At 72.1% G+C, this 56,218-nt stretch carries 51 protein-coding genes and 1 riboswitch (2 of these 52 cut by a window edge); of the genes, 15 read left to right on the top strand and 36 right to left on the bottom strand.

Features of this window, described 5'->3' with window-relative positions; all coding sequences use genetic code 11:
• Together ACZ51S_RS21135 and ACZ51S_RS21130 are read left to right on the top strand one after the other, a co-directional pair.
• Positions 1-542 carry the 3' portion of a deoxyribonuclease IV gene (locus ACZ51S_RS21135; RefSeq protein WP_468961671.1) on the top strand. 316 nt of this gene lie to the left of the window's left edge, so 542 of the gene's 858 nt are visible here — the last part of the coding sequence; the start codon falls outside the window, past its left edge; its stop codon occupies positions 540-542.
• A gap of 102 nt (positions 543-644) precedes the next feature.
• On the top strand, positions 645-1,196 hold the full coding sequence (locus tag ACZ51S_RS21130) for a DUF4396 domain-containing protein (protein WP_468961670.1): 552 nt from the start codon (positions 645-647) through the stop codon (positions 1,194-1,196).
• 37 nt (positions 1,197-1,233) lie between these two features.
• Here the strand turns inward: ACZ51S_RS21130 and ACZ51S_RS21125 are convergent, their stop codons facing one another.
• Positions 1,234-1,866, bottom strand: a complete 633-nt coding sequence (locus tag ACZ51S_RS21125) for a sulfite oxidase-like oxidoreductase (RefSeq protein WP_388935544.1) — start codon at positions 1,864-1,866, stop codon at positions 1,234-1,236.
• A 171-nt stretch (positions 1,867-2,037) separates the two neighbouring features.
• Here ACZ51S_RS21125 and bfr point away from each other — a divergent pair, with 171 nt between their 5' ends.
• A complete protein-coding gene (gene bfr, locus ACZ51S_RS21120) occupies positions 2,038-2,514 on the top strand; it encodes a bacterioferritin (protein ID WP_388935547.1) in 477 nt (158 codons plus the stop codon).
• Positions 2,515-2,539: 25 nt separating this feature from the next.
• On the opposite strand, the gene ACZ51S_RS21115 is transcribed toward bfr, so the two are convergent.
• Positions 2,540-2,806, bottom strand: coding sequence for a (2Fe-2S)-binding protein (locus ACZ51S_RS21115; protein ID WP_388935550.1), 267 nt, complete (start codon positions 2,804-2,806; stop codon positions 2,540-2,542).
• A 160-nt stretch (positions 2,807-2,966) separates the two neighbouring features.
• Positions 2,967-4,331, bottom strand: a complete 1,365-nt coding sequence (locus ACZ51S_RS21110) for a class II 3-deoxy-7-phosphoheptulonate synthase (protein WP_388935552.1) — start codon at positions 4,329-4,331, stop codon at positions 2,967-2,969.
• A gap of 323 nt (positions 4,332-4,654) precedes the next feature.
• Here ACZ51S_RS21110 and ACZ51S_RS21105 point away from each other — a divergent pair, with 323 nt between their 5' ends.
• The gene (locus ACZ51S_RS21105) at positions 4,655-6,655 is read left to right on the top strand and encodes an anthranilate synthase family protein (RefSeq protein ID WP_468802173.1); all 2,001 of its coding nucleotides are present in this window, start codon (positions 4,655-4,657) and stop codon (positions 6,653-6,655) included.
• Here ACZ51S_RS21105 and ACZ51S_RS21100 read toward each other — a convergent pair.
• The 5 genes from ACZ51S_RS21100 to ACZ51S_RS21080 form a co-directional block, all read right to left on the bottom strand.
• Positions 6,604-7,614, bottom strand: coding sequence for a 2-hydroxyacid dehydrogenase (locus ACZ51S_RS21100; RefSeq protein WP_468479720.1), 1,011 nt, complete (start codon positions 7,612-7,614; stop codon positions 6,604-6,606). The two genes, ACZ51S_RS21105 and ACZ51S_RS21100, sit on opposite strands and share 52 nt — an antisense overlap.
• 82 nt (positions 7,615-7,696) lie before the next feature.
• Positions 7,697-8,728 carry a 6-phosphofructokinase gene (locus ACZ51S_RS21095; protein WP_468961714.1) on the bottom strand — a complete coding sequence of 344 codons (1,032 nt, stop codon included), beginning with the start codon at positions 8,726-8,728 and terminating at the stop codon, positions 7,697-7,699.
• 156 nt (positions 8,729-8,884) lie between these two features.
• Entirely contained in the window at positions 8,885-9,529 is a 645-nt protein-coding gene (locus ACZ51S_RS21090; RefSeq protein WP_468479718.1) for a response regulator, read from the bottom strand.
• A 35-nt stretch (positions 9,530-9,564) separates the two neighbouring features.
• Complete coding sequence (gene macS, locus ACZ51S_RS21085) at positions 9,565-10,776, bottom strand: MacS family sensor histidine kinase (RefSeq protein ID WP_468961668.1); 1,212 nt, start codon at positions 10,774-10,776, stop codon at positions 9,565-9,567.
• Positions 10,777-10,831: 55 nt separating this feature from the next.
• Positions 10,832-11,590: a lysophospholipid acyltransferase family protein gene (locus ACZ51S_RS21080; protein ID WP_468479717.1), complete on the bottom strand. Its 759-nt coding sequence runs from the start codon at positions 11,588-11,590 to the stop codon at positions 10,832-10,834.
• Positions 11,591-11,750: 160 nt separating this feature from the next.
• Between ACZ51S_RS21080 and ACZ51S_RS21075 the strand changes: the two genes are divergently transcribed.
• Both ACZ51S_RS21075 and ACZ51S_RS21070 read left to right on the top strand, forming a co-directional pair.
• Positions 11,751-12,530 carry an alpha/beta hydrolase gene (locus tag ACZ51S_RS21075; protein WP_388935560.1) on the top strand — a complete coding sequence of 260 codons (780 nt, stop codon included), beginning with the start codon at positions 11,751-11,753 and terminating at the stop codon, positions 12,528-12,530.
• The gene (locus ACZ51S_RS21070) at positions 12,523-13,110 is read left to right on the top strand and encodes a hypothetical protein (protein WP_468479707.1); all 588 of its coding nucleotides are present in this window, start codon (positions 12,523-12,525) and stop codon (positions 13,108-13,110) included. The genes ACZ51S_RS21075 and ACZ51S_RS21070 overlap by 8 nt, the downstream gene beginning before the upstream one ends.
• A 116-nt stretch (positions 13,111-13,226) precedes the next feature.
• Here the strand turns inward: ACZ51S_RS21070 and ACZ51S_RS21065 are convergent, their stop codons facing one another.
• From ACZ51S_RS21065 to ACZ51S_RS21040, 6 genes are all read right to left on the bottom strand, one after another.
• Positions 13,227-13,988 (bottom strand): endonuclease/exonuclease/phosphatase family protein, encoded by a 762-nt coding sequence (locus ACZ51S_RS21065; RefSeq protein WP_468479716.1) that lies wholly within the window; start codon positions 13,986-13,988, stop codon positions 13,227-13,229.
• A gap of 82 nt (positions 13,989-14,070) precedes the next feature.
• A complete protein-coding gene (locus ACZ51S_RS21060) occupies positions 14,071-15,012 on the bottom strand; it encodes an ROK family glucokinase (protein ID WP_388935570.1) in 942 nt (313 codons plus the stop codon).
• A 61-nt stretch (positions 15,013-15,073) separates the two neighbouring features.
• The gene (locus ACZ51S_RS21055) at positions 15,074-15,532 is read right to left on the bottom strand and encodes a DUF5304 domain-containing protein (RefSeq protein WP_468479706.1); all 459 of its coding nucleotides are present in this window, start codon (positions 15,530-15,532) and stop codon (positions 15,074-15,076) included.
• A gap of 67 nt (positions 15,533-15,599) precedes the next feature.
• Entirely contained in the window at positions 15,600-16,757 is a 1,158-nt protein-coding gene (locus ACZ51S_RS21050; protein WP_468479705.1) for an ArsA family ATPase, read from the bottom strand.
• Between the two features lie 359 nt (positions 16,758-17,116).
• Positions 17,117-17,557 (bottom strand): SRPBCC family protein, encoded by a 441-nt coding sequence (locus ACZ51S_RS21045; RefSeq protein WP_468479704.1) that lies wholly within the window; start codon positions 17,555-17,557, stop codon positions 17,117-17,119.
• Between the two features lie 107 nt (positions 17,558-17,664).
• Positions 17,665-18,447, bottom strand: coding sequence for a metallophosphoesterase family protein (locus ACZ51S_RS21040; RefSeq protein ID WP_468802176.1), 783 nt, complete (start codon positions 18,445-18,447; stop codon positions 17,665-17,667).
• Between the two features lie 254 nt (positions 18,448-18,701).
• On the opposite strand from ACZ51S_RS21040, the gene ACZ51S_RS21035 reads away from it, so the two are divergent.
• On the top strand, positions 18,702-20,498 hold the full coding sequence (locus ACZ51S_RS21035; RefSeq protein WP_468802177.1) for an AMP-dependent synthetase/ligase: 1,797 nt from the start codon (positions 18,702-18,704) through the stop codon (positions 20,496-20,498).
• A gap of 24 nt (positions 20,499-20,522) precedes the next feature.
• Here ACZ51S_RS21035 and ACZ51S_RS21030 read toward each other — a convergent pair whose 3' ends face one another.
• The 7 genes from ACZ51S_RS21030 to ACZ51S_RS21000 all read right to left on the bottom strand — a co-directional run bounded on the left by ACZ51S_RS21030 (position 20,523) and on the right by ACZ51S_RS21000 (position 28,904).
• Positions 20,523-22,130 carry a GMC oxidoreductase gene (locus tag ACZ51S_RS21030; protein WP_468477214.1) on the bottom strand — a complete coding sequence of 536 codons (1,608 nt, stop codon included), beginning with the start codon at positions 22,128-22,130 and terminating at the stop codon, positions 20,523-20,525.
• Between the two features lie 240 nt (positions 22,131-22,370).
• On the bottom strand, positions 22,371-23,513 hold the full coding sequence (locus ACZ51S_RS21025) for a glycosyltransferase family 4 protein (RefSeq protein ID WP_468477215.1): 1,143 nt from the start codon (positions 23,511-23,513) through the stop codon (positions 22,371-22,373).
• Positions 23,514-23,534: 21 nt separating this feature from the next.
• Entirely contained in the window at positions 23,535-24,656 is a 1,122-nt protein-coding gene (locus ACZ51S_RS21020; RefSeq protein WP_468477216.1) for a hypothetical protein, read from the bottom strand.
• A 25-nt stretch (positions 24,657-24,681) separates the two neighbouring features.
• A complete protein-coding gene (locus tag ACZ51S_RS21015) occupies positions 24,682-25,734 on the bottom strand; it encodes a C40 family peptidase (protein WP_468477217.1) in 1,053 nt (350 codons plus the stop codon).
• Positions 25,735-25,970: 236 nt separating this feature from the next.
• Complete coding sequence (locus tag ACZ51S_RS21010) at positions 25,971-27,002, bottom strand: C40 family peptidase (RefSeq protein ID WP_468961711.1); 1,032 nt, start codon at positions 27,000-27,002, stop codon at positions 25,971-25,973.
• Between the two features lie 258 nt (positions 27,003-27,260).
• A complete protein-coding gene (locus ACZ51S_RS21005; RefSeq protein WP_388936215.1) occupies positions 27,261-28,625 on the bottom strand; it encodes an NYN domain-containing protein in 1,365 nt (454 codons plus the stop codon).
• Positions 28,626-28,664: 39 nt separating this feature from the next.
• Complete coding sequence (locus tag ACZ51S_RS21000) at positions 28,665-28,904, bottom strand: hypothetical protein (RefSeq protein WP_007263676.1); 240 nt, start codon at positions 28,902-28,904, stop codon at positions 28,665-28,667.
• Between the two features lie 113 nt (positions 28,905-29,017).
• Here ACZ51S_RS21000 and ACZ51S_RS20995 point away from each other — a divergent pair, with 113 nt between their 5' ends.
• Both ACZ51S_RS20995 and ACZ51S_RS20990 read left to right on the top strand, forming a co-directional pair.
• Positions 29,018-29,752, top strand: a complete 735-nt coding sequence (locus ACZ51S_RS20995; protein ID WP_388935601.1) for a rhomboid family intramembrane serine protease — start codon at positions 29,018-29,020, stop codon at positions 29,750-29,752.
• Positions 29,749-30,030, top strand: a complete 282-nt coding sequence (locus ACZ51S_RS20990; protein ID WP_344153804.1) for an Lrp/AsnC family transcriptional regulator — start codon at positions 29,749-29,751, stop codon at positions 30,028-30,030. The genes ACZ51S_RS20995 and ACZ51S_RS20990 overlap by 4 nt, the downstream gene beginning before the upstream one ends.
• A gap of 54 nt (positions 30,031-30,084) precedes the next feature.
• On the opposite strand, the gene ACZ51S_RS20985 is transcribed toward ACZ51S_RS20990, so the two are convergent.
• The 6 genes from ACZ51S_RS20985 to ctaE form a co-directional block, all read right to left on the bottom strand.
• Entirely contained in the window at positions 30,085-31,473 is a 1,389-nt protein-coding gene (locus ACZ51S_RS20985; RefSeq protein WP_468802178.1) for an aminotransferase class V-fold PLP-dependent enzyme, read from the bottom strand.
• A 218-nt stretch (positions 31,474-31,691) separates the two neighbouring features.
• Positions 31,692-31,808: riboswitch (SAM riboswitch) on the bottom strand.
• Between the two features lie 142 nt (positions 31,809-31,950).
• Complete coding sequence (gene trpD, locus ACZ51S_RS20980; protein ID WP_468477219.1) at positions 31,951-33,015, bottom strand: anthranilate phosphoribosyltransferase; 1,065 nt, start codon at positions 33,013-33,015, stop codon at positions 31,951-31,953.
• A 178-nt stretch (positions 33,016-33,193) separates the two neighbouring features.
• Positions 33,194-34,819, bottom strand: coding sequence for a cytochrome bc1 complex cytochrome b subunit (qcrB, locus tag ACZ51S_RS20975; protein WP_388935611.1), 1,626 nt, complete (start codon positions 34,817-34,819; stop codon positions 33,194-33,196).
• On the bottom strand, positions 34,816-35,874 hold the full coding sequence (gene qcrA, locus ACZ51S_RS20970; protein ID WP_468477220.1) for a cytochrome bc1 complex Rieske iron-sulfur subunit: 1,059 nt from the start codon (positions 35,872-35,874) through the stop codon (positions 34,816-34,818). The genes qcrB and qcrA overlap by 4 nt, the downstream gene beginning before the upstream one ends.
• The gene (gene qcrC / locus ACZ51S_RS20965) at positions 35,871-36,680 is read right to left on the bottom strand and encodes a cytochrome bc1 complex diheme cytochrome c subunit (RefSeq protein WP_388935616.1); all 810 of its coding nucleotides are present in this window, start codon (positions 36,678-36,680) and stop codon (positions 35,871-35,873) included. Before qcrC ends, qcrA begins: the two co-directional genes overlap by 4 nt.
• A gap of 74 nt (positions 36,681-36,754) precedes the next feature.
• Positions 36,755-37,375, bottom strand: a complete 621-nt coding sequence (gene ctaE / locus ACZ51S_RS20960) for an aa3-type cytochrome oxidase subunit III (protein ID WP_007263684.1) — start codon at positions 37,373-37,375, stop codon at positions 36,755-36,757.
• Positions 37,376-37,561: 186 nt separating this feature from the next.
• On the opposite strand from ctaE, the gene ACZ51S_RS20955 reads away from it, so the two are divergent.
• Positions 37,562-37,963, top strand: coding sequence for a DNA-binding transcriptional response regulator (locus tag ACZ51S_RS20955; RefSeq protein ID WP_388935620.1), 402 nt, complete (start codon positions 37,562-37,564; stop codon positions 37,961-37,963).
• Positions 37,964-38,048: 85 nt separating this feature from the next.
• Here the strand turns inward: ACZ51S_RS20955 and ACZ51S_RS20950 are convergent, their stop codons facing one another.
• The 4 genes from ACZ51S_RS20950 to ctaC form a co-directional block, all read right to left on the bottom strand.
• Positions 38,049-39,296, bottom strand: a complete 1,248-nt coding sequence (locus ACZ51S_RS20950) for a L,D-transpeptidase (RefSeq protein ID WP_468477221.1) — start codon at positions 39,294-39,296, stop codon at positions 38,049-38,051.
• Between the two features lie 134 nt (positions 39,297-39,430).
• Positions 39,431-39,829: a cytochrome c oxidase subunit 4 gene (locus ACZ51S_RS20945; RefSeq protein ID WP_249765692.1), complete on the bottom strand. Its 399-nt coding sequence runs from the start codon at positions 39,827-39,829 to the stop codon at positions 39,431-39,433.
• Positions 39,826-41,562, bottom strand: coding sequence for an aa3-type cytochrome oxidase subunit I (gene ctaD / locus ACZ51S_RS20940; RefSeq protein ID WP_388935627.1), 1,737 nt, complete (start codon positions 41,560-41,562; stop codon positions 39,826-39,828). Before ctaD ends, ACZ51S_RS20945 begins: the two co-directional genes overlap by 4 nt.
• Positions 41,559-42,533, bottom strand: coding sequence for an aa3-type cytochrome oxidase subunit II (ctaC, locus tag ACZ51S_RS20935; protein ID WP_388935631.1), 975 nt, complete (start codon positions 42,531-42,533; stop codon positions 41,559-41,561). Before ctaC ends, ctaD begins: the two co-directional genes overlap by 4 nt.
• A 306-nt stretch (positions 42,534-42,839) precedes the next feature.
• Between ctaC and ACZ51S_RS20930 the strand changes: the two genes are divergently transcribed.
• Entirely contained in the window at positions 42,840-44,219 is a 1,380-nt protein-coding gene (locus ACZ51S_RS20930) for an aminotransferase class V-fold PLP-dependent enzyme (RefSeq protein WP_468477222.1), read from the top strand.
• Positions 44,220-45,620: 1,401 nt separating this feature from the next.
• Here ACZ51S_RS20930 and ACZ51S_RS20925 read toward each other — a convergent pair.
• Positions 45,621-46,598, bottom strand: a complete 978-nt coding sequence (locus ACZ51S_RS20925) for a carbohydrate kinase family protein (protein ID WP_467893286.1) — start codon at positions 46,596-46,598, stop codon at positions 45,621-45,623.
• Between the two features lie 131 nt (positions 46,599-46,729).
• Here ACZ51S_RS20925 and ACZ51S_RS20920 point away from each other — a divergent pair, with 131 nt between their 5' ends.
• Both ACZ51S_RS20920 and ACZ51S_RS20915 read left to right on the top strand, forming a co-directional pair.
• Positions 46,730-46,945, top strand: a complete 216-nt coding sequence (locus tag ACZ51S_RS20920) for a hypothetical protein (protein WP_467893285.1) — start codon at positions 46,730-46,732, stop codon at positions 46,943-46,945.
• A 79-nt stretch (positions 46,946-47,024) separates the two neighbouring features.
• Positions 47,025-48,467 carry a hypothetical protein gene (locus tag ACZ51S_RS20915; RefSeq protein ID WP_468802179.1) on the top strand — a complete coding sequence of 481 codons (1,443 nt, stop codon included), beginning with the start codon at positions 47,025-47,027 and terminating at the stop codon, positions 48,465-48,467.
• Between the two features lie 99 nt (positions 48,468-48,566).
• Here ACZ51S_RS20915 and ACZ51S_RS20910 read toward each other — a convergent pair whose 3' ends face one another.
• Positions 48,567-48,923, bottom strand: coding sequence for a HesB/IscA family protein (locus ACZ51S_RS20910; RefSeq protein WP_030029080.1), 357 nt, complete (start codon positions 48,921-48,923; stop codon positions 48,567-48,569).
• A gap of 340 nt (positions 48,924-49,263) precedes the next feature.
• Here ACZ51S_RS20910 and nadA point away from each other — a divergent pair, with 340 nt between their 5' ends.
• Complete coding sequence (gene nadA, locus ACZ51S_RS20905; RefSeq protein WP_388935647.1) at positions 49,264-50,442, top strand: quinolinate synthase NadA; 1,179 nt, start codon at positions 49,264-49,266, stop codon at positions 50,440-50,442.
• A gap of 130 nt (positions 50,443-50,572) precedes the next feature.
• Here nadA and ACZ51S_RS20900 read toward each other — a convergent pair whose 3' ends face one another.
• From ACZ51S_RS20900 to cobS, 3 genes are all read right to left on the bottom strand, one after another.
• Positions 50,573-53,692 carry an efflux RND transporter permease subunit gene (locus tag ACZ51S_RS20900; protein WP_468961666.1) on the bottom strand — a complete coding sequence of 1,040 codons (3,120 nt, stop codon included), beginning with the start codon at positions 53,690-53,692 and terminating at the stop codon, positions 50,573-50,575.
• A 143-nt stretch (positions 53,693-53,835) separates the two neighbouring features.
• Positions 53,836-54,549: a response regulator gene (locus ACZ51S_RS20895; protein WP_388935650.1), complete on the bottom strand. Its 714-nt coding sequence runs from the start codon at positions 54,547-54,549 to the stop codon at positions 53,836-53,838.
• Between the two features lie 59 nt (positions 54,550-54,608).
• Positions 54,609-55,430, bottom strand: a complete 822-nt coding sequence (cobS, locus tag ACZ51S_RS20890; RefSeq protein WP_468802181.1) for an adenosylcobinamide-GDP ribazoletransferase — start codon at positions 55,428-55,430, stop codon at positions 54,609-54,611.
• Positions 55,431-55,500: 70 nt separating this feature from the next.
• On the opposite strand from cobS, the gene ACZ51S_RS20885 reads away from it, so the two are divergent.
• Positions 55,501-56,218, top strand: the 5' portion of a protein-coding gene (locus ACZ51S_RS20885; RefSeq protein WP_468477228.1) for a hypothetical protein. 59 nt of this gene lie beyond the right edge of the window; 718 of the gene's 777 nt are visible here — the first part of the coding sequence; the start codon lies at positions 55,501-55,503; the stop codon falls past the right edge of the window.

The following is a 56,218-nucleotide window of genomic DNA, read 5'->3' as shown; positions in this document are numbered from 1 at the left end:
TCGTGCACACCGGCTCGGCGACCGGGGACCGGCCGCGCGAGGCCGCGTACGCGCAGGTCAGGGAGCACATGCTGCCGCTGCTGGACGAGCTGACGCACGAGGACGACCCCTTCCTGCTGCTGGAGTCCACGGCCGGGCAGGGCTCCTCCCTGTGCTCGCGCACCTGGGACTTCGGCCCGTACTTCGACGCCCTCGACCACCACCCGAAGCTCGGCATCTGCCTGGACACCTGCCACATCTTCGCGGCCGGGCACGACCTGGCGGAGCCCGGCGGCACGAAGCAGACGCTGGACCTGCTGGTGGAGACGGTGGGCGCGGGCCGGCTGAAGCTGATCCACGCCAACGACTCCAAGGAGGGCGTCGGCGCCCACAAGGACCGGCACGCCAACATCGGCCAGGGCCACATCGGCCGGGACGCCTTCGCCGAGCTGTTCTCGCACCCGGAGACGGACGGCGTACCGCTGATCATCGAGACGCCGGGCGGCAAAGAGGGACACGCGGCCGACGTGGCGCTGCTGAAGGAGCTCCGCGACCTGCACTGACACGCTGAAGATCTGTTGAGGAAATACCCCCTAGGGGTATACGGTTCTGTCATATCGACGGGACCGTCACCGGCGTTTTCCTCAAGCCTTCAGGGGGTTGTCATGGAGCACGCACACCACGAGGACCACGATCACCAGCACGAACACCAGGGCCACGAGCACCACGGCCCGGAGCACGAGGGCCACCCCGCGCACCAGGGTCACACCGGCGGCGGTGGGGCCGGCTGGGGCATGGCGGCCCGGGCCACCCTGCACTGCCTGACCGGATGCGCCATCGGCGAGGTACTCGGAATGGTCATCGGCACCGGACTGGGCTGGGGGAACGTCCCCACCATGGCCCTGGCGATCGCCCTGGCCTTCTTCTTCGGCTACGCGCTCACCCTGCGCGGGATCCTCGCCGCCGGCGTGGACCTGCGTACGGCCATCCGGGTGGCGCTGGCCGCGGACACCCTGTCGATCGCCGTCATGGAGCTGACCGACAACGGGGTGATCGCACTGTGGCCGGGCGCCATGGACGCCCACCCCTCGGACCCGTTCTTCTGGACGGTGCTGGGGCTCTCGCTCGTCATCGCCTTCGTCCTGACCACCCCGGTCAACAAGTGGATGATCGGCCGCGGCAAGGGCCACGCGGTGGTCCACCGGTACCACCATTGACCCGCCCGACTACAGCTACAGCTACAGCTACAGCCCGCTACAGCTCCGGACCGTCGCCCGGTTCCTCCTGGTACGAGTAGCGCTGCTCGCGCCAGGGGTCGCCGATGTTGTGGTACCCGCGCTCCTCCCAGAAACCCCGGCGGTCGGCGGTCATGTACTCCACGCCCCGGACCCACTTGGGGCCCTTCCAGGCGTACAGGTGCGGGACCACGAGCCGCAGCGGGAAACCGTGCTCGGCCGTCAGCAGTTCACCGCCCATGTGGGTGGCGAAGACGGTCCGGTCGGAGGCGAAGTCGGCCAGCCTCATGTTGGAGCTGAAGCCGTACTCGGCCCACACCATCACGTGTGTGACCTGCGGGGCCGGCGGGGCCAGGGCCAGTACGGTCCGCGCCAGCACACCGCCCCATTCGGCGCCCGGCATGCTGAACTTGGTGACGCAGTGCAGGTCGGCCACGACCGATTCGAACGGCAGGGCCGCGAACTCCTCGTGCTTCCAGCAGTGCTTCTCACCGTCGGCGGTCGCGCCGAAGACGCGGAACTCCCAGCGGTCCGGCTTGAACTTGGGCACGGGACCGTAGTGGGTGACGGGCCAACCCCGCTGCAACCGCTGCCCCGGAGGCAGCTCCAGCTGCTCTGCTCCCGGAGATTCCCGGCTTTCCGGCTGACCCATGCCTCCATGGTGACAGACGTGGCGGTGTGGTCACGACCAGGTACGACCCGATTCAGGCAAGTCCAGGCAACTCCCACTAAGGAGGCACTTACTGGACGCCTCAGGACGGCAGTGCAAGGATGCGCGCACTGCCCAGTCACTAGCTGACATTGCTTGGAAGGAGCCTCTGCGATGCAGGGCGACCCCGAGGTCCTCGAATTCCTCAACGAGCAGCTGACCGGCGAGCTCACGGCCATCAACCAGTACTGGCTGCATTACCGCATCCAGGACAACAAGGGATGGACGAAGCTCGCCAAGTACACGCGTGAAGAGTCCATCGATGAGATGAAGCACGCGGACAAGATCACCGAGCGCATCCTGATGCTCGACGGCCTGCCGAACTACCAGCGCCTCTTCCACGTGCGCGTCGGACAGACGATCACGGAGATGTTCCAGGCGGACCGGCAGGTGGAGGTCGAGGCGATCGACCGCCTCAAGCGCGGCATCGAGGTCATGCGCGGGAAGGGCGACATCACGTCCGCCCGCCTCTTCGAGGAGATCCTGGCGGACGAGGAGCACCACATCGACTACCTCGACACCCAGCTGGAACTCATCGAGTCCCTCGGCGAGGCGCTGTACATCGCCCAGCTCATCGAGCAGCCGAGCTGACGTCCCCGGGACGGCCCGGAAGGCCTCAGGCGGCTTCGGCCAGCTCCGGCGCGGGCGCCGGTCCGGGGTCGGCGGCCAGGACGGCCGTGGCGTTGCCCTTCTCCAGCAGCTCCCGGCGGGGGCAGGCCCCGCGGCCGAGGATGCCCTGGATGGTGCGCACGCAGGAGCCGCAGTCGGTGCCGGCCTTGGTGGCCGAGGCGATCTGGCGGGGGGTGCAGGCCCCGGCAGCCGCGTGTTCCTTCACCTGCTTGTCGGTGATCCCGAAGCAAGAGCAGACGTACACGCGGTTCACCTCCCAGGTGCGGAACGGTACGGCAGGCCATCCCCAATTCGGTGAGGCTTACCTAACCGTACCCAAAGTTAGGGTGACCTAAAAGACCCGGGTACGAGGATGGGGCGCGGATCACATGGATCCGCGCCCCATCCTCGGAGGAAGCTACTTACTGATCGCGTTACTGGTCGCGGTACATCTCGGCCACCAGGAAGGCCAGGTCCAGGGACTGGCTCCGGTTGAGCCGCGGGTCACAGGCCGTCTCGTAGCGCTGGTGCAGGTCGTCGACGAAGATCTCGTCGCCGCCGCCCACGCACTCGGTGACGTCGTCACCGGTGAGCTCGACGTGGATGCCGCCCGGGTGGGTGCCCAGCGCCTTGTGGACCTCGAAGAAGCCCTTGACCTCGTCGAGCACGTCGTCGAAACGGCGCGTCTTGTGGCCGGAGGCCGCCTCGAAGGTGTTGCCGTGCATCGGGTCGGTGACCCAGGCGACGGTCGCACCGGACGCGGTGACCTTCTCGACCAGCTCGGGGAGCTTGTCGCGGACCTTGTCGGCGCCCATGCGGACGACGAAGGTCAGCCGGCCCGGCTCGCGCTCCGGGTCCAGGCGGTCGATGTACGTCAGCGCCTCGTCGACCGAGGTGGTCGGGCCGAGCTTGATGCCGATCGGGTTGGCGATCTGCGAGCAGAACTCGATGTGCGCGTGGTCCAGCTGGCGGGTGCGCTCACCGATCCACACCATGTGGCCGGAGGTGTCGTACAGCTTGCCCGTACGCGAGTCCGTGCGGGTCAGCGCGCCCTCGTAGTCCAGCAGCAGCGCCTCGTGCGAGGAGTAGAACTCCACCGCCTTGAACTCGGCCGGGTCGGTGCCACAGGCCTTCATGAAGTTCAGGGCGTTGTCGATCTCCCGCGCGAGCTGCTCGTAGCGCTGCCCGGAGGGGGAGGACTTCACGAAGTCCTGGTTCCAGGCGTGCACCTGGCGCAGGTCGGCGTAACCGCCGGTGGTGAAGGCGCGCACCAGGTTCAGCGTCGACGCCGACGCGTGGTACATGCGCTTGAGCCGCTCCGGGTCCGGGACGCGGGCCTCTTCGGTGAAGGCGAAGCCGTTGACGGAGTCGCCGCGGTAGGTCGGCAGGGTGACGCCGTCGCGGGTCTCGGTGTCCTTCGAGCGCGGCTTGGAGTACTGGCCCGCGATGCGGCCGACCTTCACGACGGGCACGGAGGCCGCGTACGTCAGGACGGCGCTCATCTGGAGCAGGGTCTTCAGCTTGGCGCGGATGTGGTCGGCGGAGACGGCGTCGAAGGCCTCGGCACAGTCGCCGCCCTGAAGCAGGAACGCCTCGCCCTTGGCGACGGCTCCCAGACGGGCGCGCAGCTGGTCGCACTCACCCGCGAAAACGAGCGGAGGATACGACTCGAGGTCCGCGACGACAGCGCGCAGGGCCTCGGCATCGGGGTACGAAGGCTGCTGCGCCGCGGGAAGGTCTCGCCAGGTCGCCTTGGCGGCGAGGGCGTGGTTTTCAGCGTTCACGGTCACCTCGTACACATTACGGCGTCGTTCGCCGTGTCCGGCCGGACGCCCACCTGGTGAGACGGTGTCGTTCGAAGGCCGTGGAGCCGGAGAAGAGCGGAATGCAAGGTTCATATGCCGGAAAAGACGGGATGCCGCGGGACGGCCGCCCCGTGGGCTAGGGTGCCTCCCATGTACGCGCATGCCAGCCCGAACTGGTGGTGGCCCGCCCCCGGCGGCCCGCCCCTCTCGCGTACCCACTGACACGAGCGAAAACGCAGGCCGCCCCCGGAGGGCGGCCTTTTCCATGTGCGGACACGGCCGTCCTTCCCTCCACAGCCCACCGGAAGGACGCCCCCATGACCCACTCCGCACCCCGGCCCGATCTCGACCTCCGCCGGCTCCTCGACGACGCGGCCCCGCCCTTCGCGCTGCTGCGCCGGCGCACCCCGGGCCGCCGCCACGACACCGTCGAGGTGCTCCTCGGCCCGGTCCACGAGGCCGCCCGCCTCGCCGACCTGCCCGTACGCGAGCTGCCCACCCTCGCGCTCGTGCCGTTCCGGCAGATCCGCGAGCGCGGGTTCGACGTACGCGACGACGGCACGCCGCTGGCCGTGCTGGCCGCCGAGGAGGCGTACGAGGTCCCGCTCGCCAGCGCGCTGGCCGCGCTCCCCGGCCACCCCGTACGGGTGAAGGACGGCGGCTTCGACGTCCCCGACGAGGAGTACGCGGCCACCGTCGAGCGGGTGATCCGCGAGGAGATCGGCCGCGGCGAGGGCGCGAACTTCGTGATCCGGCGCACCTACGGGGGCCGCGTCGACGGCTTCGGCCGGGCCGACGCGCTCGCCCTGTTCCGGCGGCTGCTGGAGGGCGAGCGGGGCGCGTACTGGACGTACGTCGTCCACACTCCGGACCGCACCCTGGTCGGGGCCAGCCCCGAGGCGCACGTACGGATGTCCGGGGGCACGGTCGTGATGAACCCGATCAGCGGCACCTACCGCTACCCGGAGTCGGGCCCCACCGCCGAGTCCCTCCTCGCCTTCCTCGCCGACCGCAAGGAGACCGAGGAGCTGTCGATGGTCGTCGACGAGGAACTGAAGATGATGTGCACGGTCGGCGACATGGGCGGAGCCGTCGTCGGCCCGCGCCTCAAGGAAATGTCCCACCTCGCGCACACCGAGTACGAGCTGCGCGGACGCTCCTCGCTGGACGTCCGGGAGGTCCTGCGGGAGACCATGTTCGCGGCGACGGTGACGGGCTCGCCCGTGCAGAACGCCTGCCGGGTGATCGAGCGGTACGAGAGCGGCGGCCGCGGCTACTACGCGGGCGCGCTGGCGCTGCTCGGCCTGGACGCGGCCGGCGGCCAGACCCTGGACTCCCCCATCCTGATCCGCACCGCCGACATCACCCCGGACGGGGTGCTGCGGGTACCGGTCGGGGCCACCCTGGTCCGGCACTCCGACCCGCTGGGCGAGGTGGCCGAGACCCACGCCAAGGCCGCCGGGGTGCTGGCGGCGCTGGGCGTACGGCCGGCCGCGCCCCGGCCCGCCTCCCGCGCCGGGGCGCCCGGACTGGCCGGTGACCCCCGGGTGCGGGCGGCCCTGGCCTCGCGGCGGGCGGACCTGGCGCCGTTCTGGCTCCGCATGCAGGAGCGGCCGGCCGCCACGGGCGGGCACGCCCTGGTGGTCGACGCGGAGGACACCTTCACCGCGATGCTGGCCCACGTCCTGAGAACGGGCGGCCCGCGGGCGGCCGGGCTGGAGGTGACCGTACGCCGCTACGACGATCCCGGGCTGCGGGCCCTCGCCCTGGCCTGGGACGGCCCGGTCGTCCTCGGCCCCGGCCCGGGGAACCCGGCGGACGGCGCCGACCCGAAGATGCGGATGCTGGGCGCGCTGGCGCGGGACCTGCTCACCTCCCACCGCGGCGGGCTGCTGGGGGTGTGCCTCGGGCACGAGCTGATCGCGGCGGAGCTGGGACTGCCGCTGGTGCGGAAGGCCGAGCCGGCGCAGGGCGCGCAGATGAGGGTCGACCTCTTCGGCACGCCGGAGACGGTGGGCTTCTACAACACGTACACCGCCGCGTGCGACGCCGGAGCGGAAGCGGAGCTCGCCGCGCACGGGGTGGAGGTCTCCCGCGACCCGCTCACCGGCGAGGTCCACGCCCTGCGCTGCGCGGACCGCGGCTTCGCGGGCGTCCAGTTCCACCCGGAATCCGTCCTCACCCTGCGCGGTGCGGAGCTGCTGTCCGGCCTGGTCCGCCTGGTGACGGGGGCCGCCCGGCCGGTGCGGCCCGGGGCGGGCGGGGGTCAGGCGGCGTCCGGGACCAGGGTGTTCTCGGAGCGGCGGCCCGCCAGGTAGTCCGCCACGTTCCGGACGGTCGTCGCGATGATCTGTCCGACCGCGTCCTCCGTGTAGTACGCCTGGTGGCTGGTCACCACCACGTTCGGGAAGGTGACCAGCCTGGCCAGGGTGTCGTCCGCGACGGCCTCCAGGGACCTGTCCGTGAAGAAGAGGCCGGCCTCCGCCTCGTACACGTCCAGGCCCACCCCCGTGAAGCGGCCCGCCCGCAGCTCCGCGACCAGGGCCTCGGTGTCGATCAGCCCGCCCCGGCTGGAGTTCACCAGCACCGCGTCGTCCCGCATCGCCTTCAGGGCGGCCGCGTCGACGATGTGGTGCGTGGAGTCCAGCAGCGGCACGTGCAGGCTGATCAGGTCGGCTTCCGCGAACAGCTCGCCCTTGTCCACGTACCTCATGCCCAGCTCCACGCAGGCCGGGTTCGGCACCAGGTCCCAGCCCAGCAGGTTCATCCCGAAGCCGTGGGCGATCCGGGTGAAGGCCTCGCCGATCCTGCCGGTGCCGAGGACGCCCGCCGTGCGGCCGTGCATGTCGCGGCCCATCAGCCCGTTCAGCCGGAAGTCGAAGTCCCGGGTGCGGTGGGAGGCGCGGACGATCCGCCGGTTCACCGCCATGGCCAGGGCCCAGGCGAACTCGGCCACCGAGTACGGCGAGTAGGAGGCGACCCTGCTGACGGTCAGCCCCAGCCGCCGTGCCTCGTCGAGGTCGACGTTGTTGAAGCCGGTGGAGCGCTGCGCGACCATCCGGGTGCCCCCGGCGGCCAGGATGCGCAGGACCCGGCCGCTCAGATCGCCGTTGACGCTGGAGGAGACGACCTCGTACCCGGCGGCGATGGGGGCGGTGTCCTCGCTGAGGAAGACGTCGAGGCAGCGGACCTCGTGCGGCTCCTCGGAGTGGTCCCGGAAGGCGCGTTCCAGGAGCGGTTCCTCGTCGGCGGTCACTCCGAAGGCCAGGATCTCCACGCTCGCTCCCCACAGGTCGGCCACGGGTCGTCCGTCACGATACGGCCGGCCCGTGGCCCGCGCCCGCTCGGCCCGCGCCCGCTCAGCCGAAGAAGACCCCGGCCTCCGCGTACAGCGCGGGGTCGACCGTCTTCAGTTTCGCGGTGGCCTCCGCGATCGGCACCCGGACGATGTCCGTCCCCTTCAGCGCGACCATCTTGCCGAAGTCCCCGTCGCGCACCGCGTCGATCGCGTGCAGTCCGAAGCGGGTGGCCAGCCAGCGGTCGAAGGCACTCGGGGTGCCGCCGCGCTGGATGTGCCCGAGGACCGTCGTACGGGCCTCCTTGCCGGTGCGCGCCTCGATCTCCTTCGCCAGCCACTCGCCGACGCCCGACAGCCGGACGTGCCCGAAGGAGTCCCGGGAGACGGAGTCCTTGAGGACCAGGTCCCCGTCCTTGGGCATGGCCCCCTCCGCGACCACGACGATCGGCGCGTAGCTCGCGCTGAAGCGGGAGGTCACCCAGGCGCAGACCTGGTCCACGTCGAAGCGCTGCTCGGGGATGAGGATGACGTTGGCGCCGCCCGCCAGCCCCGAGTGCAGGGCGATCCACCCGGCGTGCCGCCCCATGACCTCGACGACCAGGACCCTCATGTGGGACTCGGCCGTGGTGTGCAGCCGGTCGATGGCCTCGGTGGCGATGCCGACGGCGGTGTCGAAGCCGAAGGTGTAGTCGGTGGCCGAGAGGTCGTTGTCGATGGTCTTCGGTACGCCCACGCAGGGGACGCCGTACTCCTCGTAGAGCCGGGCGGCCACGCCCAGGGTGTCCTCGCCGCCGATCGCGACGAGCGCGTCGACCTCGAACTTGGCGAGGTTCTCCTTGATGGCGCGGACCCCGTTGTCCGTCTTGAACGGGTTGGTGCGCGAGGAGCCGAGGATGGTGCCGCCCCGGGGCAGGATGCCCCGGACGGCGGGGATGTCCAGGGGGACGGTGTCCCCCTCGACCGGCCCCCGCCAGCCGTCCTTGAAGCCGACGAACCCGTATCCGTACTCCTGCGTGCCCTTGCGGACGACGCCCCTGATCACCGCGTTGAGTCCGGGGCAGTCTCCGCCGCCGGTGAGCACTCCGACCTTCATGGAATCTCCCTTCGCCATGACGGTCACGCTAATGGTGACGTGCGTCACAACAAGGGCCCCAGATCGGTCAATTCCGCTGCGGTCAAAGGGGGTTGCTCCCCCACCGTTCACTCGTACGGGGAGCCGGAGTGGAAGTAAGTACGACGTACGAACGGGTTACGCGTCGTCGAGGCCGCGCTCTATCGCGTACCGGACGAGCTCCACCCGGTTGTGCAGCTGGAGCTTGCCCAGGGTGTTCTGCACGTGGTTCTGGACCGTGCGGTGGGAGATGACCAGCCGCTCCGCGATCTGCTTGTACGAGAGCCCCTTGGCCACCAGCCGCAGCACCTCGGTCTCCCGGTCGGTCAGCTGCGGGGCCTTCGGCTCGTCCGGGGCGGCCGGCGCCGGGTCGCTGGCCAGGCGCCGGTACTCGCCGAGGACGAGACCGGCCAGGCCCGGGGTGAACACCGGGTCACCGGCAGCCGTGCGGCGGACCGCGTCGATCAGCTCCTGGGCACCGGCCGACTTCAGCAGGTAGCCGGTCGCCCCCGACTTCACGGCCTCCAGGACGTCGGCGTGCTCACCGCTGGCCGACAGGACCAGCACGCGCAGCGCGGGATCGGCGCCGACCAGCTCCTTGCAGACCTGCACCCCGGGCATGCCCGGCAGGTTGAGGTCCAGGACCAGCACCATCGGCGACACCGCACGGGCGCGGCGTACCGCCTCCGGCCCGTCGCCGGCCGTGGCGACGACGTCGAAGCCCGCCGCGGCCAGGTCGCGGGCCACCGCGTCCCGCCACATCGGATGGTCGTCGACGACCATCACCTTGATGTCCTGGAGCTCGCTGCGGTCGTCGTTCACTGGGTTCTCCCCCTCGGTACTTTCAGTTCCACTTCGGTGCCCTGTCCGGGGACGGACACCAGCTCGGCGCTGCCGCCGAGGTCGCGCAGGCGTCCGCGGATGGACAGGGCCACGCCCATGCGCCCCTCGCCCTCCGCCTGGTCGAGCCGGCCGGCCGGGATGCCCGGGCCGTCGTCCCGTACGGTCACGATCACCTCGTCGCCCCAGTCCTCGACGAGGATCCAGGCGCTGGCCCCTTCCCCGGCGTGCTTGCGCACGTTGTCGAGGGCCGCGCCGACCGCCGCCGCCAGCTCCCGCGCGGCGGGCGCCGGCAGCGGCACCGGGGTCCCCGGCTCGGCGAAGCTCACCCGGGACCCGGCGTGCGGCGCGAGCAGGGAGCGCAGGTCCAGCTCGGCCCCGTCCGCGCCGGGCTCCTCCACCTCGTACGTGTCCACCAGCGCGCCGAGCGACCCGTCGCGCGAGACCCGGGACCGCTGGACCAGCCCGCTGGAGACCAGCGTGCGCAGCGCCACCTCCTGCTCGCCCGCCATCCGGCCCAGTTCGGCGGCTTCGCCGCCCAGCTCGGTGCCGCGCCGCTGGACCATCGCGAGGACCTGGAGGACCCCGTCGTGGATGTCGCGGGCGAGGCGCTCGCGCTCGCGGGTGGCTGCCTCGATCTCCAGGGCGCGGGCGAGGGTGGCCTCACTGGCCCGGGCCACCTCGACGACGTACCCGATGGCGATGGAGGCGACCCAGACCAGCAGGACGTTGTGCAGGGCGTCCCGGGTGGGGTCGCCGCCGTGGATGACGAGGTTGGCGGCCGCCACGAAGGTCGAGGCGAAGCCGGCCCAGCGCCAGCCGCCCTTGAGGGCGAAGGCCAGCACCGAGCCGGCCGTCCAGATGCTGGGCAGGGTGGGGCCGCCCTCCATGATCCGCTCGTGGGTGTCGGCGAGCGGGGTCAGCAGGATGCCGGCCAGCGCGACCGCGAGATCGGCGACGAGGAAGCCCCTGGTGCAGCTGGCCGCGTTCGCCACCCGGCGGTGGGTGGCCAGGGTCCAGACGGCGAGGCAGGCGAGGTAGCCCACCGCGGTCCAGGGCTGGTCGAACTTCCGGTACGCGGCCGCGAACAGCAGGACCGCGTAGACCATGGTGAGCAGCCGGTACACCGACAGGGCCCGCCACAGCGGCTGCTCGACCGACATCCGTACGACGCGCTCGCGCCTCGCCATCTCCCCCACCCGCCCCGTTCCCGCGGGCGCGGCCTTCCGGCCGGCCCGCCGCGCGCTACGGCGCGCCCGTCTCTCCCTTGGACCTCTCGGCCTTCTCTGCGAGCTCCGCCTTCTCCGCCTTCTCGGCCGCCTTGGCGGCCTTCTCGGCGTCCGCGATCTGCCGCTTGGCGGCCGTCGCGTAGATGTCCACGTACTCCTGGCCGGAGAGCTTCATGATCTCGTACATGACCTCGTCGGTCACCGAGCGCAGGATGAAGCGGTCCCCGTCCATGCCCTGGTAGCGGCTGAAGTCCAGCGGCTTGCCGATCCGGATGCCCGGGCGCATCAGCTTCGGGACCACCTTGCCGGGGGGCTGGATCTTCTCGGTGTCGATCATCGCGACCGGGATCACCGGGGCGCCGGTGGCCAGCGCCACCCGGGCCAGCCCGCCGGGCTTGCCGCGGTAGAGGCGGCCGTCGGGTGAACGCGTCCCCTCGGGGTAGATACCGAAGAGCTCCCCCCGCTCGATGACCTCGATGCCGCTCTTGATGGCGGCCTCGCCCGCGCCGCGCGCGCCGGAGCGGTCCACCGGGAGCTGGCCGACGCCCTTGAAGAAGGCGGCCGTCAGTTTGCCCTTGACCCCGGGGGAGGTGAAGTACTCCGCCTTCGCGATGAAGGTCACCTTCCGGTCCAGCACGGCCGGCAGGAAGAAGGAGTCGGAGAAGGACAGGTGGTTGCTCGCGAGGATCGCCGGCCCCTCGGCGGGGATGTTCTCGAGGCCCTCCACCCACGGCCTGAAGGCGAGCTTCAGGGAACCCCCGATGGAGAACTTCATTGCGCCGTAGATCAACTCGAAAGCCTTCCTGTGTCTGTCGAACAGACCTTATCGCCTGGCTCCGCGCGGAGCGCCCGACGGCCCTGGTCGGTGTCACCCCGGTCGCGTACGGTGAAGTCACACAGCGCAACGCACCCCCCACCCTTCGAAGGAGACCCTGGTGCCCGTCCTCCCTGGAGCAGAGCCGTTCCGTCACGAGGGCGGAGAAGTGGGCGTGCTTCTCTGTCACGGCTTCACCGGTTCGCCTCAGTCGCTCCGACCGTGGGCCGAGTACCTGGCCGAGCGCGGGCTGACCGTCTCGCTGCCGCTGCTGCCCGGGCACGGGACGCGGTGGCAGGACATGCAGCTCACCGGCTGGCAGGACTGGTACGCGGAGGTCGACCGGGCGCTGCGCGAGCTGCTGGACCGGTGCGAGCAGGTCTTCGTCTTCGGGCTCTCGATGGGCGGCGCGCTGACGCTGCGGCTGGCGGCCCGGCACGGGGACGCGATCAGCGGCATCGTCCTCGTCAACCCCGCCAACAAGGTGCACGACCCGCTGGCCTTCGCCCTTCCGGTGGCCAAGCACTTCGTCCGGTCGACGGCGGGGATCGCCAGCGACATCGCGAAGCCCGGCTCCGTGGAGGTCGGCTACGAGCGGGTGCCGACCCGGGCCGCGCACTCCCTGCGGAAGTTCTTCCAGCTGGTGGACACCGAGCTGCCGCAGGTGACGCAGCCCGTACTGCTGCTGCACAGCCCCCAGGACCACGTGGTCCCGCCGGTGGACTCGGCGCGGATCCTGGCGCGGGTGTCGTCGACCGACGTCACCGAGACCCTGCTGGAACAGAGCTACCACGTGGCGACGTTGGACCATGACGCGGAGCGGATCTTCGCGGACAGTTACGCGTTCATCGGGCGGCTCGCGAAGAGTGTCGGCAGGGAGGGGGCGGCCAGCGGTGGCTGAGCACGAGGAGTCGTCCGGGGGCGTGCCCCCGCTGGACGAGGAAGCGGCGTGGGCCGCGATCGTCGCCGGGTACGGTCAGGAACCACCGGACCCGCCCGGGTCGAGGCCGTTCCGGCCGATCGAGAACCTGATGCTGCCGGAGGAAGACGTGAAGCCCGAGCCCGCGGTGTCCGACACGGAACCGGAACCGGATCCGGAAGCCGGGGGGAAGCCGGAGCCCGGGCCGAAGCCGGAACTGGGCGGCTCCGTGACCTTCGCCCCGGGCGTGGGCGTACCCCTGCCGGCCCCGGCGCCGGGCCCGCGCGACCACACCCCGGCCGAGCCCGCGGACGAAGGCCACTTCGTCCCCCCGGAACCGGAGCTGCCGCCGGCGGACACGACGGCGAAGTTCGCGTGGCTGGCGGTGGTCGGCGGCCCGGTGCTGCTGCTGCTGGCGGTACTGCTCCAGTGGGACATGACCTGGTGGCTTACGACCCTGGGCATCGGCGGCTTCCTGGGCGGCTTCGCCACCCTGATCGCGCGCATGTCGCAGGGTGACGAGGACGATGACGACGACCCGGGCCGGGGCGCGGTGGTGTAGGGGCGGGGCCGCGGCGGGGTACTGCTGGGCCGCCTCAGGGCTGGCTTCGGGGGTTCCCGTCAGGCTGCTCTGAGACCGCCCAAGGGGGTTCCGGCCCCGCGACGCCGCCCGCCCCCTCACTCCCCCGCCGGGAGCCGGAGTGTCGCCAGGACCGGGAGGTGGTCGGTGGCCGCGTGGAGGTCGGGGGCCGTCACGCCCGGGAGTCCCTCCGGGACGCCGCAGGCCAGTACCTCCACGCCCCGCGACGCGAACACCGCGTCGATCCGCCGGTCCGGCGCCGATGACGGGAAGGTGTCCCCGCCGCCCCACGGGGACACCGTCCAGCAGTCCTGCAGGGCCTCCGACAGGCGGCCGAAGGCGGAGCCGCCCGCCGCCTCGTTCACGTCGGCCGCCGCGATCGTGTGCGGCGTCCCCAGCCCCGCGAGCCGCTCCAGGAGGAGGTCGGCCTGCGCGCGCCGTTCCGCCGGGTCCAGCGACAGGTGCGCGCTGATCACCCCCACCCTGGCCGCCCCGAAGCGGACCACGGCCGTCGCGAAGCCCCGCCGGTGCAGGCCGGGGGTGCGCGGGAGCAGGACGTCCTCGGTGCGCTCCACGAAGGCCCGCAGCGAGCACAGCAGGAGCGGTCCCGCCGCCGTCGCGCCCCCGCCGAGCACCACGAGGCCGGTCTTGGCGGCCAGCCTGGCCGCGTGCTTGCGCCAGCGGAAGAACCTCGGCGCCTCCTGGATGAACACGAGGTCCGGGGCGCAGGCCCGGATGACCCGGGCCAGGGCCTCCTCGTCGTCGCGCAGCGAGCGGATGTTGTAGCTGAGCGCCCGGATCACGGCTGAACCGTCGGGCTCGGTCACGGACTTCGGCAGCGTGTACGGCGTGTGCGGCATGTGAGGCGTGTACGGCATGGGAGGCAACATACGCAGCTGCCCGCCGCTCCCCCAGGGGGCGCGGCGGGCAGGGCGCGGGGCGTCAGCCCTGGCGGGCCAGGTCCGCCGCGCCCACCAGGCCGGCCTTGCCGCCGAGCTGCGCGGCCAGCACCTGCGCGTGCGGCCGCCAGGCGCCGCCGACCAGCCAGCGCTTGAAGGACTTGCGGATCGGGTCGAGGACGAGGTCGCCCTCGTCGGAGACGCCGCCGCCGACGATGAACGCCGACGGGTCGAAGAGGGAGGCCAGGTCGGCGAGGCCCGCGCCGGCCCAGCGGGCCAGCTCGCGGAAGGCGTCGATGGCCACCAGGTCACCGGCCCGGGCGGCCTCGCTGATGTGCTTGCCCTCGATGCCGTCGGCGGTGCCGTCGCCCAGGCCGAGGAGGATCGCCGCGTTCTCGGGGGTGGCGTTGGCGCGCTGCTTCGCGTACCGGACGAGGGCGCGCCCGGAGGCGTACTGCTCCCAGCAGCCCTGGCTGCCGCAGCCGCACAGCAGGCCGTCGGGGACGACCCGGATGTGCCCGAATTCGGCGGCGACGCCGAAGCGGCCGCGGCGCAGCTTGTTGCCGATGATGATGCCGCCGCCGAGGCCCGTGCCGAGGGTGATGCAGATGACGTCCTCGTGGCCCTGGCCGGCGCCGAAGCGGTACTCGCCCCAGGCGGCGCAGTTCGCGTCGTTCTCGACGACGACCGGCAGGCCGATGCGCTGCTCGACCTTGTCCTTGAGGGGTTCGTGCCGCCAGTTGATGTTCGGCGCGAAGAGCACCGTGGCGCGCTTGTCGTCCACGTATCCGGCGGCGCCGATGCCGACGGCGTCGATGGTGTGGCTGCTGCTGACCTCGGAGACGGCGGCGCAGATCGCCTCCGTCACGCCGTCCGCGGTCGGCGGGGTGGGCACCTTGTACGTCTCAAGGATGGTGCCCTCTTCGTCGACCACGCCGGCCGCGATCTTCGTGCCGCCGATGTCGACGCCGATGGTGAGTCCCATTAGTCCCTCGGTTTCCGGTCAAGCCCCGCCACGGCCAACCGTACCCGAGGCGGGCGGAGGATCAGTCGAGATCGATCCGCTCGGCCGGGCCCGCTCCGGGGCCCTCCTCGTCCCCGCCGGAGGGCTTGCGGGGGGCGGGCGGCTCGGCGGGCTCGTCGCGGGTCCAGCGCCGCTCGTGGCCCTCGACGGCCGAACGGTAGGCGGCGAGGAGTTCGGATCCGGCCGCCGCGAGGTGGCCGAACACCTCCGGGTTGCGCTCGATCACGGGCTTGGCGGCCGTCTTGGCCTGGTTGACGAGCTGGCGTACGGCGTCCTGGGCGGCGGCGCCGACGAGGGGGTTGTTCAGGGAGGACACCTTGTCGGCGACGGCCTCGAAGAGCTTGAACAGCTCCTCGGCGGCCGTTCCCGTGCCCGTGCCGCCGCCCTGCTGTGAGCTGCGGCGTCGCTTCTCGGCGGCGAGGTCCTCCGCGCAGGCCCGCGCCCAGGCGTCGTCGGTGGGGTGGTCGGTGGCCTCGCTCATGGCGGACTCTCCTGGCGGCAGCTGCGGTAGGTCTGCCTTCGACGTTACCCGAACGGCGGTACGGGTATCAGCGCGCCTTCGGCCACAGCCGCGGGTCCGGGGTGAAGCGGACGCGGAGGGCGTCGTCGGCGAGGGCGGCGCCGGAGACGGTGCAGCGGCGCAGGGCCGGGGGCAGCGGAACGATCCTGCGGTGCGGGCCCACCGCGACGAGCAGTTCGTCCCCGCGCCTGACCAGGTCGAGCTCGCTCTTGCGGGCGCCGGGCAGCGGGATCGCCCAGACGAGTACCCCGTCATCGGCGAGCCGGTCCTCGACGCTCCAGCCGGGGCCGGGCGCGGGGCCGGTGGGGCCGGGGGCGATTCCCCGGGCGGCGCCGAGCACCTCCAGGTCGCCGGTGCCCCGGGGGTCCCGGCCGAGGTGGGCCAGCTCGTGGACGGGCAGGTCCTGGCCCCACTCGGTGAGGAACGCCCGCTGCTGGGCGGCGATCCCCGCCGCCCAGGGGTCGGCGGCGGCGGGGCCCGGCGGCACGAGCCGGTTGGCCACCAGGGCCTCGACGCGCAGCTCGTGCAGGGCCAGCCCGAGCATCCCCACGCGCAGGGCGGTGCCGGCCGCGGGGCCGGGCTCGGCGACCAGGCGGACCCGGGTGCCGGCGGCCTCGACGACGGCCTGGACGGCGGCCAGCTCCTCGTCCCAGCGCGCGGCGGTCTCGTACAGCCACTGGGCCGGCATCGGGACCCCGGCGAGCTGGGCCAGTACGGGGCGCAGGGCGCGGGCCGCCTGGCGCTCGGCGGGCAGCAGCCGGGCGAGGTAGCGGCGCAGCTGGGCGGGGAGGGCGAGGGCGGCCACGGCCTGGTGCAGCGGGGGCATGTCCACGACGACGAGGTCGGTGCCGGGCGCGGCGGCGGCCCGGCGCAGGGCGCGGAGCAGGGCGAACTGTTCGGCGCCGGGCAGCTCGGTCAGTTCCTCGGCACCGAGGGGACGGCCGCCGAGCATGCCGAGGAGGGCGGCGCCGCGTTCCTGGAGCGCGGCGAGCTCGGTGCGGAACTCCGCGCCGGAGTCGATCCGGGCGATCCGCAGCCGGGGATCGGGGCTCCCCTCCGCGAGGGGGGCGTCGGTCCCGCACAGCAGCAGCACCCGCCGCCCCTCCCGCGCGGCGGCGAGGGCGGTGGCGGCGGCGACGGTGCTCCGGCCGGCCCCGCCGGGGCCGGTGACGAGGAGGGTCTGCATGGCTGTGCCTTTCGTTCTGCCTTCCGGCGCGCCGCCGGTTCCCGGCGCGCCGCTCTCCGCGCCCGCGGGTCCCGGGGGGGCGGGGGTGCGGTGGTCGCCGCCGCCCGGGGCGGCCCCCAGAGCGCCCCGCGCCCACGCGGCGCGGCGGCGCGGGCGGCGCGGGCGGCGCGTCGGGAGGGGGCCACGTACCGCGCAGCGGCACACCGCACCGCAGGCGGGCACCCGGCCCCGGCCGGAGCCCGCCGGCGGCCCCGGCGGCCGCGGTCCGGCACAGCGGCGCGACACCGGGGCAGTCCGCCCACGGCCGCGACGCGCGGGCGGCCCGTCAGGCGGGCGGCCCCGTCAGGAAGGCGTGCCCGTCAGGACTGGGCTTCGACGCGCTTCTTCAGCCCCGCCAGCGCGCGGTCGATGATGACCTTCTCCGCCTTGCGCTTGATCATGCCCAGCATCGGGATCTTGACGTCCACCGTCAGCTGGTAGGTGACCTCCGTGCGGCCGCCGTCCAGCGGGGCCAGCCGGTAGGAACCGTCCAGCTGCCGCAGCATCTGGGACTTGTCCAGTGTCCAGCTGACCTCGTCCGCGCCCTTCCAGGTGTACGCCAGCGTGTGGTCGTCCTTGATCGCGCCGGCGTCCAGCAGGAGGCGGACCTTCTCGGCGCGGCCCTCGGCGTCGGTGGCGAGGACCTCGGCCTCCTTCACCTCGCCGGTCCACTCGGGGTAGCGGGCGAAGTCGGCGATCACGGCCATCACGTCGGCGGGGGAGGCGTCGATCGTGATGCTTGAGCTGGTGTGTTCCGCCATCGCGGTGGCTCCTCCGGGTTGGGGGCACCTCCCAGCGGTAGCTGGGGGAATTTCGGGGAAGTGTGCGGCCCGCGGCCGCCGCGTGCAGGCTACCGTGCGTGTGGAGGTCACCACTCCAGGGCCCACGGCCTTCCGGTCGCGGCGAAGTGCCCGACGTTCACGCACTCGGTGGCGCCGATCCGGGCCCGCCGCGCCAGCGGCTGGTGCACGTGTCCGAAGAGCGCGTACCGGGGCCGGGTCCGGCGGATCGCGGCGAGCAGGGCCTCGCTCCCCCGCTCGAAGCGGCGCGCGACGGTGTCGTAGCAGAGCTCGGGGACCTCCGGCGGGATGTGCGAGCAGAGCACGTCGACCTCGCCCAGGGCCTCCACCTTGGCCGCGTACTCCTCCTCGTCGACCTCGTACGGGGTGCGCATCGGCGACGGCAGGCCGCCGCCGACGAAGCCGAAGACGCGGCCGCCGATCTCCACGCGCTCCCCGTCGAGGACGGTGGTGCCGGGTCCGGCGTACTCCCGCCACAGGCCGGGCACGTCGACGTTGCCGTACGTGGCGTACGTCGGGCTCGGGAAGGCCGCGAACATCTGCGCGTACTGGCGGCGCACGGCCTCCTCGATCAGCCGTTCCCTGTCGAGCCCGTCCCACAGCCGGCGGCCGAATTCGCGCGCTTCCGCGAAGCGCCGCGCCGTGCGCAGTTCGACGATGCGGTGGGCGTTCTCGACGCCGAACAGGTCCGGGAAGATGCCGCGCGAGTGGTCGGCGTAGTCGAGGAAGAGCACCAGGTCGCCCAGGCAGACGAGCGCGTCGGCGCCGTCTCCGGCCCGCGCCAGCGCCTCGGTGTTGCCGTGTACGTCGCTGACGACGTGGACCCTCGTACGACTCTTCCCGCCACCCATGCCGCCCACCCTAGGGGGGCCCGGCGCGGGCGGGTAGAGCGACGGTCGCAGGCGGCCGGACCTGCGGTTACTTCCTAGTCGCGAACACGGTCGACTACTGTCGGCAGCGTATTGGCGGGTCTTGCGGCGCATCGCGATGTACAGAATGTGACGCACGGAACATCTGGCCGGTTCCCTCTATCGGGAACCCACTACCGGTGGGTAACGTCCGGTCGGTCCACACGGTGGCGATGGCGCCCAGAGGAGCAGCAGTCTTGCGCGAGTTCAGCCTTCCGGCCCTGTACGAGGTCCCGTCGGACGGGAACCTGACGGATCTCATCCGCCGCAACGCCGCCCAGCATCCCGACACCGCCGTCATCGCCCGCAAGGTCGACGGCCGGTGGCAGGACGTGACGGCGACGGAGTTCCTCGCCGAGGTACGGGCCACCGCGAAGGGCCTGATGGCGGCGGGCATCGAGCCCGGCGACCGGGTCGCCCTGATCTCCCGCACCCGCTACGAGTGGGTGCTGTTCGACTTCGCGATCTGGACCGCGGGCGGCGTCACCGTCCCCGTGTACGAGACCAGCTCGCCCGAGCAGATCCAGTGGATCCTCGGCGACTCCGGCGCCGTCGCGGCCATCGTGGAGAGCCCGGGGCACAGCGCGAACGTGGCCTCCCTGCGCGACCGGCTGCCCGAGCTGCGCCAGGTCTGGGAGATCGAGGAGGACGCACAGGGCGTCCTGAAGACCGCCGGCGCGAAGATCACCGACGCCGAGGTGGACGCGCGCAGCGCCCTCGCGGTCGCCGACGACCCCGCCACGATCGTCTACACCTCGGGCACCACCGGCCGCCCCAAGGGCTGCGTGCTGACCCACCGCAACTTCTTCGCCGAGTGCGGCAACGTCGTGGAGCGGCTGAAGCCGCTCTTCCGCACCGGCGAGTGCTCCGTGCTGCTCTTCCTCCCGGCCGCGCACGTCTTCGGCCGCCTGGTGGAGGTGGCGGCGGTGCTGGCCCCGATCCGGCTGGGCTGCGTACCGGACATCAAGAACCTCACCGACGAGTTGCAGTCCTTCCGCCCCACGCTGATCCTCGGCGTGCCGCGCGTCTTCGAGAAGGTCTACAACTCGGCGCGCGCCAAGGCGCAGGCCGACGGCAAGGGCAAGATCTTCGACGCGGCCGCCGACACGGCGATCGCGTACAGCCGCGCGCTGGACACCCCCTCGGGCCCGTCCTTCGGCCTGAGGCTCAAGCACAAGCTGTTCTCCAAGCTCGTCTACTCCAAGCTGCACACGGTCCTCGGCGGCCGCGGCGAGTACGCCATCTCCGGCGGAGCGCCGCTCGGCGAGCGGCTCGGCCACTTCTTCCGCGGCATCGGCTTCACGGTCCTGGAGGGCTACGGCCTGACGGAGACCTGCGCGGCCACCGCCTTCCTCCCGTGGGACAAGCAGAAGATCGGTACGGTCGGCCAGCCGCTGCCCGGTTCGGTGCTGCGCATCGCGGACGACGGCGAGGTGCTGGTGCACGGCGAGCACGTCTTCAAGGAGTACTGGAAGAACGAGGCGGCCACCGCCGAGGCGATGACGGACGGCTGGTTCCACACCGGCGACGTCGGCACCCTCGACGAGGACGGCTACCTCCGGATCACCGGCCGCAAGAAGGAACTCATCGTCACGGCGGGCGGCAAGAACGTCGCCCCCGCGGTGATCGAGGACCGGATCCGGGCGCACGCGCTGGTCGCGGAGTGCATGGTGGTCGGTGACGGGCGGCCGTTCGTGGCGGCGCTGGTGACGATCGACGAGGAGTTCCTCGGCCGGTGGGCCGCGGAGAACGGCAAGCCGGCCGGGGTGACGGCGGCGGAGCTGCGCGAGGACGCGGAGCTGATCGCCGCCGTCCAGAAGGCCGTCGACGACGGCAACGCGGCGGTGTCCAAGGCCGAATCGGTGCGGAAGTTCCGCATCCTGGGCTCCCAGTTCACCGAGGAGTCCGGCCACATCACGCCGTCGCTGAAGCTGAAGCGCAACGTGGTGGTGAAGGACTTCGCGGACGAGATCGAGGCGCTCTACCGGGCCTGACCGGCGCTACTTTGACGACAGGGCCTAGCCTTGGGCGAGGATCCGGTCCATGTTCCGCTCGGCGAGGGCCGTGATCGTCACGAACGGGTTCACGCCGAGCGAGCCGGGGACGAGCGAGCCGTCGAGCACGTACAGTCCCCGGTACCCCTTCACCCGCCCGTAGGCGTCGGTGGCCTCGCCGAGGACGCAGCCGCCGAGCGGGTGGTAGGTGAAGTCGTCGGCGAAGGCCTTGTTCTCGCCGAAGAGGTCGTAGCGGTAGACGGTGGCGTTGCGGCGGTTGATGCGGTCGAAGAGGTCCTTGGCCGCCGCGACCGCCGGGGCGTTCTGGCCCCGGGTCCAGTGCAGCCGCGCCGAGTCGCTCGCGGCGTCATAGGTGAAGCGGCCGCGCTCCGGGTTCTTGGTGATGGCCAGGTACATCGAGATCCAGTGCTCGATGCCCATGGGGAGCGGGGCGATCTCCGCGAAGACGGGGTTGGCCGGGTTGTCCCAGTCGTCGATGCCCAGGGCTGGCATGGTGGCCTGGTTGCGGCCGACCGTGTCCCACAGGTGGTTGGCGCGGGCCGTCATGACGTTGCCGTTGGGGCCCCAGCCGAGCCCGACCTTCTCGCTGAGCGCGGGCAGCGCGCCGGTCTCGCGGGCGCGCAGCAGGATCTCGGTGGTGCCGAGGCTGCCGGCCCCGAGGAAGAGCCGCGCGCAGCCGAGCTCGCGGACCTGGGTGACCCGGCCGCCCAGGTCGCTGGTGTGCACGGTCAGGACGTAGCCGCCGGCCGGGTCCTGGCGTACGGCGACCACGCGCCGCATGGTCTCGATGGTGACGTTGCCGGTGCCGATGGCGGCGGCGAGGTAGGTCTTGTCGACGCTCTTCTTTCCGTGGTTGTTGCCGTAGATGACCTCCCCGGCGAGGGCGGAGCGGGGGGCGGTGCCGGCGGCCTCGCGCTTCATGTACGCGAAGTCGTAGACGTTGGGTACGAAGGTGGTCCTCAGCCCGGTGTTGTGGGCGTGCTTCCGGGAGGTCCGGGCGAAGCGGTACCACTGCGTGGACTCGAACCAGGCGGGGTCGATGTCGTTGACGCCGAGCATGGCGCGGGCGCGGGGGTAGTAGGTGCCGTACATCTCGTCGGCGTCCACACCGGGGAACACCTCGGTGAAGTAGGAGCGTCTGGGGGTTGGCGCCATACCGCCGTTGACGAGCGAGCCGCCGCCCACGCCGCGGCCCACGTAGACGGACATGTCCCCGTGGTGCACGCGGTCGAGGACGCCGGGGTAGGGGCTGATGTCGCGGTTGACCACGTCGAGCCAGAGGAACTGGGCGAGCGGGGCCTCGGTGCGGCGGCGGAACCACATCGAGCGGTGGTCGGGCGCGGAGGTGGAGGGGAAGACCTTGCCGTCGGGTCCGGGGGTGTCCCACAGCCGTCCCATTTCGAGGACGACGGTCCGGACGCCGGCCTGCCCGAGGCGCAGCGCGGCGACGGCGGATCCGTAGCCGGAGCCGACGACGACGGCGGGGGCGTACTGGGCGGCGGGGGGTTCCGCCGCACGGGCGGCGCCGATCCCGATCCGGGTGATGCCGAGGGCGGCGGCGGTGCGGAGGGCGGCCAGGCCGAGTTGACGGCGCGTCAGATGGCGGGTCATGGCCGCATCATGAGCGGATTCCGCCCAACCGGCCATAACGCGCACTGCCACGCATGTGAGTAACAGTCAGACATGTGTGGACCGTAACGAGATGCCGCCGCGGGGCGCCGGATTCGCGGGACTCCGCCCGCGGACGGCCCCGCCTGAGCGACAATGCCCCCCTTTGGGCGCGGCCCCCTCCCCCGCGCGCCGGAGTGCGGCCACGGCACCGGGCCGAACCGTACGCGCGGGGCGTGCGGGTCAGAGGAGGGCCCGGAGGTCTTCCGCCAGGTGGTCCCAGCGCCAGCGGGACTCGACCCAGGCCCGGCCGGCCGCTCCCATGCGGGCGCGGAGTTCCGGGTCCTGGAGCAGGGTCACGATGCGGTCCGCGGCGTCCTCGGGGGCGCCGCCCCGGACCACCCAGCCGGTCTCCCCGTCCAGCACCGCGTCCGGCGCCCCGCCCGAGTCGCCCGCGACCACCGGCAGACCCGTCGCCGAGGCCTCCAGGTACACGATGCCGAGCCCCTCCACGTCCAGCCCGCCCCGCCGGGTCCGGCACGGCATCGCGAAGACGTCGCCCGCGCCGTAGTGGGCCGGCAGCTCGGACCAGGGGACGGCGCCGGTGAAGACCACCGAGTCCGCGACCCCCCTCGCGGCGGCCAGCGCGCGCAGGTCCGCCTCGTACGGTCCGCCGCCCACGATCAGCAGCACCGCGTCCGGCACCGCCGCCAGGATCCGCGGCATCGCCTCGATCAGGGTGTCCTGCCCCTTGCGCGGGACCAGCCGCGAGACGCACACGACGACCGGGCGGTCCGACAAGCCCAGCCCGGCCCTGACCCGGGCGCCGCCCGACCCGGGGTGGAAGACCTTCTCGTCCACCCCCGGGGGGAGCTGCACCATCCGGGCCGCTGCCCGCCCCGTCACCGCCGAGGCGATCCGCGAACGCGTGTACTCCCCGAGGTAGGTAAGGGTGTCCGTGCCCTCCCCGATCCGCCGCAGCAGCTGCCGCGCCGCCGGCAGCTGCGCCCAGCCGGCCTCGTGCCCGTGGGTGGTGGCGACGATCCGCCGCGCTCCCGCGCGCCGCAGCGCCGGGCCCATCAGCCCGAGCGGTGCCGCGGCTCCGAACCACACCGACTCGCAGCCGTGTTCGCGCAGCAGGGACACCGCCCGGCGGGTCACGCGGGGCGTCGGCAGCAGCATCGTCGTCCGGTCGCGCACCACCTGGAAGGGCTGTTCCGCGTCGAAGGCGGCGGTGGCCTCGCGGCCCTCCTCGCCGTGCTTCCAGGTGGACGCGTAGACGACGACCCGCTCGGGGTCCAGCCGCAGCGCCATGTTGTGCAGGAAGGCCTGGATGCCGCCCGGGCGCGGCGGGAAGTCGTTGGTCACGATCAGCGTCTTGTGCATCCCCGCCAACGTACCGGACGGCTACCGGAGCTCCTGCCGCAGTGCCTCCTGCCAGGCGGCCGTCAGCCCGGGCAGGTCCACCCCCAGGACTTCTTCCAGCGCGGCCGGCAGCGGTCCGCGCCCCGCCAGCTCGTAGAGGCGTACCAGCGCCGCCCCGCCCCACCGGTCGGCGATGAGCCGGCAGGCCAGCCAGGCGCCCCCGTACGCCCGGGCCGCCTCCTGCGGGTCGCCGCCGAAGGCGAAGTCCCCGTCGGCCGGGAGCGCGGCCGGCAGTTCGCCCCGCCGCACGGCGCGCGCCAGCTCGGGCGCGCCGTCCGCCGGAGCGGTGGGGGTGCCCCGGTACGCGGCCCAGTCCGCGAAGCCCTCGGACAGCCACTGCGGGGTCCGCGCCGAGGTCGCGGCGCGGGTCGCGACGTGGGTGACCTCGTGGGTGAGGACGATCCGCCGCCCGGCCTCGGAAAGCCCCTCGTACCCCTCCGGGTTGACCACGACCCGGTCGGCCGGGGCCGGGCCGTCCCCGGTGCTGCCGGTGGTGACGGCCCCCAGGCCCCGGTAGGTGCCGGCCGGCCGGCCCAGCAGCGCGGCCATCGCCTCCAGCGTGCCGGGGGCCAGGACCACCACCCGCCGCGCCCACGGCCCCGGCCAGGCGGCGTTCACCGCCGGAACCGCCCGGTCGGCCTCGGCCGCGAGGCCGGACAGCGCCCGCCGGCTCGGGCCGGCGCCGAGGACCAGGCAGTGCGCGCCGCGTACGGCGGTCACGGCGCCCTGGTCCCACAGCTGCGCCACCGCTCCGGGGGCGGGCCGGTCGGCGGTGACCCGCCAGGCGGTGCCGTCCCGGGTCAGCTCCACCTCGCGGGCCGAACCGGCGGGGGCGCCGTCGTAGCCGGCGAGCCGGTAGCGCAGCCCGGCGCGCGCGAAGGCCCGTACGCCGTCCCGCCGGACCGAGGTGACCTCGTAGGACCAGCCCTCCAGGGGGATCCCGGCGAGCCGTGCGGGCGGGGCCGCCGACCAGTCGGCGACGGCCCGCCGCACGGCCCCGTCGGCGGGTTCGGACGGCGCCGGGTCCGCGCAGCCGGCCGCCGGGAGCGGGCACAGCGCGAGCGCGAGGAGGCGTACGGCGGTGCGGCGGCGGACCGGGATCATCCGCCGATCGTACGCGCGGCCCGGCTCAGGGCCGGGTCACCGAGGACACCGGCATCATGCCGACGGGGTCGTAGCGCACCCGCGCGCCCGGGTAAGGGGCGTGCACCACCTGGCCGTTGCCGACGTACATGCCGACGTGGCTGGCGTCGGAGCGGTACGTCACCAGGTCCCCGGGCTGTGCCTGCGAGAGCGGCACCTGCCGGCCCGCGTACCGCTGCGCCTGCGAGGTGCGCGGCAGGGAGACCCCGGCCTGGCGGTACGACCACACCATCAGACCGGAGCAGTCGAAGCCGGAGGGGCCGGTGGAGCCCCACACGTACGGCCGGCCGACGGCCGCCCGGGCGGCCATCACGGCGGTCATGGCGCGGCCCGAGACCCGGCCGCCGCCGAAGGGCGGTCCCGGCGGGCCGTCGACGCCGTCGCGGCCCCCGGAGCGGGAGGCCCGCTCGAAGTCGGCCCGCTCCTCGGAGGGCATGGCGTTCAGCAGCCGGCGCGCGGCGGCGAGCTTCGCCGTGACCGCGCGCTTCTGGGTGGCCACCTCGGTGCGCAGGGACTCCAGTTCGGCGAGTTTGCGGGCGGCTTCCTGGCGCTGCTGCGCGATCCGCCGCTGCTCCTCGCGGAGTTCGCCGAGCTGCTCGGCCCGGCGGCCGCTGAGCCGGTCGAGGACGGCGGCCTTGTCGAGGTAGGCGCCGGGGTCGTCGGACAGCATCAGTTCGACGGTCGGGTCGAGGCCGCCGGAGCGGTACTGGGCGCCGGCGAAGGCGCCGAGGACCCCGCGCATGGTGTTGATGCGGTCCTGGCCTCGGGCGACGGCGTCCTGGGCCCGGCTGATCTCGGCGCGCAGGGCGTCGGCCTTCTCGCCGGCCTCGTTGTACCGCTCGGTGGCCTGTTCGGCCTCTTCGAAGAGCCGGTCGACCTGGGAGCGGCTGCCGCCGGCGGGTTCGTGCGGGAGCCCCGGGGAGGCGAGGGCGGGTGCGCCCGTCATGGCCACGGCGGCGCTGGCCGCGGCGGCGGTGAAGGCGGTGACCTTGGTGTTCCGGTCGAGGCCGCTGAGCCCGGGCCGGCGATGGGACGCCACGTGGAACCGCTCCCTTCCGCTGCGCGGGGCCCGGGTCCGCCCCCCGTGGACGGACGTGTGCCGGGTTCCGCGCTGGCAGACAGTAGCCGCGCGGCCACGCACGGGCCAACGGCCGCGGCGGCGGCCGCGGGGCGGGGTGCCGCCTCAGACGCAGGTCATGGGCGGGGCGCGGGGCGGGAGGGGGTCAGCGCAATTCGCCCGGATGGGCGGTGCGCGGGGCGGTCCGCCGGGCGGGATCAGACCCGGACGCCGAACTGGAACGGCATGTTGTCCATGGACTCGTACTTGACCCCGCCGCGCGGGTTGGAGGCGTGCAGGGTCATGTTGTTGCCGGCGTACAGACCGACGTGGTGCAGGTCGTCGTAGAAGAAGACGAGGTCACCGGGCTGGAGCTGACCGCGGCCGATGCGCGTGCCGTCGTTCGCCTGGGTGTAGGTGGTGCGGCTGATGCTGACGCCGGCCTGGGCGTAGGCCCATTGCGTCAACCCCGAGCAGTCGTAGGCGCTGGGGCCGGTGGCGCCCATGATGTACGCGCTGCCCACCTTGGTCTTCGCGGCGGCCAGGGCGGCTCCGGCGCGGCCCGAGGCGCTCGTGGCGGGGGCGGCCTTCTCGGCGGCGGCCCGCCCGGCCTTGCTCTGCCGTGCCTCCTCGTCCTTGAGCCGGGCGCGCTCCTGCGCGGTCAGCGTGTTGAGGAGGGCCTGGGCCTCGGCGAGTTTGTCCTGGGCGGCCTTCTTCTTCTCGGCGAGCTCCTTGCGGGTGGCGTCGAGGTCGGCGAGCTTGCCGGTGGCCTCCTGGCGCTGCTGTGCGAGGGCGCGCTGCTTGGCCTGGATCCTGGCTATCGCTTCGAGTTGCTTCCCGCTCAACTGCTGGAGCGTGGCGGCCTTGTCGAGGTAGGTCTCCGGATCGCCGGAGAGCAGGAGCGCGACGGACGGGTCGACTACCCCGCCGCGGTACTGTGCCGCGGCCAGCGAACCGAGCGTGTTGCGCAGGTCGTTGAGTTCGCCCTGGTCGCGGGCGACGGCGTCCTGGAGCTGCGCGATCTCCTTCTCCAGCTTCTCCTGGTGCTCGCGGGCCTCGTTGAACTTCTCGGTGGCCTGCTCGGCCTCCTCGTAGAGCGCGTCGGCCTTCGACGCGACCTCGTCCTTGCCGGGCTTGTCGGGGGCGGCCACGGCGGACTGCGAGGAGAGGGCGACCGCCGCGGCGGCGGTGGCGGTGAGCACGGTCACGCGCGTGCGGGTGGGCTGCTTGGGTCGACGGTGGGACGCCACGGGGGCGAGCTCCTTCTTCCTCGGGCCGCCGAAGACGGGCGCGGGCACGCTCGGCAGCACCTCCGCCCGCACTCGAATGAGTGACCTACCGCACGAAGGTTTGAGCAGACCCTAGTGACCGGCCTTGATCACTTCAAACCCCCTGCGGAAAAAACCCGCGCCCGTTCCGCTTCCTTTACCCGGGGCCCACACTGCGTACCGAGGGGCTGACGGTCCGTCTTCCGCTTCTGCCGCCGGACCCGGCACGGGCCCCAGGCGTCACGAAACGCGCGAAAGCCGCTTGAGCAGCAATGCGGACGTCACCGGCCGGGCGCCCGCCTTGGCCACCCCGTCGGCGACCTCGCGGTCGGTGGAGACCACCACCACCGGACGGCCGGGCGGCTCGGCCCGCACCAGCTGGCGGATCAACTCGTCAGCGGTGACACCGGCCTTGGAGAACAGCACGCGAACCCCGCGTGGGGGTGCGAGCAGCACCGGCGCCGCCAGCTCCGCGCCGTCGAAGACGCACGTCATCTCGGCGCCCGTCTGGGCGGCCAGCATGGACAGCCCGCCCAGCAGCCGCAGCCGCTGCTTCTCCAGCGGCATCGTCGGATAGCCGGTCTTCGTCACGTTGTAGCCGTCGACCACCAGATGCGCCTGAGGGAGCGCCAACAGCTGGTCCAGCAGGGCCGGATCGGTCTCCGACAGGGCGCGCGCCGCGATGTCCTTCGGGGTCATCCGGCCCGGCTCCACCGCGTCCACGGTGTCGGCCGGCCGCGTGGAGACGGGCGGCAGCGCCAGCTCCCGCCGCAGCCCCGCCGCCGCGTCCAGGACCGTGTCCAGGAGCAGGCGCAGCCGCATGTCCTCGATGCTGCGCCCCTCACGGGTGGCGCGGCGCGAGGTCTCCAGGGAGGACTCCACCTCCGCCAGGCGGGACTTGAGGCGCCGGGACTCGCTCTCGGCGGCGGCCACCTGCGCGGCCGCCTCACCCCGGATCGCGTCGATCTCGCCGTTCAGCTTGCGCAGCGCGGCCTCGCCCCGCTTGACGTCGCTCAAGGCGCTGCGCAGCTTGCGCTGAAGCGATTCCGCTTCCTTGCGGGCGGCCTCCAGCTCGGCCCGTACCTGCTCGCCCCCGGAGCGCTGGGCCTCCTTCAGGTGGGCCAGCTCCTCGCGCAGCCGTTCCAGCTCCCGCCGGGTCTCGTCGCCGACGCGCTCGGCGTCGGCGCGCTGCGCCTCCTCGCCCGCGGAGGCCACCAGCTTGACCCAGCCGGCCGGACGCAGCACGTACGCGGCGGCCGCCACGTCCAGCGGGTCCGCGGCGGCGGGCGGGGCCCCGGACTCCAGGGCTCCGGCCAGCTCCGGCTGCGCCTCGCGCAGCTTCTCCGCGATCCGGCTGCGGAAGACCCCGTCGGTCTCCACGGCGACGGCCATGGCGTTGCCCGCGAACTTGGCGCGCCGGGTCGGGGTGAACCGGGCGTACTGGCGCAGCTGCGCCGGAAGGTCCGCGACCGTCAGGGCGCCGAAGGCGTCCGAGACGATCGTGACGACCCGGCGCCGCACGCCTTCCGGCAGCGGGCGGTCGAGGACCTCCGCGGCGTCACCGGCCGCGTCGGCCGGCCTCGCGCCGCTTGCTGGCTCCACAATCCGTCACCCCTACCGTGATCTACTGTGGGCCCGGCTCCGTCAGGAGTCGGTGCCCGGCCTGTCCACGAGCTCGATCTGGTCCACCGCGTTGCACCAGCGGCAGCGGACCGACTCGATGGTCTCACTGACCACCTCGCGCTCCTCGACCTTGGGCTCCCCGGCGAGATCGAGGTGGACGTACTCCACGACCTTCGACGATCGGGTGACATCGAACCGCGTGAGGTTGCCGCACAGGGTGCAGCGCCACCGGGTGGTGTCGGTCGGCAGGGGAACCGTCATCAGGCCGCTCTCTCCTTCGTAGCTCATTCAATTAAAGCCTCGCGCCGCGGTCGCCGGACCGCAGCACGTAACCCTACGGCCTGGCACCACCCTCAGGCGGGTCCGGCTGCGTCATGCTCTATCGCATGATCGTAAAGTGGCGGACCCTGTGCGAGGCCGCCCGGGGCCCCGTGATCACGTACGCGCTGATCGCGGCCTGCTGCACGGTGTTCTTCCTCGGACCGGCTTCTGGCCTGAACCCGGCCTACGGGACGGGCGAGCTGCTGATGGAGAGGGGGACGGCGTACTTCCGGCGCTGGGGCGTCGTCCCGGACGAGCTCTTCTCGGGAGCGGCACGCCCGCTGCTGACCCCGCTGACGGCGCTCTTCGTCCACGGCAGCTGGCTGCACCTGCTCGGGAACATGCTGTTCCTCTACGTCTTCGGGGTGATGACGGAGGAACGGATGGGCCGGATCCCGTTCCTCGCCTTCTACGTCTGTACGGGATACCTCGCGCTGGCGGCCTACGCGGCGGCCAACGCGTCCTCGGACCAGACCCTGGTGGGGGCGTCCGGGGCGATCTCGGCGGTGCTGGGGGCCTTCCTCCGCCTCTTCCCGCGGGCCCGGGTGACGAGCCTGTTCCCCTTCCTGCTCTTCCTGCCGCTGCGCTTCCCGGCGTGGATCGTGCTGCTGTTCTGGTTCGGCCTCCAGTGGCTGGCGGCGCAGCGCGCCGGGAGCGGGCCGGGAGTGGCCTATCTGGCCCACGTGGTGGGCTTCTCGGTCGGCTTCCTCTACGCGTGGGGGCGGTATCGCCGTGCGACTAGAGTGAGGAGACCAGTGACTGCCGTCGAGGGAGACAGCCAACCGTGATCACCGCGATCGTGCTCATCAAGACCAGCGTGGACCGCATCCCCGAGATCGCCGAGTCGATCGCGCAGCTGGACAGCGTCAGCGAGGTCTACTCCGTCACCGGCACGTACGACCTGATCGCCCTGGTCCGCGTGGCCCGTCACGAGAACCTCGCGGACGTCATCCCGGGCCGCATCAGCAAGATCCCGGGCGTCGAGGCCACCGACACCCACGTGGCGTTCCGCACGTACTCCCAGCACGACCTCGAAGCCGCCTTCGCCATCGGCCTGGACGCCTAGCCTCCGGTCCGGTGCGGGGAGGCCGCCGCGCGGGGCGGCGGCCCGCTCGCGGTACTACACCGCCGGGACGCAGCGGCCCTGCTCCGTGCGGTACCGCCATTTCGCGCCGTCCTCGACGAGCTCCCGCACGGCCTTCACGAAACGCTCCACGTGCTCGTCCGGGGTGCCGGCCCCGAAGCTGACCCGGATGGCGTTCAGCGACCTCTCCCCCGGCGCCGCCTCCGGCGCCCCGCACTCCCCCTGGGCCTGCGGCTCGCCGCCCAGCAGGGTCCGTACCAGCGGGTGGGCGCAGAAGAGCCCGTCGCGCACACCGATCCCGTACTCGGCGGACAGCGCGGCCGCGAAGTGCGAGCTGTTCCAGCCTTCGACCACGAACGAGATGACGCCGACCCGCGGGGCGTCGTCCCCGAACAGGGACAGCACCCGCACGGCCGGGACCTCCGCGAGGCCCTCGCGGACCTTGGCGATGAGGTGGTCCTCCCGGGCGACCAGGTTCTCGAAGCCGGCCTCCCGCAGCGCGCGGCAGGCGGAGGCGATGGCGTAGACGCCGATGACGTTCGGGGAGCCGGCCTCGTGCCGCGCGGCGGTGGTGTGCCACTCGACGTCGACGCCGCCGTCCTCGCGGCGGGCCACCGTACGGGAGGCGCCGCCGCCCGCGAGGTACGGCTCGGCCTCCTGGAGCCAGTCGGCGCGGCCCGCGAGCACGCCCGAGCCGAAGGGGGCGTACAGCTTGTGCCCGGAGAAGGCGACCCAGTCCACGTCCAGCTCCCGTACGGAGACGGGGTGGTGGGGGGCCAGCTGGGCGGCGTCGAGCACGATCCGCGCGCCGTGGGCGTGCGCGGCGGCGGCGAGTTCCCGTACGGGCCACAGCTCGCCGGTGACGTTGGACGCGCCGGTGACGCAGACCAGGGCCGGGCCGTAGGGGTCGCGCTCGGCCAGGGCCCGCTCCAGGGTGGCGACGGCCTCGCCGGGCGTGCGCGGCGCGTCGAGGCAGGTGACCCGGGCGTCGCCCCAGGGCAGCAGCGAGGCGTGGTGCTCGGTCTCGAAGACGAAGACCCGGCAGTCGGCGGGCAGCGCGGCGGCGAGCAGGTTGAGGGAGTCGGTGGTGGACCGGGTGAAGACCACCTGGTCACCGGGGCGGCAGTCGAGGAACTCGGCGACCGTGGCCCGGCTCTGCTCGAAGAGGTCGGTGGACAGCTGGGAGAGGTAGCCGGCGCCCCGGTGCACGCTGCCGTAGTACGGGGCGTACGCGGCGACGTCGTCCCAGACCCGCTGGAGCGCCGGGGCGCTGGCCGCGTAGTCGAGGGCGGCGTAGGTGACCTCGCCGCCGGTGACGAGGGGGACGGTGACGTCCCGGCCGAGCACCGGCAGCGGCCCGCCACAGGCGGGGCCGTCGGCGGCGGCGGTGGCGGCGTTCAGGGAGGCGGATGCGGATGCGGACATGGCGGTATCTCCCGGCAGGCAGGGCTGAATGGCTTCGGGTGTGCCCGTACGCGGGTACGGCTCGGCGGCCGACCTGAGGGGTACGGGGAGCCCCGGACCTGACGGGGGTACACGGAAGGGACCCGGTCCGGGGGTTGAAGAAGGGGCGGAGTCGCCCTATCGCATTCGCTTGCTCACGGAAAACGCTCCTCGAGAGACCAGGACCCCTGGTATCGAGGGATCCGCGCTTGCCGTAGACCTCGCTGCCTACGGCCTGGTCATCACCCGGGGCACCCCGCCACGGAAGGAGGGTTGCCGGACAGCAAGCCGGGGCCTGAACGCTGTCACTCGTGACCTTGGGGAGCATCCTGCCACACGGGCCCGCACGCGCAAGACCCCGGTCCGCATCGTGGACCGGGGTCACCCCTCCGGACGCCTTTCCGCACCTTCTCCCGCCGTGGGCGGCGGAGACGGCCGCGGGCGGCGCCAACGGCCTCGCTACGCGTTGCTGGCCGCCACCCACCGCTCCAGCGCCGCACGCGCCGCGCCCGAGTCGATGGCCTGCGCCGCACGGGCGATGCCGCCCGCGATCTGCTCCTCCAGGGAGCCGGTGCCGGGGTCGAGGGCGACCAGGGCCGCCGCCGCGTTCAGCAGGACGGCGTCGCGGACCGGGCCCGTCTCCCCGGCCAGCAGGCGGCGGGCTACGTCCGCGTTGTACGAGGCGTCCTCGCCCCGCAGCCGCGCCACGTCCACCAGCGGGATGCCGACGTCGCGCGGGTCGAAGGGCAGCTCGGTCACCGTTCCCTCGCGGACCCACCACACGCGGGAGGTGGCGGTGGTGGTCAGTTCGTCGAGGCCGTCGTCGCCGCGGAACACCAGGGCGGACGAGCCGCGCTCGGCGAGCACCCCGGCCACGATGGGAGCCACCCGCGCGTCGGCGACGCCGGTGGCCTGCGCGCGGACCTTGGCCGGGTTGGTGAGCGGGCCGAGGAAGTTGAAGGTGGTGCGGATGCCGAGGTCGCGGCGGGCGGCCGCCGCGTAGCGCAGCGCCGGGTGGAACGTCACCGCGAAGCAGAAGGTGATGCCGGCCTGCTCCGCGACCTCCGCCACCCGTGCGGGGGTCAGGTTGAGGTTGACGCCGAGCTTCTCCAGCACGTCCGAGGAGCCGCTCGCCGAGGACGCGGCCCGGTTGCCGTGCTTGACCACCTTCGCGCCCGTACCGGCCACCACGATGGAGGACATCGTCGAGATGTTCACCGTCTTGGCCCCGTCGCCGCCGGTGCCGACGATGTCCACCGTCCGGCCCGGCACCTCGATCAGGTTGGCGTGGGCGTACATGGCCCGCACCATGCCGCCGATCTCCTCGACGGTCTCCCCCTTGGCCCGCAGCGCGACCGCGAAACCGGCGATCTGCGCGTCGGTGGCCTCGCCCCGCATGATCCGGTCCATCGCCCAGGCGGTGTCGTCCGCGCCGAGGTCACGGCCGCCGAGCAGGGCGTCGAGGACACCCGGCCAGCCGCGGGCCGCCACGCTGTCGCCGCCTGCCGGGGTCACAACGTTCATGGTCCGCTCCTGCTGCTCGTGGGCCGCCCGGTGTCGGCGCCCACGCCGAATGGGAAGGATCTCAGCCTATCCAGCCCGGATGACAGCGAAGAGCCCCGTCCAGTCGCTGGACGGGGCTCTCGCTGTGGCGACACCGGGACCGGCCGGAACCGATCCCCCGAGCGGGTCGTGCCGGAGATCAGTGGTGGCCGTGTCCGGCCTGGATCTCCTTGTACTCCTCCACCGTGGGCTTCGGAATCTGGTTGTTCTCCGCGTAGAAGCCCTTGCTGAGCTTCGCCCGCAGCTTCTCGCCCCGCGTCACCTTGCGCTCGACGCCGTTCTCGTCGACCGTCGGGCCGATCTCGATCGGCGCGTACTGCTCGTGCGCGGTGAGCGTGTGCAGCTTGTCCTGGGACAGCGGCTCGTGGACCTCGACGAACTCACCGTGCGGCAGACGCTTGATGATGCCGGTCTCGCGACCGTGCAGCACCTTGTCGTGGTCCCGGCGCTGGAGGCCGAGGCAGATCCGCTTGGTGACGATGAACGCCAGGACCGGGACGACGAAGAAGCCGATCCGGACGAACCACGTGATCGAGTTGATCGACAGGTGGAAGTACTGGGCGAACATGTCGTTGCCGCCGCCGATGAGGAGCACGATGTACTCCGCGATCCAGGCGACACCGAAGGCCGTACGGGTCGGGACGTTGCGCGGGCGGTCCAGGATGTGGTGCTCGCGCTTGTCGCCGGTGACCCAGGACTCGATGAACGGCCAGACGGCGATGGCTCCGAGGACCAGCGGGAAGAGGATCAGCGGGATGAACACGCCCAGGACGAGCGTGTGGCCCCACAGGTTGATCTCCCAGCCCGGCATGGCACGGATGAGGCCTTCCGGCATGCCCATGTACCAGTCGGGCTGCGCACCGGTGGACACGTGGTCCGGGCGGTACGGGCCGAGCGCCCAGATCGGGTTGATCGAGGCGATCGCCGCGATGGCCGCGATGACGCCGAAGACCAGGAAGAAGAAGCCTCCGGCCTTGGCCATGTAGACCGGCAGCAGCGGCATGCCGACGACGTTGTTGTTCGTCTTGCCGGGGCCGGCGAACTGGGTGTGCTTGTGGAAGAACACCAGGATCAGGTGCGCGACCAGCAGGCCCATCATGATGCCGGGCAGCAGCAGGATGTGCACCGAGTAGAAGCGCGCGACGAAGTCGCCGCCCGGGAACTCCCCGCCGAAGAGGAACATCGACAGGTAGGTGCCGACGACCGGGACGGACAGGATGGCGCCCTGCATGAAGCGGACACCGGTACCCGAGAGCAGGTCGTCCGGCAGCGAGTAACCGGTGAAGCCGGTGAACATGCCGAGGACCAGCAGCAGGAAGCCGAAGATCCAGTTGACCTCACGCGGCTTGCGGAACGCGCCGGTGAAGAAGACGCGCATCATGTGCACGACCATGGCCGCGACGAAGATCAGCGCCGCCCAGTGGTGGATCTGGCGGATCAGCAGACCACCGCGGACGTCGAAGCTGATGTCCAGGGTCGAGGCGAAGGCCTCGGACATCAGGACGCCCTGCATCGGCACGTACGAGCCGTGGTAGACGACCTCGTTCATGCTCGGGTGGAAGAACAGCGTCAGGTACACACCCGTGAGGATGATGATGATGAAGCTGTAGAGGCAGATCTCACCCAGCATGAAGGACCAGTGGTCCGGGAAGATCTTGCGCATGTTCGCCTTGGCGAGGCCGTAGATGCCCAGGCGGCCGTCCGCCCAGTCGGCTACGCGCTCGCCGCGCGACGCGGTGCGTTCGTTGTTGGCAGAAGTACTCATCCGCGCTCCCAGAATGCAGGACCGACGGGCTCTTCGAAGTCGCCGTGCGCCTCGAGGAAGCCTTCGCTATTCACACCGATCCGCAGCTGCGGGAGGGCGTGACCGGCCGGGCCGAAGATGACACGGGCGCCGTCGGAGAGGTCGAAGGTGGACTGGTGGCACGGGCACAGCACGTGGTGCGTCTGCTGCTCGTACAGGCTGATCGGGCAGCCGACGTGGGTGCAGATCTTGGAGAAGGCCACGATTCCGTCGTGGGACCACTCCAGCTCCTGCTTGTCCTTGATGTCCTCCGGCTTGATGCGGACGATCATCAGGGCGGCCTTGGCGATCTGGACCTGGAAGTCGTGCTGGTCCTCCTCCAGGCCTTCCGGCATGGCGAAGGTCAGCGAACCGACCAGGACGTCCTCGGGACGCAGCGGCTCCATCGTGTTCTGGTTGATGAGCAGCTTGCCCTTGGACCACAGGGTCTTGCGCAGCTTGTCCTCGGGCAGGGGGCCCAGGTCGCGCAGGATCACGACGGCGGAGAGCGGCAGCAGGGCCAGCGCGCCGAGCATCGTGTTGCGGATCAGCGGGCGGCGGGCGATGCCGGACTCGTTCGCACCGGCGGCGAAGTCCTGCATGACCTTCGCCTTGACCTCCGGGGAGGCGGCGATCTCGTGGCGCTCGTCGGCGACCTCGACGTCGGACATCAGGGTGCGGGCCCAGTGGACCGCGCCGGCGCCGATGCAGAACAGGGCCGCGCCCAGCGTCAGGCCGAGCGCGAAGTTCAGCGCGCTGACCTTCCCGACGGGGAAGATGTAAACGATCTTCTCCACCGGGATGGACACGAACGCGGCGATGAAGCCGATCGTGGCCAGCATCGACAGGGTGAACAGCATCGCGACCGTACGCTCGGACCGCTTGGCGGCCCGCTCGTCGATGTCCTGGATGCGCGGCTTGTGGACCGGGAGGCCCGGGTCCGCGAACGGGTCGTCCGCGACCGCTACGGCACCGTGGTGCGCGTCGCCCTGCTCACTCGGCAGGTGCTTGTCTTCGGGAATGTCTTGGCTACTCATGACTTCTTGGCCTTAGCGGTGTGGGCCGCGACCCAGACGGCAACAGCGATCAGCGCACCCAGGCCGAAGATCCAGCCGAACAGACCCTCGGAGACGGGACCGAGGCCGCCGAGCTTGAGGCCACCGGGGCTGGTGGACTTCTCGCCGTTGACGTTCTCGAGGTACGCGATGATGTCCTTCTTCTGCTTCTCCGGCATGGTGCTGTCGGGGAAGGAGGGCATGTTCTGCGGGCCGGTCAGCATGGCCTCGTAGATGTGCTTCGGCGAGACGTCCTCAAGGTTGGGGGCGTACTTGCCGTTCGTCAGTGCGCCGCCCTCGCCGGTGAAGTTGTGGCACTGCGCGCAGTTGTTGCGGAACAGCTCACCACCAGCGGCGATGTCGGCCCCGGCCGGGTCGTACTGCTTCTCGGTCGGCGTGATCGGGCCGGCGCCGAGGGACGCGACGTACGCCGCGAGCTGGTCGATCTGGGCCTGGGTGTAGATGTTCGGCTTCTTCGGCACCTGGGCGCCGGGCTGCTGGGCGGGCATGCGGCCCGTGCTCACCTGGAAGTCGACGGCCGCGGAGCCGACGCCGACCAGGCTCGGGCCGTCAGAGGAACCCTGACCGCCGGTTCCGTGGCAGCTTGCGCAACCCACGGCGTAGAGCTTCTTGCCCTCCTCGATGGCGAGGGACTGGGCGGTTTCATCGGCCTGCGCCTTGCCCGCGGGCGCGAAGGCGGCGTACAGCCCCCCAGTGACCGCCAGCGCGAAGAGTAGAACGACGACCGCCGCCAGCGGATGGCGTCGTCGTGCGGAGAGCTTTTTCACGGATTACCCCGGTGTCAGGATCTTCTGCGTCGGTGTTTCTGGATGGAGTGCCGGGCGAGCCGGCGACGTGTTCGCTACTTGATCAGGTAGATCGTCGCGAAGAGGCCGATCCAGACGACATCGACGAAGTGCCAGTAGTAGGACACGACGATGGCCGACGTGGCCTGTTCGTGGGTGAACCTCTTGGCCGCGTACGTCCGGCCGAGGACCAGCAGGAAGGCGATGAGACCGCCCGTCACGTGCAGACCGTGGAAGCCGGTGGTCAGGTAGAAGACCGTGCCGTACGGACCGGACGAGAGGGACATGCCCTCGTGCTTGACCAGCTCGGTGTACTCGAACACCTGGCCGCCAATGAAGATCGCACCCATGACGAACGTGATGATGAACCACGTCCGGAGCTTCTTCACGTCACCGCGCTCGGCGGCGAATACGCCGAGCTGGCAGGTGAGCGAGGAGAGCACCAGGATCGTGGTGTTCGTTGCCGAGAAGGGCAGATTCAAGGCCTCGGCCTGCTCTGTCCAGTACTCGGCACCCGTCACGGATCGCAGGGTGAAGTACATCGCGAAGAGGGCCGCGAAGAACATCAGCTCGGAACTCAACCAGATGATGGTTCCGACGCTGACGAGGTTCGGCCGGTTGACCGTCGGGTGCGCGTGCCCGGTATCTACTGTCGTTGCTGTCGCCACGACCGACATTATGTCGGTCGCTTATCCCGCCCTCACCCCGGGGGGTGCCGTTCGGAGTGTCAGGGGGGTGTGCAAGGCCCGAACGGCCCATCAGAAGACCGGTCGCGAGGCTGGCGGAACCGATGTTGACAACCGGTCGGACGGAGTAGCATCCCGCGCATCATCAGCGTGATTCACGGCCACGTGGAGGACGAAATGCGGGCGACTGCGCGGGTTCTGGTCTACAGCGACGACGCGGGTACCCGGGAGCAGGTGCGGCTGGCCGCCGGGCGCAGGCCCGCCCCGGACCTGCCGCCGGTGGAGTTCCTGGAGTGCGCCACGCTTCCAGCGGTCCTCAAGGAGCTGGACGCCGGCGGCATCGATCTGTGCGTACTGGACGGCGAGGCGGTTCCGGCCGGGGGCATGGGTGTGTGCCGGCAGATCAAGGACGAGATCTTCCGGTGTCCCCCGGTGCTGCTGCTGATGGGACGCCCCCAGGACGCCTGGCTGGCCACCTGGAGCCGGGCGGACGCGGCGGTCACCCTTCCGGTGGACCCGGTCGACTTCCCCGACACCCTCGCGGGTCTGCTGCGGCCCCGGCTGTCACTGGACGCCTGAGGCGCGAGGGGCACCCGGGGCGTGACGCGGGCCCGCGGCCGGCCCGGCGGCCGCCCGCGGGCCTGTACGCCCTTCTGCGGGCCTCTCAGACGGTGGGGCGCAGCCGCGCCTGGTCGACGGGGCTGCGGCCTTCCTGGGTGCCCTTGAGGAGTGCGCTGCCCTCGCGCCACTCCTTCCACTCCATGTTCCAGTCGCCGAAGCCGTTGCCGAAGGTGTCCATGTCGTCGCCGATGCTGTTGATCACCTTGACGATGTCGCCCTCGGTGATGTTCTCGTAGAACCAGGCGGCGTTGCCGGTGCTCATGCCGGTGCAACCGTGGCTGACGTTCTCGTAGCCGTGGGAGCCGATCGACCACGGCGCGGCGTGCACGTATTCACCGCTCCACGTCACCCGGGTGGCGTAGTAGACGGGCAGGTTGTAGTACTCGCTGCCGCCGATGCCGACGGTGTCGCCGCGCATCCGTACGTAGTACTGCTTGCCGAGCACCACCTTGACCCCGTTGCGGGTGGAGAAGCCGGGCTTGCCGGTGGTCACCGGGATGGTGTTGATCACTTCTCCGTTGCGCTCGAACGTGAGGTAGTGCGAGGCGGCGTCGGTGGTGACCTCGACCCGGTCGCCGATCTCCAGCTTCAGCGGCTGGGACGCGGCTCCGTGGAGCTCGTCGGAGACCCTGATGCCCTCCAGGTTGCTCCGTACGGAGACGGTGCTGTGGGCGGGCCAGTAGTCCTTCGGGCGGTAGTGCAGGTTCTTGTCGTCCACCCAGTGCCAGGCGCCCTCGACCCCGGGCGGCGCGTCGACGATCAAAGCCCGTTCGACGACCGCGCGGGCGGCCTTGTCCTTGACGGGCTCGTTGAGTTCGGCGGTGAGGGGCTGGCCGACGCCGTACTTGCCCTCCTCGGGGCCGAATTCGACCTTGAGGACCTTCTTGGCCGGGGTGGTCTCGAACGTCGTCGTGCGCTGCCCCGGGGCCCCCCGCTGGTCCTCCGTGCTCACGGTGACCGTGTAGCGCACGCCCGCCGCCATCGGGACGGTGCTGTGCCAGCGGTCGCCCTTGGCTGAGAGTTCGCCCGCCAGGCGGCGGCCGTGCGTGTCGACGGCCATCACGTCGGTGATCCGCGCCTCGGCTCCCTTGGCGGTGACCTCGAGCGGCTTGTCGGGGTCGGCGGGGCGTCCGCCGGGGGCCTGGTTGAAGACGACCTGGTCGCCCGCGTCGTACGGGCGGGCGGACAGCGGGTTGGTGTCGCCGGACCCGCATGCGGTGGCGCCGGCCCCGAGGGACGCGACCAGCAGGGAGCAGCTGAGTGCCGTCCAAAGACGCGGTGAGTGGTTCATGCGCCCAACGCTATGAAGATATGACAAATCCAGCGCGCGGGGTGACTGCAAACGAGGGGCCCGGACTCCTCCGAAAAGGTGTCCGGGCCCCTCAGGCGCCGCGGCGGGCCGCGGCGTACAGCGTGCTGCCGGTGCTACTGGTTCTGGTTCTCACCGCGGTAGTACTCGTACACCCAGCCCCACAGGCCGATCAGGATGATCGGGGCCGAGAAGTACATGAGCCACCAGCCGAAGACGACGCCCATGAACGCGAGCGCGCCACCGATGGCCAGCGAGAGCGGCTGCCAGCTGTGCGGGGAGAAGAATCCCAGCTCGCCCGCCTCGTCGGCGACGTCGGCCTCCAGGTTGTCCTGGGCCATCTCGTCCACGCGCTTGGCCGTGAAGGCCAGGTAGTAGCCGATCATGGCGCTCAGGCCGAAGGCCAGCGCGAGAGCGGTGGTTCCGACCGGCTCCTTCGACCAGACGCCGTACACGACGGTCATGATCAGGATGAAGACGGAGAGCCAGAGGAACATCTTGCCCTGGATCTTCACTTGCCGGCCTCCTTGTCCCCGGTGAGGGCCTTGGTCCCGCCGGCGACGTGGTCCTCGAGGTGGTCGAGGGCCGCGATCTCCGGGTGGTGCAGGTCGAACGCCGGCGATTCACTGCGGATGCGCGGCAGCGTGAGGAAGTTGTGCCGCGGCGGCGGGCAGGACGTCGCCCATTCGAGCGAACGGCCGTAGCCCCACGGGTCGTCGACCTCGATCTTCTTGCCGTACTTGGCCGTCTTCCAGACGTTGTACATGAACGGCAGGAAGGACAGGCCGAGCACGAACGAGCTGATCGTGGAGATCGTGTTCAGCGCCGTGAAGCCGTCGGCCGCGAGGTAGTCCGCGTAACGACGCGGCATGCCCTCGGCGCCCAGCCAGTGCTGGACCAGGAACGTGCCGTGGAAGCCGATGAACAGCGTCCAGAAAGTGATCTTGCCGAGGCGCTCGTCCAGCATCTTGCCCGTGAACTTCGGCCACCAGAAGTGGAAGCCGGCGAACATCGCGAACACCACGGTGCCGAAGACGACGTAGTGGAAGTGCGCGACGACGAAGTACGAGTCGGAGACGTGGAAGTCCATCGGGGGCGAGGCCAGGATGACGCCGGTCAGACCACCGAAGGTGAAGGTGACCAGGAAGCCGATCGTCCAGAGCATCGGGGTCTCGAAGGACAGCGAGCCCTTCCACATGGTGCCGATCCAGTTGAAGAACTTCACACCGGTCGGTACCGCGATCAGGAAGGTCATGAAGGAGAAGAACGGCAGCAGCACGCCGCCGGTGACGTACATGTGGTGGGCCCACACCGTCACCGAGAGGCCGGCGATCGCGATCGTCGCGGCGATCAGACCGATGTAACCGAACATCGGCTTGCGCGAGAAGACCGGGATGATCTCCGAGACGATGCCGAAGAACGGCAGCGCGATGATGTACACCTCTGGGTGTCCGAAGAACCAGAAGAGGTGCTGCCACAGCAGGGCCCCGCCGTTGGCCGGGTCGAAGACGTGCGCACCGAACTTCCGGTCGGCCTCCAGCGCGAAGAGCGCGGCGGCGAGCACCGGGAAGGCCAGCAGGACCAGGACACCGGTCAGCAGCACGTTCCAGGTGAAGATCGGCATGCGGAACATCGTCATGCCCGGAGCGCGCATGCAGATGATCGTGGTGATGAAGTTGACCGAGCCGAGGATCGTGCCGAAGCCGGAGAAGGCCAGGCCCATGATCCACATGTCGGCGCCGATGCCCGGCGAACGGACGGCGTCCGACAGCGGGGTGTAGGCGAACCAGCCGAAGTCGGCGGCGCCCTGCGGGGTGACGAAGCCGGCCACCGCGATCGTCGAGCCGAAGAGGTACAGCCAGTACGCGAACATGTTCAGCCGCGGGAACGCCACGTCGGGCGCGCCGATCTGCAGCGGCATGATCCAGTTGGCGAAGCCGGCGAACAGCGGGGTCGCGAACATGAGCAGCATGATCGTGCCATGCATGGTGAACGCCTGGTTGAACTGCTCGTTCGACATGATCTGCGTGCCCGGACGAGCCAGCTCGGCGCGCATGAAGAGCGCCAGGAGACCGCCGATCAGGAAGAACACGAACGACGTGACCAGGTACATCGTGCCGATGGTCTTGTGGTCGGTGGTGGTGAGCCACTTCACGACCACGTTGCCCGGCTGCTTGCGCCGCACCGGCAGCTCGTTCTCGTACGAGTCAGCTGACGCGGCACCCTGGGATTCGTTGAGGATGCTCACAGTTTGTTCGTCTCCGCATTCCGGGCGGGGTCAGTCTGCTTGATGCCGGCCGGCAGGAAGCCGGTCTGCCCCTTCTCCGCCAGCTCCTTCAGGTGCGCCTTGTACTCCGCGGGAGAGACGACCTTCACGTTGAAGAGCATGCGCGAGTGGTCGACACCGCAGAGCTCGGCACACTTGCCCATGAAGGTGCCTTCCTGGGTCGGGGTGACCTCGAAGACGTTGGTGTGACCGGGGATGACGTCCTGCTTGAACAGGAAGGGCACCACCCAGAAGGAGTGGATGACGTCGTTCGACGACAGGATGAAGCGGACCTTCTCGCCCTTGGGCAGGTAGAGGGTCGGCCCCGGGTTGTTGGTGTCCGCGTTGCGGTCGCCGGGGACGCCCTTCTCGTAGACGCCCTCGGCGCCCGCGGGGAAGGACTTGATGTAGCGGTCCGGGAGGGAGGCGAGCTCCTTCGGGGTCTCGCCCGCCTTCGGGGTCGCGGCATCGCCGTCGACGTTCTCCACGTAGTTGAAGCCCCAGCTCCACTGGAAGCCGATCACGTTGATCGTGTGCGCCGGCTTGGAGGAGAGGGCGAGCAGCTTCGACTCATCACGCGCGGTGAAGTAGAAGAGCACCGAGACGATGATGAGCGGGACCACGGTGTACAGCGCCTCGATCGGCATGTTGTACCGGGTCTGCGGGGGGACCTCGATCTTCGTCCGGCTACGCCGGTGGAAGATGACGCTCCACATGATCAGGCCCCACACCAGGATGCCCGTGATGAGAGCGGCCGCCCAGGATCCCTGCCACAGGGAAAGGATGCGAGGCGCCTCCTCCGTGACCGGGGTGGGCATTCCGAGGCGGGGGAAGTCTTTCCAGGTGTACGAGCAACCAGTGGCGGTCGCCAGGACCACGCCCGCAGTCAGCGCCTGCAGCAGCTTCCGCCGCATCGGGCGCCGCGGCGAGCGGTCGGAGCCGTAGGGACTCACGTAGCGCCTTCCCGAGAGTCTCGGCCCGCGCGGCCGGCCGCGGCCGTGTTCGGGTCGGTCGCCGGCCCTGACGCAGGCAGGGGTTTGGATGTTTATGCGGACCAAACCCTACTGGACGCTATTTGGGGTCGCGCGGGGAGGGTGCCCAACGCGCCGCTACTGCCCCCGAAGGGATGGATCCGCCGTACGGGGGACCGGCCTTCCGGTCCCGAAGGGCGGGCCGGGGACGCCATCTGACGGTCCCTGAAGCGGGTGCCCGCGGGGCGTGCTCCGGCCCGGCCGGCGGCCACCCTCTACCGTGGCCGGATGCCGTACTTCGACACCGCCTCCGCCGCCCCCCTCCATCCCGTGGCCCGGCAGGCCCTGCACGCCGCCCTGGACGAGGGCTGGGCGGACCCCGCCCGGCTGTACCGGGAGGGCAGGCGGGCCAGGCTGCTGCTGGACGCGGCGCGCGAGGCCGCGGCCGAGGCGGTGGGGTGCCGCGCCGACGAGCTCGTATTCACTCCTTCGGGAACGCACGCGGTTCACACGGGCATGGCGGGGGTGCTCGCGGGGCGCCGGCGCGTAGGCGGCCATCTGGTCGTGTCGGCGGTGGAGCACAGTTCCGTACTCCATGCGGCGGACGCGCACGCGGCGGCCGGGGGCACGGTGACGGAGGTTCCCGTGGACCGGCTCGGCGCGGTGTCGCCCGATGGATACGCGTCCGTGCTGGGCTCGACCACGGCTCTGGCGTGTCTCCAGTCGGCCAACCACGAGGTGGGCACGGTCCAGCCGGTGGCCGAGGTGGCCGAGGTCTGCGGGGCCGCCGGGGTGCCGCTGCTGGTGGACGCCGCCCAGTCCCTGGGCTGGGGCCGGGTGGAGGGCGCGTGGTCCGTCCTCGCGGCCAGCGCCCACAAGTGGGGCGGCCCGCCCGGGGTGGGACTGCTGGCGGTGCGCAAGGGGGTCCGCTTCTCCCCCCAAGGCCCCGCCGACGAGAGGGAGTCCGGCCGCTCCCCCGGCTTCGCCAACCTGCCCGCCATCGTCGCGGCCGCGGCCTCGCTGCGCGCGGTGCGGGCGGAGGCGGACGCGGAGGCCGCGCGGCTGCGGGTCCTGGTGGACCGGCTGCGGCGGCGGGTGGTCCGGCTGGTGCCGGACGTGGAGGTGGTCGGTGACGCCGACCGGCGCCTGCCCCACCTGGTCACCTTCTCCTGCCTGTACGCCGACGGCGAGACCCTGCTGCACGAGCTGGACCGCGCCGGCTACTCCGTCTCCTCGGGCTCGTCCTGCACCAGCTCCACGCTGACCCCCAGTCACGTGCTGCGGGCGATGGGGGTGCTGTCGGAGGGGAACGTACGGGTCTCCCTGCCGCCGGGCACCACCGCCGAGGAGGTCAACGGCTTCCTGGAGGTGCTGCCGGGCGCGGTGGCGGGCGTACGGGAGAAGCTCGGAGTCTCGGAACCGGCCCCGGTGGCGCCGGTGGCCGACGCCGTGGAGGTCGACGCGCTGGGGCTGCGCTGCCCGCAGCCGGTGATCGAGCTGGCCCGGGCCATCACCACGGTCCCGGTCGGCGGCACCGTCACGGTCGTCTCGGACGACGAGGTGGCCCGCCTGGACATCCCGGCGTGGTGCGCGATGCGCGGCCACACCTACCTGGGCGAAACCCCCCGCGGACCGGCCGCCGCGTACCGGATCCGCCGCGAGGCCTGACCCCGCGCCGGGGCGGGGCGGGGCGGGGCGGCGTACCGCTTGCCCCCCCCTCACACCCGGGTGACTCACACCCCCCCCCGCGCCCCTTGCCCGGGACCCGGCCGCCGGCTGCGCCCACCGGTGGGCGATGCGGGGGGGGCGGCCCGGTGGGGGTCGGGCTCAGCCCGAGGGGTCGGACGCAGCCCGGGGGGTCGGGGCCCGGCGGGGTCCGGGGCGGAGATGCAGGTCCGAGCGCAGCGCCCGGGGCTGGGGCGGAGCCGAGGGTCCGGGTACGCCCCAGGGGTCCGGGCGCAGCCCGGGGTCGGGCGCAGCCCGGGGGTCGGGCACAGCCCGGGTCGGGCACAGCCCGGGGGTCGGGCACAGCCCGGGGGTCGGGCACAGCCCGGGTCGGGCACAGCCCGGGGGTCGGGCACAGCCCGGGTCGGGCACAGCCCGGGGGGTCGGGCACAGCCCGGGTCGGGCACAGCCCGGGGGGTCGGGCACAGCCCGGGTCGGGCACAGCCCGGGGGGTCGGGCACAGCCCGGGGGGTCGGGCACAGCCCGGGGGGTCGGGCACAGCCCGGGGGGTCGGGCACAGCCCGGGGGTCGGGCACAGCCCGGGGGGTCGGGCACAGCCCGGGTCGGGCGCAGCCCGGGGGGGCGGGCGCAGCCCGGGGGGGCGGGCGCAGCCCGGGTCGGGCGCAGCCCGGGGGGTCAGGCACAGCCCGGGTCGGGCACAGCCCGGGGGGTCAGGCACAGCCCGGGTCGGGCACAGCCCGGGGGGTCGGGCACAGCCCGGGTCGGGCGCAGCCCGGGGGCGGGGCCCGGCGGGGTCCGGGGCGGAGATGCAGGTCCGAGCGCAGCGCCCGTGGCTGGGGCGGAGCCGAGGGTCCGGGGCACAGCCCCGAGGTCCGGGTATGCCCCGGGGGTCCGGGCGGAAGCCCGGGGGCAGGGGCCGGCGGGGTCCGGGGCGGAGCCCCGGGGAACGGGCGAAGGGCGGGTCGGGGAGCCACGCCCCTCGCAGCGGCGACCCCGCACCCAACAGCGCCCCGACCGGGACCCGGCCGCCGGCAGCGATGCGCGGGGAACGCGGCCCTGGGGGCCCCGGCAGACCCCGGCGATCCGGGGCAGCCCGAGGGTTTGGGCGCAGCTCTGGGCCGGCGCATACCTCTCGGGACCGGGGGCTCGGCCCCGGTCGGGACCGGGGCGCCCGGGTCGGACTCCGGCGGGTCCGGGGCGGAGCCCCGGGGCGGAGGCTGGCGGGGGCAGGGGCGGAGGTCCGGGGAACGGGCGAAGGGCGGGCCGGGGAGCCACGCCCCGCGCAGCGGCGCCCCCGCGACCGCCGCCGGCGGACGGGGTCCGGCGCGGCGGCGCGAAGCCGGGGAGGCGCCCCGGCACCGAGCCGCGCGCGGCGGCGGCGCGTCAGGAAGGCAGGTGCGCCCGGACCTCGGCGGCGGCCTCTTCGCCGTACGCCTTCGTGAAGCGCTCCATGAAGTGGGCGCGGGCCAGCGTGTACTCCTGGGTGCCCAGGGTCTCGATCACCAGGGTGGCCAGCATGCAGCCGATCTGCGCGGACCGCTCCAGGCCGACGCCCCAGCCGAGCCCCGTCAGGAAGCCCGCGCGGAACGCGTCGCCGACGCCGGTCGGGTCGACCTTCGCCGTCTCCTCCGGGCAGCCGACCAGGATCGGTTCCTGCCCGACCCGCTCGATGCGCACGCCCTGCGCGCCGAGGGTGGTGACGCGGGTGCCGACCTTGGCGAGGATCTCCTCGTCGGTCCAGCCGGACTTCGACTCGATGAGGCCCTTCTCGTACTCGTTCGAGAAGAGGTACGTCGCGCCCTCCATCAGGGTGCGGATGTTCTCGCCGTCCATGCGGGCGATCTGCTGCGAGAAGTCCGCCGCGAAGGGGATCCCGCGCGTGCGGCACTCCTCCGTGTGGCGGAGCATCGCCTCGGGGTCGTCGGCGCCGATGAGGACGAGGTCGAGCCCGCCCACGCGGTCGGCGACGGCCTTGAGCTCGATCTGGCGGGCCTCGCTCATGGCGCCCGTGTAGAAGGAGCCGATCTGGTTGTGGTCGGCGTCCGTGGTGCAGACGAAGCGCGCGGTGTGCAGCACCTCCGAGATGCGGACGGACTCGGTGTCGACGCCGTGCCGGTCCAGCCACGCGCGGTACTCGTCGAAGTCGGAGCCGGCCGCGCCGACGAGGATCGGGCGGCTGCCGAGCTGGCCCATGCCGAAGCAGATGTTCGGGCCGACGCCGCCCCGCCGGACGTCGAGGTTGTCGACGAGGAAGGAGAGGGAGACCGTGTGGAGCTGGTCGGCGACGAACTGGTCGGCGAAGCGGCCCGGGAAGGTCATGAGGTGGTCGGTGGCGATGGAGCCGGTGACTGCGATGCGCACGGCGTGGATGCTCCTGCGGAGGACGGCGGGTGACAATCAAAACTACCCGGTCCGCGCCCCCGGGCCGACCCGCCGAAACTACCCCGTAGTAGGACTTCCTTCGCCCATGACGGCGACCTTACGGTGCCCCCATGACCTATACCGATGGCTTCGGGTACACGGACCACGCCTCCGAGGCGCGGCCCGGCTTCGCACGGCTGCTCGGCGACTGCGCCCGGATGGCCCCGCACTGGGCCGTGGAACGGGAGCCCCGGCCGGTCCGTGTGGCGCCCTCCCAGATCCACGGGGTTGCCGTCCCGCCCTCCTCGGCCCGGCTGATCGCCTCCACCGCCGCGTACGGCGACTAGCGGATCCGAGGGAACCGGTTTCGCGGCCGTCGCGTCCCACCCGCATCACGTACGGCGGGACACGCTAAGGAGCGATGCGGTGACCAGCGAACAACCCGACACATCACACGCCACACGACGGCGGCCCGCCTGGGCCATCGGCTCGATCGCGGCCGCCGTCCTGCTGGCCGGCGGTGGTACGGCGTACTGGGCGTCGACGGCGCACGGCGACGCCTCCGGCGGCGGCCGTACGAGTGACAGCGCGGCCGTCGCGCCGCGCGCGGCCGGGTCCCCGCCTGGGCCCGGCATCGCCCCCGGGGAGCCGGACCCGGCCGGGGGGCCGGTGACGTACCGGGCCGACGTGAAGCTGCCCGACGGGCCGGGTACCGCGCCCTCCTTCGCCGCGTCCGGGGAGGTCACCTCCGACGAGGTGGCCCGGCTCGCGAAGTCCCTCGGCCTGTCCGGCGCGCCCCGGCCGGCCGGCGACTCCTGGCAGGCCGGTGAGACGGCCGACGGTTCCGGGCCCCGGCTCACGGTGACCCGCAAGGCCCCGGGCACCTGGTCCTTCGCCCGCTATCAGGGCGGCGGCCTGGGCGAGCCCGGCAGCGCCGGCGACGACTGCGTCCGCGGCAAGGACACCTGCGGCCCGGCCACCCTCCCCCAGGAGGGCACCGGCGGCGCGAAGCCGGTCTCCGAGCAGGCCGCGAAGGCCGCCGCGGCCCCGGTGCTCGCGGCCGCCGGGCAGTCCGACGCCAAGGTGGACGCCCGGCTCATCCAGGGTTCGGTCCGGGTGGTGATCGCCGACCCGGTGGTGGGCGGCCTCCCGACCCAGGGCTGGTCCAGCAGGATCAGCGTCGGGGCCGACGGCGCGGTGGTGGCGGGCAGCGGGGAGCTGAAGGCTCCGGTGCGCGCGGCCGAGCAGCCGGTGGTCGGGGCCGCCGAGGCCCTGGAGCGCCTCAACGCGGCGGCCAAGGGCGGCGGCGACGGCACCGGCCCGGGTCCCAGCGGCTGCGCGACCACGGTGCCGCTGACCCCGGACACCCCGACGGGCGCGACGGACACCCTGCCCTGCAACCCGGAGCCGCGCCCGATGAAGCCGCCGCGGACCGAGAGCGTGCGGGGGGCCGTACTGGGGCTGGTCGCGGGGACGGTGGACGGCGGGCGGGGCCTCGTACCGGCCTGGCTGTTCGAGGTGGCGGGCTCGCAGGGCAAGCCGGGCCGCACGGTGGTCCAGCCGGCGGCGGCGGGCGACGCCGGCACCCCGGTGCCTCCGAAGCCGCACACCGTGCCCGGGTTCTCGTACGCCCAGGCCGACCGGACGCTGACCGTGAACTTCTGGGGCGGGGTGTGCAGCACCTACACCCTGGAGGCGCGGGAGGAGGCGGCTTCGGTCATCGTGAAGATCACGGACACCCCGCACAAGCCGGGCCAGGCCTGCATCATGCTCGCGCAGGAGATGACCCTGACGGCGACGCTCCAGCAGCCGCTCGGCGACCGCAAGGTGGTCGACGCCACCTCGGGCAAGCCGCTCCCCCGCCAGTAGGCGCGGGCACGGGAAACACGGAGGGCCTGGGCCCGGTCGTCTCCGACCGGGCCCAGGCCCTTCGCCGTGGAGGCGAGCCGCACGGGCTCGCCGTACGGCTTAGCTGAACGAGTCGCCGCAGGCGCAGGAGCCGGTGGCGTTCGGGTTGTCGATCGTGAAGCCCTGCTTCTCGATGGTGTCGACGAAGTCGATGGAGGCGCCGCCCAGGTACGGGGCGCTCATGCGGTCGGTGACGACCTTGACGCCGTCGAAGTCCTTGACGACGTCGCCGTCGAGGGAGCGCTCGTCGAAGAAGAGCTGGTAACGCAGGCCGGAGCAGCCGCCGGGCTGGACGGCGACGCGGAGCGCGAGGTCATCGCGGCCCTCCTGCTCCAGCAGGGTGCGGACCTTCTCGGCGGCGGCGTCGGACAGGAGGATGCCGTCGCTCACGGTGGTCTTGTCGTCCTGTACGGACATCTGCATTCACTCCCGAAGTGGGCGGCTCCCCGCCGGTGGCTGGGGAAACGTCGGACTCTTGCCGTCGGTGGCAACCAGCGGGACCGCGGTTTCATTCCGGGCCCGGCGCCTCGTTTTCTCAATTCATGCTCGCACACCTCGGCGGGGCGGTGGACCCCGCGACGAGGACCGGTGGAGAGGCGGGCCCCGGCAAGGGGCGAATGCGTCACATCGACACTATCGGCATCGTCAAAGTGACGTGAAGCAGTTATGATAGATAGCGTCAAATAGACGAGAAGTGGCGTACCAAGCCCCCCACAGTCCCAGAAATCCTTGTCGCAGAACAGAAAGGGTGCGTGTCGTGACCACCGCCCAGCCTTTGGACGTCCAGCCGACGCCCCTTGCCCTGCTGCTGCTCGGCCGTGAGGCCGACCCCAAGAGCGAGCGGGGAGTGGAGTGCCCCGGCGACCTCCCCTCGCCGTCCGACCCGGACCTGGTGGCCCGGGCCCGCGCCGCCAAGGAGAAGCTGGGCGACAAGGTCTTCATCCTCGGCCACCACTACCAGCGCGACGAGGTGATCGAGTTCGCCGACGTCACCGGCGACTCCTTCAAGCTGGCCAAGGACGCGGCCGCCAAGCCGGAGGCCGAGTACATCGTCTTCTGCGGCGTGCACTTCATGGCCGAGTCCGCGGACATCCTGACCTCGGACGACCAGAAGGTCGTCCTGCCGGACCTCGCGGCCGGCTGCTCGATGGCCGACATGGCCACCGCCGAGCAGGTCGCGGAGTGCTGGGACGTGCTGACCGAGGCCGGTATCGCCGGCACGACGGTCCCCGTCTCGTACATGAACTCCTCCGCCGACATCAAGGCCTTCACCGGCAAGCACGGCGGCACGATCTGCACCTCGTCCAACGCGAAGAAGGCCCTGGAGTGGGCCTTCGAGCAGGGCGAGAAGGTGCTCTTCCTCCCGGACCAGCACCTGGGCCGCAACACCGCGGTCCGCGACATGGGCATGTCGCTGGACGACTGCGTGCTCTACAACCCGCACAAGCCGAACGGCGGCCTGACCGCCGAGCAGCTGCGCGACGCCAAGATGATCCTGTGGCGCGGCCACTGCTCGGTCCACGGCCGGTTCTCGGTGGACTCGGTGAACGACGTGCGCGAGCGCATCCCGGGCGTGAACGTCCTGGTCCACCCCGAGTGCAAGCACGAGGTCGTCGCCGCCGCCGACTACGTCGGTTCGACGGAGTACATCATCAAGAAGCTGGAGGCGGCCCCGGCCGGCTCCAAGTGGGCCATCGGCACCGAGCTGAACCTGGTCCGCCGTCTGGCGAACCGTTTCGCTCCGGAGGGCAAGGAGGTCGTCTTCCTGGACAAGACGGTCTGCTTCTGCTCGACGATGAACCGCATCGACCTGCCGCACCTGGTGTGGACCCTGGAGTCCCTGGCCGAGGGCAACCTGGTCAACCAGATCCAGGTCGACAAGGAGACGGAGAGCTTCGCGAAGCTCGCGCTGGAGCGGATGCTGGCGCTCCCGTAGCGGTGGCCCGTACGCGTCCCGAGGGCGCCCGGCACCTGCCGGGCGCCCTCGGCGTTTCTTCCCCCGCCCCACGGAGGCCCCCCGCCGCCGTGACCGTACGGCGGCAGGGGGCCCCGCGGTGCGGCCGGGGTCAGGTCTTGGCCGGGGTTTCGGGCGTGGGTGAGGGGACCACCGTCAGGCGGGCTCGCTTCATCGCGCGGCGGCGCTCCTTGCGGAGTTCCACCATCGTGTAGAGGGTCGGCACCAGGAGCAGGGTCAGCAGGGTCGAGCTGACCAGGCCGCCGATCACGACCACCGCGAGCGGCTGCGAGATGAAGCCGCCCTCGCCGGTGACGCCCAGCGCCATGGGCAGCAGGGCGAAGATCGTCGCCAGGGCCGTCATCAGGATCGGGCGCAGCCGGTGCCGGCCGCCCTCGACGACCGCTTCGACGACGCCCAGGCCCCGCGCCCGGTACTGGTTGACCAGGTCGATCAGGACGATCGCGTTGGTCACGACGATGCCGATGAGCATCAGCATGCCGATCATCGCGGGGACGCCCATCGGGGTGCCGGTGACGATGAGCAGGCCCAGCGCTCCGGTGGCCGCGAAGGGGATGGAGACGAGCAGGATCAGCGGCTGGACCAGCGAGCGGAAGGTCGCGACCAGCAGCATGAACACGATCGCGATGGCGGCGAACATGGCCAGGCCCAGCGAGGCGAAGGCCTCGTCCTGGTCCTCGGAGACGCCGCCGATGGACGCCGTGGCCCCCTCGGGCAGGTCGAGGGCCTTCAGCTTGCTCTGGAGGGCGGCGCTGACCGCGCCCGTGTTGTCGCCGACCGGCTTGGCGGTGATGGTGGCGGCGCGGGCGCCGTCGATCCGGGTCATCGCGACCGGGCCGGGGACGACCTTCACCTCGGCGATGTCGCCGAGCCTGGCCGGGCCGACCGGCAGGGCCTGGAGCTCGGCCAGGGTGGTGGCCGGCTGCGCGGAGCGCACGACGACGTCCCGTTCGGTGTTGTCCAGTACGGCCTTGCCCACCGGGTTGCCGCGGACGGCCTGTGCGACGAGCGCGCCCAGGGCGGCCTGGTTCAGGCCCGCCTCGGCGGTCTTCGGGGTGGCGGTGACCGAGATCCGGGGCACCGACTGGGCCAGGTCGCTCTGGACGTCGGTGACGTCGTCGAGGGTGGCCACCCCGGCCCGGACCTGTTCGGCGGCCTTCGCGAGCACGCCCGCGTCACCGGCCTTGACGACCACGCTCAGGTTCTGGCCGCCGAAGCCGCCGCCCGCCGAGACGGAGGTGTCGCCGATGCCCTCGAGCTTGCCGAGCGCGTCCTGGATCCGCTGCTTGACGGCGTCGGAGCGGCCCGCGTCGTCCAGGGTGACCTGGAAGGAGGCCTGGTTGGTGCCCGTGCCGCCGCCGAAGGCGGCGAGGAAGCCGGAGGAGCCGACGGTGACCTGGTGGTCCTTGACGCCCTCGACGGACTCCAGGGCCTTCTCCACCTTGCGGCTCGCCTCGTCGGACGCGGCCAGCGAGGTGCCGGCGGGCAGCTGCTGCTTCACCGTCAGGACGTCCTGGTCACCCTGGTCGAAGAAGTTGGTCTTCAGCAGCGGGGTCATCCCGAACGTGGCGACGAGGACGACGGCGGCGATCGCCACGCTCGTCAGCCTGCGGCGGGTGGCGAAGCCCAGGACCCGTACGTAGAGGCGCTGGAGGCGGCTGTTCGCCTCCTTCTCCTCGGCCTCGCGGCGGGCCTTCGCGGCGCTCTCGGCGTTCTGCGGCGTGACCCCCTTCGGACCGCGCAGGAACCAGTACGACAGCACCGGGACGACCGTCAGGGACACCAGCAGCGAGGCCAGCAGGGCGGCGGTCACGGTGAGCGAGAAGGAGCCGAAGAGCTCGCCGATCATGCCGCCGACGAGGCCGATCGGCAGGAAGACGGCGACGGTGGTGAGCGTGGAGGAGGTGACCGCGCCGGCCACCTCCTTGACGGCGGTGGTGATCGCGGCCTCGCGCTCCTCGCCGTAGCCGAGGTGGCGCTTGATGTTCTCCAGGACCACGATCGAGTCGTCGACGACCCGGCCGATGGCGATGGTGAGGGCGCCCAGCGTCAGCATGTTGAGGGACAGGTCGCGCGTCCACAGCACGATCAGGGCGAGGACCACGGACAGCGGGATGGAGACCGCGGTGACCAGCGTCGAGCGGATCGAGGCCAGGAAGACCAGGATCACGATGACGGCGAAGACGAGGCCGAGCAGGCCCTCGGTGGTCAGGCCCGAGATGGAGCGGGCGACGGCCGGGCCCTGGTCGCTGACGACGGTCAGCTCCGCGCCGGAGCCGAGCGTGGAGCGCAGCCCGGGCAGCTCGTCCTTGACGGCTTCGGAGATGGCGACGGCGCTGCCGTCCTTGTCCATGGTGAGGACGAGGGCGAGGCTGGGCTTGCCGTTGGTGCGGGTGATGGAGTCGGCGCGGGCCGGCTCCTGCTTGACGGCGGCCACGTCGTCGAGGCGGACGGCCGGCCCGCCGGGCCTCGCGGGCAGCCGGAGCTCTTCCAGCTGGGCGAGCGAGGTGTAGCCGGAGCCGACGCGGACGGTGCGGTTCTCGCCCCCCTCGTCGAAGGAGCCGGCGGGGACGGTCGTACCGCCCGCCCTGAGGCCTTCGGCGAGCGCGGCACCGTCGAGGCCGGCGGCGGCCAGCTTGGCGTTGTCGGGGGTGATGGTGACCTGGAGGTCGCGGACGCCGTCCACGCTGACCTGGCCGACGCCGTCGATGTCCTCCAGGACGGGGACGACGGAACGGTTCAGCTGGTCGGCCAGCGCCTGCTGGTCCTTGTCGGAGGTGACGGCGAGGACGACGGTCGGGATGTCGTCGGTGGAGCCGGCCACGACCTGCGGGTCCACCTCGGCGGGCAGCCGGACGCGGGCCCGGTTGACGGCCTGCTGGACGTCGGCGACGAGCTGCTCGGTGCCGCTGTCGCCGTAGTCGAAGGTGGCGCGGATGAGGGCGTTGCCCTCGCTGGCGGTCGAGGTGATGCCGGTGATGCCGTCGACGCCCTTGAGGGTGTTCTCGATCGGCTCGACGACCTGCTTCTCGACCACGTCGGGGGAGGCGCCCTGGTACGGCGCGAGCACGGAGACCATCGGCAGTTCGATGGAGGGCAGCAGCTGCTGCTTGAGCTGCGGGATGGCTATGGCGCCGAAGAGGAGGGCCACGATCGACACGAGGCCGACCAGCGCTCTCTGGGCCAGGCTGAAGCGGGACAGCCAGGACATGGATGGGATCTCTCTGCTGTGTCGTTCGCGAGGGGCCCTCAGCCTTTCGCACCGGGGGACGCCGCCGCGTCGCTCCCAGGTGCCGTCCTCATGTGCGGCATACCGCGTCCGCAGTAGGCCGCCCTGCCGCCGTCGGCCGGGGGTCAGTCGGCGCGCGGCCGGACCAGTCCCGATTCGTACGCGATGACCACCAATTGCGCCCGGTCGCGCGCCCCGAGCTTGGCCATGGCCCGGTTGACGTGGGTCTTCACCGTCAGCGGGCTGACCTCCAGCCGGGCGGCGATGCCGTCGTTGGACAGACCGCCGGCGACCAGTACGAGGACCTCGCGCTCGCGTCCGGTCAGCGCGGCGAGCCGTTCCGCGTGGGCGGATCCGGCGGCGGGGGCGTCGGAGTGACCGCCCTGGGCGAGGAAACTGGCGATGAGCCCTCTGGTGGCGGCCGGGGAGAGCAACGCCTCACCCGCGGCGGCGACCCGGATGGCGTTGAGGAGTTCCTCGGGCTCGGCGCCCTTGCCGAGGAAGCCGGAGGCTCCGGCGCGCAGGGCCGCGGCCACGTACTCGTCCACCTCGAAGGTGGTCAGCATGACCACGCGGACGTCCGACAGCTCCGGGTCGGCGCTGATCATGCGGGTGGCGGCGAGCCCGTCGGTGCCGGGCATCCGGATGTCCATGAGGACCACGTCGGCCCGGTGTTCCCGGGCGAGGGCGTAGGCCTGGGCTCCGTCCGAGGCCTCCCCGACGACCTCCATGTCGGGCTCGGAGTCGACGAGCACCCTGAACGCGCTGCGCAGCAGTGCCTGGTCGTCGGCGAGCAGGACTCGGATGCGGGCGGGGCCGGCGTCGGCGGGGTCTGTCATGGCGTCAGGGTAGGCGCCGGCCGCGGTCGCCCGGCCGGCGAGGTGGGCCGCAGGAGGGGTCAGCCGAGGGCGAGGGCCACCAGGGCGGTGGTCGCGGCGACTTCGCACAGGGCGCCGAAGACGTCCCCGGTGACCCCGCCGAAGCGGCTGACGCAGCGGCGCAGCAGGAGTTCGGCGGCGAGCAGGGCCGCGAGGACGGCCGCCGCGTGCTGGGCGGCGGCCGGCGGGCCCGCCGGGAGGGCGGCGAGGGCGGCGGCCACCACGACGGCGGCGGCCACCCCGGCGGCCGTCCGGTGCGGGACCACGCCGGCGACCGCCGCGCCGAGCCCCTCGGGGCGCGCGGCGGGGACTCCCCCGCGGGAGGCCAGGGTCATCGCGAGGCGGGCGGCGACGGCGGCGAGTACGGCGGCCAGCGCGCCCCGGATCCAGCTGTCGGCGTACGCGTTGGCCAGGGCGGCCACCTGGACCAGGAAGACGACGAGCAGGGAGATGACCCCGAAGGGGCCGATGTCGGACTGCTTCATGATCCGCAGGGCGTCCTCGGCGGGCTTGGCGCTGCCCAGCCCGTCGGCCGTGTCGGCCAGGCCGTCCAGGTGGAGCCCCCGGGTCAGCGCCGCCGGTACGGCGACGGTGACGGCCGCGGCGAGCAACGGGCCGCCGCCGAGGAGCAGCAGGAGCGTGCCGGGCACGGCGGCGAGCAGGCCGACGGCGAGGCCGGCGAGCGGGGCGCAGGCCATGCCGGTGCGGGCGGCGGGCCGGTCCCAGCGGGTGACGCGCGCGGGCAGGACGGTCAGCGTGCCGAGGGCGAAGCGGAGCCCGTCGGACAGGGAGGCGCGTTCCTGCGGCGGCGGGGGCAGTGGATCATCGGTCGAGTCTGTCATCGGCTCGAACGCTACCGGCATACGGTGACCGGTAAATTGCTCATTACGTGCCATACCGGGAGCTGGTGTCGTGGGTCACTGGTGGGAACGCAACATCATCGAGCCGGGCAAGCTCCCGCTGCTGCTGGCCCTGCTGTCCTTCGTGCTGTCGTTCCTGGTCACCCGGGTGATCACGAGGCTGATCCGGGCCGGCCGGGGCCCCTTCAAGAACATCACCCCGGGCGGGCTGCACGTCCACCACGTGGTGCCCGGCGTGGTGTTGGTGATCATCGGCGGGTTCGGCGCGGTCGGCAGCGGCGGGCACAGCTTCGGGGCGGGCCTGTCGGCGGTGCTCTTCGGGCTGGGGGCGGGCCTGGTGCTGGACGAGTTCGCGCTGATCCTGCACCTGGACGACGTCTACTGGAGCGAACAGGGCCGCAAGAGCGTGGAGATCGTGGTGCTGACGGCCGCGGTGGTGGCGCTGGTGCTGGGCGGCTTCCTGCCCTTCGGGGTCAACGAACTGTCGCCGGAGGAACGGCACAGCCGCGGGCTCGTCGTCATGAACACCGCCACCAACTTCTTCCTCGCCCTGATCGCCCTCTGGAAGGGGAAGCCGCGCACCGCGATATTCGGGCTGGTCATCCCCTTCGTGGCGCTGATCGGAGCGGTGCGCCTGGCCCGGCCCGGTTCCCCGTACGCCAAGCGCTTCTACGCGAAGCGCCCGCGGGCGCGGGCCAGGGCGGAGCTGCGGGCCTACCACCACGACCGGCGCTGGGCGCGGCCCCGGCGCAAGTTCGAGAACTTCATCA

It is taken from the genome of Streptomyces sp. NPDC034043 (genome assembly GCF_055575675.1).
Note: the sequence above shows the minus strand (reverse complement) of the source record. Positions and strands in the feature narration are given on the sequence as shown.

Excerpts from the sequence above, each read along its gene's own strand:
- ACZ51S_RS21130 (WP_468961670.1), top strand. The coding sequence starts at position 645 with ATGGAGCACGCACACCACGAGGACCACGATCACCAGCACGAACACCAG.
- ACZ51S_RS21125 (WP_388935544.1), bottom strand. The coding sequence starts at position 1,866 with ATGGGTCAGCCGGAAAGCCGGGAATCTCCGGGAGCAGAGCAGCTGGAG.
- bfr (WP_388935547.1), top strand. The coding sequence starts at position 2,038 with ATGCAGGGCGACCCCGAGGTCCTCGAATTCCTCAACGAGCAGCTGACC.
- ACZ51S_RS21105 (WP_468802173.1), top strand. The coding sequence starts at position 4,655 with ATGACCCACTCCGCACCCCGGCCCGATCTCGACCTCCGCCGGCTCCTC.
- ACZ51S_RS21095 (WP_468961714.1), bottom strand. The coding sequence starts at position 8,728 with ATGAAGGTCGGAGTGCTCACCGGCGGCGGAGACTGCCCCGGACTCAAC.
- ACZ51S_RS21090 (WP_468479718.1), bottom strand. The coding sequence starts at position 9,529 with ATGGTCGTCGACGACCATCCGATGTGGCGGGACGCGGTGGCCCGCGAC.
- macS (WP_468961668.1), bottom strand. The coding sequence starts at position 10,776 with ATGGCGAGGCGCGAGCGCGTCGTACGGATGTCGGTCGAGCAGCCGCTG.
- ACZ51S_RS21080 (WP_468479717.1), bottom strand. The coding sequence starts at position 11,590 with ATGAAGTTCTCCATCGGGGGTTCCCTGAAGCTCGCCTTCAGGCCGTGG.
- ACZ51S_RS21065 (WP_468479716.1), bottom strand. The coding sequence starts at position 13,988 with ATGCCGCACACGCCGTACACGCTGCCGAAGTCCGTGACCGAGCCCGAC.
- ACZ51S_RS21060 (WP_388935570.1), bottom strand. The coding sequence starts at position 15,012 with ATGGGACTCACCATCGGCGTCGACATCGGCGGCACGAAGATCGCGGCC.
- ACZ51S_RS21055 (WP_468479706.1), bottom strand. The coding sequence starts at position 15,532 with ATGAGCGAGGCCACCGACCACCCCACCGACGACGCCTGGGCGCGGGCC.
- ACZ51S_RS21050 (WP_468479705.1), bottom strand. The coding sequence starts at position 16,757 with ATGCAGACCCTCCTCGTCACCGGCCCCGGCGGGGCCGGCCGGAGCACC.
- ACZ51S_RS21045 (WP_468479704.1), bottom strand. The coding sequence starts at position 17,557 with ATGGCGGAACACACCAGCTCAAGCATCACGATCGACGCCTCCCCCGCC.
- ACZ51S_RS21040 (WP_468802176.1), bottom strand. The coding sequence starts at position 18,447 with ATGGGTGGCGGGAAGAGTCGTACGAGGGTCCACGTCGTCAGCGACGTA.
- ACZ51S_RS21030 (WP_468477214.1), bottom strand. The coding sequence starts at position 22,130 with ATGACCCGCCATCTGACGCGCCGTCAACTCGGCCTGGCCGCCCTCCGC.
- ACZ51S_RS21025 (WP_468477215.1), bottom strand. The coding sequence starts at position 23,513 with ATGCACAAGACGCTGATCGTGACCAACGACTTCCCGCCGCGCCCGGGC.
- ACZ51S_RS21020 (WP_468477216.1), bottom strand. The coding sequence starts at position 24,656 with ATGATCCCGGTCCGCCGCCGCACCGCCGTACGCCTCCTCGCGCTCGCG.
- ACZ51S_RS21000 (WP_007263676.1), bottom strand. The coding sequence starts at position 28,904 with ATGACGGTTCCCCTGCCGACCGACACCACCCGGTGGCGCTGCACCCTG.
- ACZ51S_RS20995 (WP_388935601.1), top strand. The coding sequence starts at position 29,018 with ATGCTCTATCGCATGATCGTAAAGTGGCGGACCCTGTGCGAGGCCGCC.
- ACZ51S_RS20985 (WP_468802178.1), bottom strand. The coding sequence starts at position 31,473 with ATGTCCGCATCCGCATCCGCCTCCCTGAACGCCGCCACCGCCGCCGCC.
- trpD (WP_468477219.1), bottom strand. The coding sequence starts at position 33,015 with ATGAACGTTGTGACCCCGGCAGGCGGCGACAGCGTGGCGGCCCGCGGC.
- qcrB (WP_388935611.1), bottom strand. The coding sequence starts at position 34,819 with ATGAGTACTTCTGCCAACAACGAACGCACCGCGTCGCGCGGCGAGCGC.
- qcrA (WP_468477220.1), bottom strand. The coding sequence starts at position 35,874 with ATGAGTAGCCAAGACATTCCCGAAGACAAGCACCTGCCGAGTGAGCAG.
- ctaE (WP_007263684.1), bottom strand. The coding sequence starts at position 37,375 with ATGTCGGTCGTGGCGACAGCAACGACAGTAGATACCGGGCACGCGCAC.
- ACZ51S_RS20955 (WP_388935620.1), top strand. The coding sequence starts at position 37,562 with ATGCGGGCGACTGCGCGGGTTCTGGTCTACAGCGACGACGCGGGTACC.
- ACZ51S_RS20950 (WP_468477221.1), bottom strand. The coding sequence starts at position 39,296 with ATGAACCACTCACCGCGTCTTTGGACGGCACTCAGCTGCTCCCTGCTG.
- ACZ51S_RS20930 (WP_468477222.1), top strand. The coding sequence starts at position 42,840 with ATGCCGTACTTCGACACCGCCTCCGCCGCCCCCCTCCATCCCGTGGCC.
- ACZ51S_RS20920 (WP_467893285.1), top strand. The coding sequence starts at position 46,730 with ATGACCTATACCGATGGCTTCGGGTACACGGACCACGCCTCCGAGGCG.
- ACZ51S_RS20910 (WP_030029080.1), bottom strand. The coding sequence starts at position 48,923 with ATGTCCGTACAGGACGACAAGACCACCGTGAGCGACGGCATCCTCCTG.
- ACZ51S_RS20900 (WP_468961666.1), bottom strand. The coding sequence starts at position 53,692 with ATGTCCTGGCTGTCCCGCTTCAGCCTGGCCCAGAGAGCGCTGGTCGGC.
- ACZ51S_RS20895 (WP_388935650.1), bottom strand. The coding sequence starts at position 54,549 with ATGACAGACCCCGCCGACGCCGGCCCCGCCCGCATCCGAGTCCTGCTC.
- cobS (WP_468802181.1), bottom strand. The coding sequence starts at position 55,430 with ATGACAGACTCGACCGATGATCCACTGCCCCCGCCGCCGCAGGAACGC.